This window comes from Micromonospora sp. NPDC005194, assembly GCF_040608335.1.
In the GTDB taxonomy this organism is placed as follows: domain Bacteria; phylum Actinomycetota; class Actinomycetes; order Mycobacteriales; family Micromonosporaceae; genus Micromonospora.
In genome coordinates, this window is sequence record NZ_JBEXIA010000039.1 from 1 (window position 1) to 56219 (window position 56219).

The 56219-nt window shown below is 72.9% G+C and carries 50 protein-coding genes, 2 pseudogenes and 1 riboswitch (1 of these 53 running past the window's edge); of the genes and pseudogenes, 25 read left to right on the plus strand and 27 right to left on the minus strand.

The window, feature by feature from the left end; translation table 11 throughout:
• Positions 1-200 precede the first annotated feature (200 nt).
• The 3 genes from ABZU53_RS26315 (at position 201) to ABZU53_RS26325 (ending at position 3059) form a co-directional block, all read left to right on the plus strand.
• The gene (locus ABZU53_RS26315; RefSeq protein WP_355068115.1) at positions 201-1250 is read left to right on the plus strand and encodes a nitronate monooxygenase; all 1050 of its coding nucleotides are present in this window, start codon (positions 201-203) and stop codon (positions 1248-1250) included.
• 67 nt (positions 1251-1317) lie between these two features.
• Entirely contained in the window at positions 1318-2412 is a 1095-nt protein-coding gene (locus ABZU53_RS26320) for an SRPBCC domain-containing protein (protein ID WP_355068116.1), read from the plus strand.
• 14 nt (positions 2413-2426) lie between these two features.
• Positions 2427-3059 carry a hypothetical protein gene (locus ABZU53_RS26325; protein ID WP_354855059.1) on the plus strand — a complete coding sequence of 211 codons (633 nt, stop codon included), beginning with the start codon at positions 2427-2429 and terminating at the stop codon, positions 3057-3059.
• A 40-nt stretch (positions 3060-3099) separates the two neighbouring features.
• Here the strand turns inward: ABZU53_RS26325 and ABZU53_RS26330 are convergent, their stop codons facing one another.
• The gene (locus ABZU53_RS26330) at positions 3100-5136 is read right to left on the minus strand and encodes a glycosyl hydrolase family 28-related protein (protein WP_355068118.1); all 2037 of its coding nucleotides are present in this window, start codon (positions 5134-5136) and stop codon (positions 3100-3102) included.
• Positions 5137-5357: 221 nt separating this feature from the next.
• Here ABZU53_RS26330 and ABZU53_RS26335 point away from each other — a divergent pair, with 221 nt between their 5' ends.
• The 3 genes from ABZU53_RS26335 (at position 5358) to ABZU53_RS26345 (ending at position 7659) form a co-directional block, all read left to right on the plus strand.
• Positions 5358-6461 carry an NYN domain-containing protein gene (locus tag ABZU53_RS26335; protein ID WP_354855061.1) on the plus strand — a complete coding sequence of 368 codons (1104 nt, stop codon included), beginning with the start codon at positions 5358-5360 and terminating at the stop codon, positions 6459-6461.
• A 347-nt stretch (positions 6462-6808) separates the two neighbouring features.
• Positions 6809-7030, plus strand: coding sequence for a hypothetical protein (locus ABZU53_RS26340; RefSeq protein WP_030335934.1), 222 nt, complete (start codon positions 6809-6811; stop codon positions 7028-7030).
• 470 nt (positions 7031-7500) lie between these two features.
• Positions 7501-7659: a hypothetical protein gene (locus tag ABZU53_RS26345; RefSeq protein WP_354855062.1), complete on the plus strand. Its 159-nt coding sequence runs from the start codon at positions 7501-7503 to the stop codon at positions 7657-7659.
• Positions 7660-7707: 48 nt separating this feature from the next.
• Here the strand turns inward: ABZU53_RS26345 and ABZU53_RS26350 are convergent, their stop codons facing one another.
• From ABZU53_RS26350 to ABZU53_RS26365, 4 genes are all read right to left on the minus strand, one after another.
• Positions 7708-8256 carry a DUF1062 domain-containing protein gene (locus tag ABZU53_RS26350; protein WP_355068120.1) on the minus strand — a complete coding sequence of 183 codons (549 nt, stop codon included), beginning with the start codon at positions 8254-8256 and terminating at the stop codon, positions 7708-7710.
• A gap of 200 nt (positions 8257-8456) precedes the next feature.
• Positions 8457-9518 carry a Gfo/Idh/MocA family oxidoreductase gene (locus ABZU53_RS26355; RefSeq protein ID WP_355068121.1) on the minus strand — a complete coding sequence of 354 codons (1062 nt, stop codon included), beginning with the start codon at positions 9516-9518 and terminating at the stop codon, positions 8457-8459.
• 100 nt (positions 9519-9618) lie between these two features.
• Complete coding sequence (locus tag ABZU53_RS26360; RefSeq protein WP_354855065.1) at positions 9619-10284, minus strand: response regulator transcription factor; 666 nt, start codon at positions 10282-10284, stop codon at positions 9619-9621.
• Complete coding sequence (locus ABZU53_RS26365; RefSeq protein ID WP_355068123.1) at positions 10272-11564, minus strand: sensor domain-containing protein; 1293 nt, start codon at positions 11562-11564, stop codon at positions 10272-10274. The genes ABZU53_RS26360 and ABZU53_RS26365 overlap by 13 nt, the downstream gene beginning before the upstream one ends.
• Before the next feature lie 163 nt (positions 11565-11727).
• Here ABZU53_RS26365 and ABZU53_RS26370 point away from each other — a divergent pair, with 163 nt between their 5' ends.
• From ABZU53_RS26370 to ABZU53_RS26380, 3 genes are all read left to right on the plus strand, one after another.
• Positions 11728-12423: an SDR family oxidoreductase gene (locus ABZU53_RS26370; RefSeq protein ID WP_354855067.1), complete on the plus strand. Its 696-nt coding sequence runs from the start codon at positions 11728-11730 to the stop codon at positions 12421-12423.
• A complete protein-coding gene (locus ABZU53_RS26375) occupies positions 12417-14051 on the plus strand; it encodes an MFS transporter (protein ID WP_354855068.1) in 1635 nt (544 codons plus the stop codon). The genes ABZU53_RS26370 and ABZU53_RS26375 overlap by 7 nt, the downstream gene beginning before the upstream one ends.
• A 209-nt stretch (positions 14052-14260) precedes the next feature.
• A complete protein-coding gene (locus ABZU53_RS26380) occupies positions 14261-15028 on the plus strand; it encodes a TetR/AcrR family transcriptional regulator (protein WP_355068125.1) in 768 nt (255 codons plus the stop codon).
• A 15-nt stretch (positions 15029-15043) separates the two neighbouring features.
• Here ABZU53_RS26380 and ABZU53_RS26385 read toward each other — a convergent pair whose 3' ends face one another.
• The gene (locus tag ABZU53_RS26385) at positions 15044-15562 is read right to left on the minus strand and encodes a hypothetical protein (protein ID WP_355068127.1); all 519 of its coding nucleotides are present in this window, start codon (positions 15560-15562) and stop codon (positions 15044-15046) included.
• A 164-nt stretch (positions 15563-15726) separates the two neighbouring features.
• Between ABZU53_RS26385 and ABZU53_RS26390 the strand changes: the two genes are divergently transcribed.
• On the plus strand, positions 15727-16611 hold the full coding sequence (locus tag ABZU53_RS26390) for an SDR family NAD(P)-dependent oxidoreductase (protein WP_355068129.1): 885 nt from the start codon (positions 15727-15729) through the stop codon (positions 16609-16611).
• A 177-nt stretch (positions 16612-16788) separates the two neighbouring features.
• Here ABZU53_RS26390 and ABZU53_RS26395 read toward each other — a convergent pair whose 3' ends face one another.
• The 3 genes from ABZU53_RS26395 to ABZU53_RS26405 form a co-directional block, all read right to left on the minus strand.
• On the minus strand, positions 16789-17184 hold the full coding sequence (locus ABZU53_RS26395) for a hypothetical protein (RefSeq protein WP_355068131.1): 396 nt from the start codon (positions 17182-17184) through the stop codon (positions 16789-16791).
• Positions 17181-17621, minus strand: a complete 441-nt coding sequence (locus tag ABZU53_RS26400; protein WP_355068133.1) for a hypothetical protein — start codon at positions 17619-17621, stop codon at positions 17181-17183. Before ABZU53_RS26400 ends, ABZU53_RS26395 begins: the two co-directional genes overlap by 4 nt.
• A 344-nt stretch (positions 17622-17965) precedes the next feature.
• A complete protein-coding gene (locus ABZU53_RS26405) occupies positions 17966-18844 on the minus strand; it encodes an alpha/beta hydrolase (RefSeq protein ID WP_355068135.1) in 879 nt (292 codons plus the stop codon).
• A gap of 137 nt (positions 18845-18981) precedes the next feature.
• Between ABZU53_RS26405 and ABZU53_RS26410 the strand changes: the two genes are divergently transcribed.
• The 3 genes from ABZU53_RS26410 (at position 18982) to ABZU53_RS26420 (ending at position 25569) form a co-directional block, all read left to right on the plus strand.
• A complete protein-coding gene (locus tag ABZU53_RS26410; protein ID WP_355068136.1) occupies positions 18982-22425 on the plus strand; it encodes a BTAD domain-containing putative transcriptional regulator in 3444 nt (1147 codons plus the stop codon).
• A gap of 131 nt (positions 22426-22556) precedes the next feature.
• Entirely contained in the window at positions 22557-24128 is a 1572-nt protein-coding gene (locus ABZU53_RS26415) for a Na+/H+ antiporter (protein ID WP_355068138.1), read from the plus strand.
• 145 nt (positions 24129-24273) lie between these two features.
• On the plus strand, positions 24274-25569 hold the full coding sequence (locus tag ABZU53_RS26420) for a hypothetical protein (RefSeq protein ID WP_355068140.1): 1296 nt from the start codon (positions 24274-24276) through the stop codon (positions 25567-25569).
• 9 nt (positions 25570-25578) lie between these two features.
• Here the strand turns inward: ABZU53_RS26420 and ABZU53_RS26425 are convergent, their stop codons facing one another.
• From ABZU53_RS26425 to ABZU53_RS26440, 4 genes are all read right to left on the minus strand, one after another.
• The gene (locus ABZU53_RS26425) at positions 25579-26325 is read right to left on the minus strand and encodes an amino acid ABC transporter ATP-binding protein (RefSeq protein ID WP_354855078.1); all 747 of its coding nucleotides are present in this window, start codon (positions 26323-26325) and stop codon (positions 25579-25581) included.
• Positions 26322-27101, minus strand: coding sequence for an amino acid ABC transporter permease (locus ABZU53_RS26430; RefSeq protein ID WP_354855079.1), 780 nt, complete (start codon positions 27099-27101; stop codon positions 26322-26324). Before ABZU53_RS26430 ends, ABZU53_RS26425 begins: the two co-directional genes overlap by 4 nt.
• A gap of 39 nt (positions 27102-27140) precedes the next feature.
• A complete protein-coding gene (locus ABZU53_RS26435; RefSeq protein WP_355068141.1) occupies positions 27141-27953 on the minus strand; it encodes an ABC transporter substrate-binding protein in 813 nt (270 codons plus the stop codon).
• 348 nt (positions 27954-28301) lie between these two features.
• Positions 28302-28413: riboswitch (SAM riboswitch) on the minus strand.
• An 83-nt stretch (positions 28414-28496) separates the two neighbouring features.
• Positions 28497-30437 (minus strand): amino acid transporter, encoded by a 1941-nt coding sequence (locus ABZU53_RS26440; protein WP_355068143.1) that lies wholly within the window; start codon positions 30435-30437, stop codon positions 28497-28499.
• A 229-nt stretch (positions 30438-30666) separates the two neighbouring features.
• Here ABZU53_RS26440 and corA point away from each other — a divergent pair, with 229 nt between their 5' ends.
• Positions 30667-31791, plus strand: a complete 1125-nt coding sequence (corA, locus tag ABZU53_RS26445) for a magnesium/cobalt transporter CorA (RefSeq protein ID WP_355068145.1) — start codon at positions 30667-30669, stop codon at positions 31789-31791.
• 16 nt (positions 31792-31807) lie between these two features.
• Here the strand turns inward: corA and ABZU53_RS26450 are convergent, their stop codons facing one another.
• The gene (locus ABZU53_RS26450; protein WP_007457747.1) at positions 31808-31993 is read right to left on the minus strand and encodes a hypothetical protein; all 186 of its coding nucleotides are present in this window, start codon (positions 31991-31993) and stop codon (positions 31808-31810) included.
• A gap of 384 nt (positions 31994-32377) precedes the next feature.
• Between ABZU53_RS26450 and ABZU53_RS26455 the strand changes: the two genes are divergently transcribed.
• Positions 32378-32587: a hypothetical protein gene (locus tag ABZU53_RS26455; RefSeq protein WP_355068146.1), complete on the plus strand. Its 210-nt coding sequence runs from the start codon at positions 32378-32380 to the stop codon at positions 32585-32587.
• Here ABZU53_RS26455 and ABZU53_RS26460 read toward each other — a convergent pair.
• Positions 32584-33099 carry a 2'-5' RNA ligase family protein gene (locus ABZU53_RS26460; RefSeq protein WP_355068148.1) on the minus strand — a complete coding sequence of 172 codons (516 nt, stop codon included), beginning with the start codon at positions 33097-33099 and terminating at the stop codon, positions 32584-32586. The genes ABZU53_RS26455 and ABZU53_RS26460 overlap by 4 nt on opposite strands.
• A gap of 79 nt (positions 33100-33178) precedes the next feature.
• Here ABZU53_RS26460 and ABZU53_RS26465 point away from each other — a divergent pair, with 79 nt between their 5' ends.
• From ABZU53_RS26465 to ABZU53_RS26475, 3 genes are all read left to right on the plus strand, one after another.
• On the plus strand, positions 33179-33688 hold the full coding sequence (locus ABZU53_RS26465) for a DUF664 domain-containing protein (protein ID WP_354855085.1): 510 nt from the start codon (positions 33179-33181) through the stop codon (positions 33686-33688).
• A gap of 84 nt (positions 33689-33772) precedes the next feature.
• Complete coding sequence (locus ABZU53_RS26470) at positions 33773-34162, plus strand: SCP2 sterol-binding domain-containing protein (protein WP_354855086.1); 390 nt, start codon at positions 33773-33775, stop codon at positions 34160-34162.
• Positions 34159-36240: a glycogen debranching N-terminal domain-containing protein gene (locus ABZU53_RS26475; protein ID WP_354855087.1), complete on the plus strand. Its 2082-nt coding sequence runs from the start codon at positions 34159-34161 to the stop codon at positions 36238-36240. Before ABZU53_RS26470 ends, ABZU53_RS26475 begins: the two co-directional genes overlap by 4 nt.
• A 1-nt stretch (position 36241) precedes the next feature.
• On the opposite strand, the gene ABZU53_RS26480 is transcribed toward ABZU53_RS26475, so the two are convergent.
• Both ABZU53_RS26480 and ABZU53_RS26485 read right to left on the minus strand, forming a co-directional pair.
• Positions 36242-36508, minus strand: coding sequence for a hypothetical protein (locus tag ABZU53_RS26480; protein ID WP_354855088.1), 267 nt, complete (start codon positions 36506-36508; stop codon positions 36242-36244).
• Positions 36509-36612: 104 nt separating this feature from the next.
• Complete coding sequence (locus ABZU53_RS26485; protein WP_355068150.1) at positions 36613-37116, minus strand: DinB family protein; 504 nt, start codon at positions 37114-37116, stop codon at positions 36613-36615.
• A gap of 132 nt (positions 37117-37248) precedes the next feature.
• Between ABZU53_RS26485 and ABZU53_RS26490 the strand changes: the two genes are divergently transcribed.
• Complete coding sequence (locus tag ABZU53_RS26490; protein ID WP_355068151.1) at positions 37249-38205, plus strand: DUF72 domain-containing protein; 957 nt, start codon at positions 37249-37251, stop codon at positions 38203-38205.
• Positions 38206-38261: 56 nt separating this feature from the next.
• On the opposite strand, the gene ABZU53_RS26495 is transcribed toward ABZU53_RS26490, so the two are convergent.
• A complete protein-coding gene (locus ABZU53_RS26495) occupies positions 38262-38636 on the minus strand; it encodes a hypothetical protein (RefSeq protein WP_354855091.1) in 375 nt (124 codons plus the stop codon).
• 156 nt (positions 38637-38792) lie between these two features.
• Positions 38793-39434, minus strand: coding sequence for a hypothetical protein (locus ABZU53_RS26500; protein WP_355068153.1), 642 nt, complete (start codon positions 39432-39434; stop codon positions 38793-38795).
• A gap of 195 nt (positions 39435-39629) precedes the next feature.
• Between ABZU53_RS26500 and ABZU53_RS26505 the strand changes: the two genes are divergently transcribed.
• Positions 39630-39800: a hypothetical protein gene (locus ABZU53_RS26505; protein ID WP_354855093.1), complete on the plus strand. Its 171-nt coding sequence runs from the start codon at positions 39630-39632 to the stop codon at positions 39798-39800.
• 33 nt (positions 39801-39833) lie between these two features.
• Here ABZU53_RS26505 and ABZU53_RS26510 read toward each other — a convergent pair whose 3' ends face one another.
• From ABZU53_RS26510 to ABZU53_RS26520, 3 genes are all read right to left on the minus strand, one after another.
• The gene (locus tag ABZU53_RS26510) at positions 39834-40697 is read right to left on the minus strand and encodes an alpha/beta fold hydrolase (RefSeq protein ID WP_355068155.1); all 864 of its coding nucleotides are present in this window, start codon (positions 40695-40697) and stop codon (positions 39834-39836) included.
• A gap of 101 nt (positions 40698-40798) precedes the next feature.
• Entirely contained in the window at positions 40799-42055 is a 1257-nt protein-coding gene (locus ABZU53_RS26515) for a hypothetical protein (RefSeq protein WP_354855095.1), read from the minus strand.
• A gap of 149 nt (positions 42056-42204) precedes the next feature.
• Positions 42205-42885: a hypothetical protein gene (locus ABZU53_RS26520; RefSeq protein ID WP_355068157.1), complete on the minus strand. Its 681-nt coding sequence runs from the start codon at positions 42883-42885 to the stop codon at positions 42205-42207.
• A gap of 215 nt (positions 42886-43100) precedes the next feature.
• On the opposite strand from ABZU53_RS26520, the gene ABZU53_RS26525 reads away from it, so the two are divergent.
• The 5 genes and pseudogenes from ABZU53_RS26525 to ABZU53_RS26545 all read left to right on the plus strand — a co-directional run bounded on the left by ABZU53_RS26525 (position 43101) and on the right by ABZU53_RS26545 (position 51375).
• Entirely contained in the window at positions 43101-45200 is a 2100-nt protein-coding gene (locus ABZU53_RS26525; protein ID WP_355068158.1) for a hypothetical protein, read from the plus strand.
• Between the two features lie 216 nt (positions 45201-45416).
• Positions 45417-47474 (plus strand): DNA topoisomerase IV subunit B, encoded by a 2058-nt coding sequence (locus ABZU53_RS26530; RefSeq protein WP_354855098.1) that lies wholly within the window; start codon positions 45417-45419, stop codon positions 47472-47474.
• 112 nt (positions 47475-47586) lie between these two features.
• A pseudogene (locus tag ABZU53_RS26535) lies at positions 47587-47841 on the plus strand (DNA gyrase subunit A); the annotation flags it as partial.
• Positions 47815-48648 (plus strand): annotated as a pseudogene (locus tag ABZU53_RS26540) (LAGLIDADG family homing endonuclease); the annotation flags it as partial. The pseudogenes ABZU53_RS26535 and ABZU53_RS26540, both read left to right, overlap by 27 nt.
• A 144-nt stretch (positions 48649-48792) precedes the next feature.
• Positions 48793-51375, plus strand: a complete 2583-nt coding sequence (locus ABZU53_RS26545) for a DNA topoisomerase (ATP-hydrolyzing) (RefSeq protein ID WP_354855120.1) — start codon at positions 48793-48795, stop codon at positions 51373-51375.
• Positions 51376-51474: 99 nt separating this feature from the next.
• Here the strand turns inward: ABZU53_RS26545 and ABZU53_RS26550 are convergent, their stop codons facing one another.
• The 5 genes from ABZU53_RS26550 to ABZU53_RS26570 all read right to left on the minus strand — a co-directional run.
• A complete protein-coding gene (locus tag ABZU53_RS26550) occupies positions 51475-52110 on the minus strand; it encodes an alpha-ketoglutarate-dependent dioxygenase AlkB (RefSeq protein ID WP_354855099.1) in 636 nt (211 codons plus the stop codon).
• A gap of 34 nt (positions 52111-52144) precedes the next feature.
• On the minus strand, positions 52145-52804 hold the full coding sequence (locus ABZU53_RS26555) for an HAD family hydrolase (RefSeq protein WP_355068160.1): 660 nt from the start codon (positions 52802-52804) through the stop codon (positions 52145-52147).
• 53 nt (positions 52805-52857) lie between these two features.
• Entirely contained in the window at positions 52858-53916 is a 1059-nt protein-coding gene (locus tag ABZU53_RS26560; RefSeq protein ID WP_355068166.1) for a spore coat protein, read from the minus strand.
• Positions 53913-54635 carry a glycosyltransferase family protein gene (locus tag ABZU53_RS26565; RefSeq protein WP_355068168.1) on the minus strand — a complete coding sequence of 241 codons (723 nt, stop codon included), beginning with the start codon at positions 54633-54635 and terminating at the stop codon, positions 53913-53915. The genes ABZU53_RS26560 and ABZU53_RS26565 overlap by 4 nt, the downstream gene beginning before the upstream one ends.
• Before the next feature lie 77 nt (positions 54636-54712).
• Positions 54713-56219: the 3' portion of a class I SAM-dependent methyltransferase gene (locus ABZU53_RS26570; RefSeq protein ID WP_355068161.1), read on the minus strand. 323 nt of this gene lie beyond the right edge of the window; the window shows 1507 of its 1830 coding nt (coding positions 324-1830); the start codon falls outside the window, past its right edge; it ends in the stop codon at positions 54713-54715.

Sequence of the window (56219 nt, forward strand, 5' to 3'; positions counted from 1 at the left end):
CGGCATCGGGGGCGGTCGGACCTGGCCGCTGGCCGCCGGCGCCGGGACGCTACTGGCACTCGTCGCCGCGGCCGGGGTGCTGTGGCGGCGGCACACCGACCGACGCTGACCGACGACGGCGGGCCGGGCGCGCGGCACGGTGTGCGGGCGGGCACCGCGTCGCGAGCCGGGGGACCGGCGCGCTGCGGCAGGATGGGTGGATGTCCGTGCTGTCCGAGCTGCGCCACCCGATCGTCGCCGCGCCGATGGCCGGCGGCCCGTCCACCCCGGCCCTCGTGTCGGCCGTCTCCGCCGTCGGCGGGCTGGGCTTCCTGGCCGCCGGCATGATCGACACCGCGCGGCTGGTCGCCGACATCGCCGAGGTGCGCGCGCGTACCGACCGGCCGTTCGGGGTCAACGTCTTCCTGCCCGGCGACGACACGGTCGACGAGGCCGCCATCCGGGCGTACGCGCAGCGGCTCGCCCCGCACGCCGACCGCCTCGGAGTGCGGTTGGGTGAGCCGGTGGGCGGCGACGACGCGTACCCGGAGAAGCTGGCCGCGCTTCTCGCGGACCCGGTCCCGGTGGTGTCCTTCGCGTTCGGGCTGCCCGACCGCGCCGTGGTGGCCGCCCTGCGGGAGCGCGGCACCGAGGTGTGGGCCACCGTCACCCGCCCGGCCGCCGCCACGGCCACCGCCGAGCTGGGCGTGGACGCCGTCGTGGTGCAGGGCACCGAGGCCGGTGGGCACCGGGGCGGGATCCCGGACGACGACGACTACGCGCTGTTGCCGCTGCTCCGGCTGGCCGCCGCCGAATGCGACCGGCCGTTGGTGGCCGCCGGTGGCATCGCCGACGGCCCCGCCCTGGCGGCGGCGCTGGCCGCCGGGGCGCAGGCCGCCCAGCTCGGCACCATGTTCCTGCGCTGCCCGGAGGCGGGCAGCTCACCCCTGCACCGCGCAGCGGTGGCCAGCGCCGCGCCGACGGCGTTGACCCGGGCCTACACCGGCAAGCGGGCCCGCGGCGTGGTCAACGACTTCCTGCGTACGCACGACGCGGTCGCGCCGGCCGGCTACCCGCAGGTGCTGCACCTGACCCGTCCGCTGCTCGCCGCCGCCCGGCGCGACGGCGACGCCTCGGTGGTGAATCTGTGGGCCGGGCAGGCGCACCCCCTCGCCCGGGACGTACCGGCGGCCGAACTGGTCGTCGAGGTCAGCGCCGCCGCCCGGGCCGCGCTGACGGCGGCGGCACAGCGGGCGACCCGCTGGGGCTGACCAGGCGACCTGTCGTCGGTCCGGGCGGGCGGAACGGCCCGGACGCCCAACCCGTTAGAGTCTCGCCGTGATCGAGATCGGCGCGCACGTCGACCTGTCCCACTCACCCGACCGGGTCTGGCTCGCACTGACCGATCGGGAGCTGTTGGGCCGCTGGTTCGCCGAGGCGGACATGGTGGAGGGGGTGCCGGACCGGCTGGTGCTGCACACGGCCGGCCTGCCCGGCTTCGACGCCGACGTCGAGGTCGAGGTGACCGAGCGGCGGGTGCCGGAGCTGCTGGTGTTGCGCTGCGACGAGGCAGGTCGGCTCACCGAGCTGACCTGCGCCGTCACCGCCACCAAGCAGGGCAGCCGGTTGACCGTGCGGGAGGTCCCGACGCACGGCTCCTGGTCGGAGGAGCACCACGAGCCACGCGAACAGCAGCTCCGGCAGGCGTTGACCGTGCGCCTGCCGGCCATCCTCGACTGGCTCGCGTTCCAGCAGGTCGATCTGCGGCGTGGCGTGGCGGGGATGACGACCGAGCTGCCGGTGATCGGCGCGTCCGGCCCCGCGCCGGCCCGGGGTCGGCGCCGTGCGGCGGTCGCCGGGCTGACCGGGGTCGTGCTGGTGGCGGGGCTGGTGGCGTGGCTGACGCTGCCGGGCGAGCCGGAGCATTCCGCCGCGCCGACGCCGACCGCGACGTCGACGACGACGCCGCCGAGCATGGCGGCGGCGGCGCCGACCGCGCAGCCGAAGGCGACACCGTCGGCGCGAGCGTCGCGCAGCGTCACGCCGACCACCGCCCGTCCGAGCCGCACCCCGTCGGCGACACCGTCGCGTACGCCGACGGCGGCGGTGCCGCCACCCCCACCGCCGCTGGTGGCGCGCTACGACACCGACTCGAGCCGGCTGTTCGGCTACACGGGGGAGGTGGTGGTCGACAACCCGGGCCCCGCGCCCGCGGAGCAGTGGGTCGTGGTGGTGACCCTCGCCGACGGCAGCAGCGTCGACGACGTCGAGGGAGCGGACTGGCGTCAGGACGGGCAGGCCATCACCTTCAGCGGCTTGGCCGTGCCCGCCGGCGGGTCGCGGACGATCCGGTTCGACGTCCGCGACAGTCGGCCTAAGGCAAGGGAGCCGGAGGGCTGCACAGTGGGCGGCAACCCGTGCGCGGGGCTCTGACTAGGCTCCTCGGCATGGCACTGCTGCACCGGGCGACGCTGCGCCCCACCAAGCTCGAACTGCTGACGACCTGGCTGCCCGGCCGACCCTGGTGGCAGGGACCGGCCGGCGTCGACGTGGTGAGTCGGGGGGCGTACCGCTTCGACGACCCGGCCGGCGAGGTCGGCATCGAGACCATGCTGGTCGCCGCCGCCGACGGGCCGGTCCACCAGGTCCCGCTCACCTACCGCGCCGCGCCCCTCGACGACGCCGACGAGTGGCTGGTCGGCACGACCGACCACTCGGCGCTCGGCCGCCGGTGGGTGTACGACGGCTGCGCCGACCCGGTCTACGCGGCGGCGCTGACCCACGCCATCCTGGCCGGCGCCGGTCAGGCGGAGCAGTACTTCGAGGTCGACGGCCGGCGCGAGGTGCGACCGCCGACGATGGCGATCGACGTCAGCGGCGACGGCGGGGCCGTGCCGGCGATCGGCGCCGTCCGGCAGGTCGTCGACGAGGACGACACGGTCATCGTCACCGACGCGGTGGAGCTGGTCGTGGTCCGCCGGCCGGCCGCCGGGGCGGTCGGGGCCCGGGGCGCCACCCTGAGCGGCGCCTGGGACGGGCAGCCGACGACGGTGCCGCTGGCGTACGCCCGGAGGCGGTGACGGCGGTGGGCGGCCCGATCGGTCGGGCCGCCCACCGCGTTCACCACTGGGCCGGAGGCGGTGGCGGTGCCACCGGCGGTCGGTCGTCGCAGGTGATGGTGTTGGGCAGCAGCCACGGGGCGAGCCAGCCGCCGTCGTTGCCGCCCAGGTCGGTCAGGGTGAACTCTGAGCCGGCCGGGGTGAAGTGGAACGACCCGCAGTTGTTCACGCCGACCGCTCCCACGTTGCGGGCGTCCACGTTGGCGAACGATCCCGATCCGGCCGAGCGGGCGCTGAGCACCGAGGTGCCGGTGCCGTCGACCCGGATGTCGCGGAAGCGCACGTTCGTGATCGAGTAGAGGTCCTTCACCGGCCAGTCGCTGACCAGCATGATCGCGTTGTAGGTGCTGTCCAGGTACGCGTCGCCGGTCACCTCGACGTTCGCGTCGATGCTGCGGTCCAGCGCGAACATCCAGATGGCGCCGAGCCCGATGTTCCAGTTCAGCTCGTACGTGCCGGCGCGGGCGGTGGTGTTGGCGGTGAACCGCAGGTACCCGGCGAACGGCTCCGCGCCGAAGCGGGCGCCGGCGTGCAGCCCGCTGCCCTCGCGGACCGGGTCGGCGACGAGGTTGTTGGAGACGGTGGTGTCGGTGCCGCCGTAGATGGCGATGCCGTTGGCGAGCGTCGGTGACTGCACGGTGTTGTGGTCGAACGTGTTGCGGGCGTTGGCCATCTTCTCCGACCACATCGCCAGGCCGTCGTCACCCGTGTTGCGGACGAAGGTGTGCGCGACGAGGGAGTCGGTCACGCCGGTGTGGAAGTTGAGCGCGTCGGCGATCTGGTCGACGACGATGGTGTTGGTGACGCGGACGTTGCGCATCGGGCCGTCGAACCACAGGCCCGCCTTCGTGTGCCGCAGGTGCAGCCCGTCGACTGTGGAGTCGCTCATCGCGCCACCGATGGCGTTGACCTGGTCGGTGTCGATGCGCTCGCGTACGTCGCCCTCGATGGCGAAGCCGGACAGGTGGACGTTGCGGCTGCCACCGTCGGCGGCGTCGCGACCGTAGAAGCCGACGCCGGTGTGCACCGAGCCGTCCGGCGCGGGCGTCGACAGCGCGACCTCGCGCCCCTTGAAGACCGTGTACCAGTTGCCGGCGCCCTCGATGGTCACGTCGTCGACGATGATGTGCCGGTTGACCTGGTACGTCCCCGGCGGAACGTAGACCTTCAGGTGGGTGCGCCGGGCGAAGGCGATGGCCTTGTCCAGAGCGTCGGCCGAGTCCCGGCGGCCGGTGGGGTCGGCGCCGAACGCCAGCACGTTCGCGGCGAGCAGCCGTACGCGCGGCGGTGCGACCAGTTCGGAGTCGAGCAGGTCGATGACCGTCCACGCGGCGGCGCTGCCGGCCGGCGCGGTGAGCCGGACCGTGTCACCGGCCCGGTAGGTGCGCCCGAGCAGCAGCCGCTGCTCGTCGTAGAAGTGGGTGGGCCGAAACGGCGTGCTGATGCTCGGGTACGGCGTGGTGGCCGACGGCACGCACTGGCACTCGGTGATCCACCAGTCCGGGTGCAGCAGCCCGGCCTGCGGGTCGTTGGTGAACGGGTACTGGTTGTAGAGCCACGAGTACTGCGAGGTCAGCGTCATGGTGCGGACGTGCTTGCCGTTGACGGCCACCCGCAGCGGCGCGGTGATCCCGCCGCCGGAGGGCGCGTCCGGGATGCTGTACCGCACGGTGATCCCGTTGGTCGTGCTGGGCAGGACGAACTCGACGTACTCGCCGGGGGTGAGCCGGACGGCCCGGCGGCCGGACGCCTCGGCGGGCAGCGTGTAGGCGGACCGGTCGGGGCCGATGACCTCGCCGTTGGTCCGGGCGTTCTCGGCCTCCTGTTCGACGAAGTCGACGTCGGCGCCGCGCCCGGCGACCAGCGTCGGATCGAGCGCCGCCCGGGTGACCACCGGCTGTGCGCCGGGTGAACCGGGTGGGCCGGCGGCGGCCACGGTGGGCCCGGCGACCAGCACGGCGAGGCCGGTCGCGAGCGCGACGGCGGTGGCGACCGGGCGGCCCGGGCGTCCCCGTGCCGGCAGGATGCTGCGAAACATCGGTGACCCTCCTGGTGGGGTGGTGGTGGAGGTCCGCCCGGCGTTCCCCCGGACGCCCGACATTGATCGTCATGATGCAGCACCGAACATCGCACTGCAAGACGACAATCGAAGATTGAAAAGAGGCGACTATTAGGCCGCAAGAAATGGACGGTCGGTGAGTTGAGGTGTCGCGCGTCGCGTGCGCCCCCGGCCACCCCGCCGGGCGTAGGCTGAGGCGCGTGGATCAAGAAGACCGGATCGCCCTTTTCCTCGACTACGAGAACCTGGCGTTGGGGGCCCGCGACCACCGTGGCGGCGCGGACTTCGACTTCCGGCCGATCGCCGACGCGCTGGCCGAGCGAGGGCGGGTCGTGGTGCGCCGGGCGTACGCCGACTGGTCGTACTTCGACGAGGACCGCCGCATGCTCACCCGAAGCCACGTCGAGCTCATCGAGATCCCGCAGCGCATGGGCGCGTCCCGCAAGAACGCCGCCGACATCAAGATGGCCGTCGACGCGATCGAGCTGGCGTTCGAACGCGACTACATCTCCACCTTCGTCATCTGCAGCGGCGACAGCGACTTCACCCCCCTGGTTCACAAGCTCCGCGAGCTGAACAAGCGGGTCATCGGTGTCGGGGTCGAGGGGTCCACGTCGGCGCTGCTGCCCCCGGCATGCGACGAGTTCCTCTACTACGACCGGCTGGAGGGTGTGGACATCCCGCCCACCCGCAGCCGGCGCGGTCGCCCGGCCCGGCAGCCCGGCCCCGACCAGCGCCCGCCCGAGCCGGAGCAGCAGCGCGAGCAGGAACACGAGCAGGAGGCCGAGGGTCGGCCGGTGGGTGAGGAGCCCGGCCGGGACGTGGACGCCCTCGCCGTGCAGGTGGCCCAGACGGTGGCCGGGTTGCAGGGCAGCGCGAGCGGCGAGGTGACCGCCTCCCGGCTCAAGCGCACCCTGCTGCGCAAGGACCCGACGTTCAGCGAGTCCGACTACGGCTTCCGCACCTTCGGTGAGCTGCTGCGCCACCTCGCCGAGCACAACGTGATCGACCTGGGCGAGGGGCCCGCGAAGGGCGACCCCGAGGTCTCCCTGCCCGAGCACGGCGACCGGGAGGTCGCCTTCGGCCTGCTCCGGGGTGTGGTGGGCGACCTCGGCAGCGCCGGCAACCCGGTGGCGCTCTCCGGCCTGAAGAACCAACTGCGCCGGGCCCGCCCCGACTTCAGCGAGAAGAAGCTCGGCTACCGCAGCTTCCTGCAGTTCTGCAAGGCCGCCGCCACCAGCGGCGCCGTCGACCTACGGTGGAGCCCGGAGGCGGACGACTACCTGCTCACCGCTCAGGGGTGAGCGACCGCCTCCGGTAGGCCCTGCCGGCCGCCCCGTCATGACTCGGAGTCCCATTCGACCCGGCCGTGCGGGTGGCGTTCCCGCCACCGTTCACTCCGGGTGACATCCAGATCACCGCAGCGGGTGGATTTCCCCTCTGGGCAGGACACGTTGGCCAACACCCTGGCCGGCGTGTTCAGCGGTATGTGACGCCGGCCTGATTGATCGCTCAGGACGGGGAGAAATCGCCGATGCGGTCCCTCCCCGTCGCCCGCACAGGTGGAACTGTGTCTGAGTTGCGGCTATTACGGCGGTATATGCTCACCTGCGCCGTACCCCCAGCACGAAAATTGCTATACGGTCGGCGAATGAAGGTGGAGGAACACTGGTGGAACGGTGACACGACCCCGCGCGGGCGCCGGGACGTGTATATCCGTACTGACGGGCAAGGTTGGGAGGTCCGCGCCCAGATCGGTGGGGCGTCGGGTCGTGAGCGGGTGCAGCAGTGCCCCAGCCGGGCCTCGGCGGCCATCCTCGCCGACGCCTGGCGCGGCACTCACCCATCCTGGCGCGAGCTGAAGCAGCGCTGATCCGGCACCGGGCCGGGCCGGCAACGCTCCTGGGCTCCCGCCCGGTGCGCTCCCCGGCCCGCCCGGTGCTCGACTCACCCCCGACCGTCAGCGCGTTCCCCGGCAGCTGTCGACGATGTGGTTCGGCTCGTGGGTCACTGCTTCTGGAACATGACCGAGGCGACGTCTGCCACGAATGCCGAGGCCCAATCGAGCTGGGGGCAGTTGTCGCGGCCCCTGCACTCCAGGCACCCACCTGCTCGCGCCGCGCGTCATCCGGAGTCCTCGATCACCTGCTGGTGAGCAGTTCGGGGAGGCTTTCCTGGAACTGGTGAGCATCACGTGATCAAGGCGCCACCGCGCAGCGGAACCTCGGATACCGCACCATCGCCGAACTGGAGTGCCCGGTGGCCGGGTCCGGCGGGTGCTTTCCGTGTTCCCCGGGGCAGGCCGGGTACACGGGGGCGGTCCGCGTCCGATGGAGGTCGCCCATGTCGCAGGGTCCCGATGAGGAGAACCCCAGGCTCGACGAGGAGGTCCGGGAGGCCGAGCGCCGGCTCGCCGACCTCGTCGACTCGACGGAGGACGCGCTGACCGACGACGACGCCCGCGTGCCGGACGACGCCCTCTCTGAGCAGGAGCCGGAGTAGGGCCTGTCCGGCAGACAAAACCGGACAGGCCCGTGGTCCGGGACGGGCTCAGCGCTTGAATGTGAAGGTGAAGTCGCCGGAGAGCTTGCCGCTCAGGCGAACCGTCGAAACGATCTTCCCCTCCTCGCTCAGCCTGTCGACCTCGGCCCGGGAAAGACCGAAGCCCTCGGCGATCAGTCGCGCGGGCCGGACCGGGATGCGCGCCGCGAAGCGGACCGAGACGTCGACCATCTCGCGGTCCAGGTGCGCCGATCCGTTGGTGTCGAGACGCCAGGCGCCGTCCCAGTCCAGGACGAATCGATTGCGGCCCTGCACGGCCGGATCCTGAAGCAGTTCGGCGATCAGGCGACGGTCGTTGTCGTGCAGCCGGTCGAGCAGCTCAGGTCGGATGGTGCGGACTGTCGTCCGCTCCAGGACCGTGAGCTTCACCGTGTCCCCGCACCCGGTGCAGAGCGCGAGGAGCCAGATGTCGATCAGCTTCTGGTTGGCGTTGACGCGGAATTTGCCGCTCGGCCGGAGGTGCGCGGACGCGCACGCGTGGCAACGGCGGCGAACGATGGGCAGGCAGGTGGGCACGACGGCCCATTGAGAGAGCACAGAAGTACACCGTTTCCAGTGAGAAGTCCGCAGCAAGAAGGAGCGCGGCGCACAGGCGCGACGCGCGAATCAGCGCTCGGGAGGTCTCACAGGGTGTACAACGGCACGTCCTCGCCTCGACGACAGGTTGAGGCAGGACGCTAGCGGCGCAAGCGCCGCCACTCCACTGGTTTTCGCGTACCTCTGAGGGCTCGGCCGTCTCAGGCGGCCGGGACCGGCAGCACCACGCCCTCAGCCGCCGATCGGTGCGCCAGCTCGATCAGCTCGACCGTGGCGACCGAGTCGCGCGGGTCCACCGGCATCGGCGTGCCGTCGCGCAACGCCGCCGCCACCTGGGCGTAGAAGCTCTGGTACGCCCCGGGCACGGTCGGCGTCGGGCGCAGGTCACCGTCGACGCCGAGCAGGCCGTACCGCTCCGGCGGGACCTCGCCCCAGCCGGGCTGGTCCGGTCGGCCGCCGTCGTGCAGCGCGGCTTCCTGCACGTCCAGCCCGTAGGTGGTGTAGCCGGCCCGGTCGCCCAGCACCCGCAGCCGCGGCCCGAGCTGAGCGGTGATCGCCCCCATCCACAGGTGCGAGTGCACGCCGTTGGCGTGGGTCAGCGCCACGAACGCGTCGTCGTCGACCTCGGCGCCCGCGCGGCGGCGGTCGACCTCGGCGTAGACCCGCTCGACCGTGCCGAAGAGCTGCACGGCCTGGTCGATGAGGTGCGCGCCCAGGTCGAACAGCGCGCCACCGGCCTCCTCCGGGCCGGCGAGCTCCCGCCAGCCCGGCTTGATCGCCGGACGGAACCGCTCGAACCGGGACTCGAAGCGCAGCACCCGCCCCAGCTCGCCCCGCTCCACGAGCCCGCGGACGGTCAGGAAGTCGCCGTCCCAGCGGCGGTTCTGGAACACCGTCAGCGGCACTCGGAGACGGTCGGCCTCCTCGACCAGCGCCCGGGCGTCGGCGGCGGTGGGGGCCAGGGGCTTGTCGACGACGACCGGCAGGCCGGCCGCGAGGGCCGCCCGCGCCATCGGCACGTGCTGCCGGTTCGGCGTCGCGACCACGACCAGGTCCAGAGCTTCCGGCGTACGCCACAGCTCGTCGGCGTCGTCGACCAGGCGGGCGTCCGGGAAGTGCTGGTGCGCCTGCTCGCGCCGTTGCGGATCGCGCGTCACGATGGCGTCCAGCCGCAGCCCGGGTGTCGCGGCGATCAGCGGTGCGTGGAACACCCGGCCCGCCAACCCGTATCCCAGCAGACCGACCCGCAGCGCCTCCGCCATGCCGTACTCCCATCTCCTGGCCCGCGCCCTGGACCGGCGGCGGTGCCGGTGCTCGAATCTACGCCGCGCCCGGTCGGGCCCGATCGGGGCCCGGCGCTGGTCAGCCCACCGGGTCGGCGCGCAGATAGGTGAGCACGGCGAGCACCCGGCGGTTGGTGTCGTCGCTGGGTGGCAGGTCCAGCTTCAGCAGGATGTTGCCGACGTGCTTGCCGACGGCGGCCTCGGTGACGTGCAGCCGGGCGGCGATCGAGGCGTTGGAGCGCCCCTCGGCGAGCAGCGCCAGCACCTCCCGTTCCCGGGCGGACAGCGCGGCGAGCGGGTCGCGGGGGCGGTGCAGCAGCTGCCGGACCACGTCCGGGTCGATGGCCGTGCCGCCGCCGGCGACCCGGCGCAGCGTGTCGACGAACTCGGTGACCTCGGCGACCCGGTCCTTGAGCAGGTAGCCCACCCGTTGGCCGTCGCCGCTGTCCAGCAGCGCCGCCGCGTACCCGGTCTGCACGTACTGGCTGAGCACCACGACCGGGAGGTGGGGTCGCTCGCCGCGCAGCGCGACGGCCGCGCGCAGCCCGTCGTCGCGGCGGCCCGGCGGCATCCGGATGTCGGTCAACACCAGGTCCGGTTGGTGTTCACGGACCGCCGTCAGCAGCTCGGGCGCGGAGCCGACAGCCGCGCAGACCGCGAAGTCGAAGCGGGTCAGCAGCGCGACCAGGCCCTCGCGCAGCAGCACCTCGTCCTCGGCGAGCACCACCCGGGTCACCGACGACATGGCAGCTCCACCCGGACCACTGTAGGGCCGCCGGACGGGCTGGACAGCAGCAGCCGGCCGCCCACGGCGGCCACCCGGTCGGCGAGCCCGGTCAGGCCGGTGCCCCGGGCCGGGTCGGCGCCGCCGTGGCCGTCGTCGGTCACCTCGACGACGAGGTCCGCGCCGGCCCGGGTGAGGCGTACGTCGGCGCGGGTCGCGCGGGCGTGCCGGGCCACGTTGCCCAGCGCCTCGGAGACCACGAAGTAGGCGGTGGTCTCCACGATCTCCGGCAGCTCACCGGGCAGGTCGGCGTGCACGGTGACCGGGATGGTGGCGGCATCGGCCAGCTCGCGTACCGCGCCGGCCAGGCCGAGGTCGGTGAGGCTCTGCGGGCGGATGCCGTGCACCAACTGCCGCAGCATCACCATCAGACCTCGGGCCTGGTCGTGCGCCACGGCGAGAGGCCGGGCGGCGGGGGATTCCTCGGGTACGTCCAGCCGGGCCAGCCCCAGCTGAAGGCTGAGGCTGGTCAGCCGGGGCTGCGCGCCGTCGTGCAGGTCCCGCTCGATCCGGCGCCGTTCCGCCTCGTACGCGCCGACCAGCCGGGTGCGGGAGCGGGTGACCTCGCGCAGCGCCGCCGCGTCCACCGGGTGGGCCAGCAGCCAGCGGGCCACCGCCGCCTGAACGGCGGCGAGCAGACCGACGGCGTAGCAGAGCACCGGGATCAGCAGCACCCCCACGATCGCGTACGGGACGGCCTCGCCGGTGCTGTCGATCGGCTGCCAGATCACCACCGGCTGGTTGGCGTCGCCGGCCAGCCAGGGGCTGGAGATCATCCCGAGGTCGAGCAGCACCAGCACCAGGAACACCCAGTACGCGACCGGCACGAACCCGCCCAGCCAGAACAGGTATGCCACCTCCCGCCAGGTCGCGGGGCTGCGGTAGCGGGCGGCCAGGCCCGGCCACGGCGACGAGGGCAGCGGACGGTTGTCGACGAGCCGGACCCGCCACCGCTCGACGGCGGCGACCGCGAAGCTCAGGATCGGGGCCAACGCCACCAGGATGACGCTGCCGGAAATCAGGAACAGCATCAGCGCGATGCTCGGCGGTCGGCCCTGCCGCCGGAGCGCGTTGACGGCGGGCAGCATGGGTCCGCCGATGACGAGCAGGCCGACGCCGAGCACCCCGGCGATCGGCACGGTGGTCACCAGGTAGGCCAGCGCGCGCCAGGGCCAGGCGGAGAGCAGCCAGCGGCGCTGGCGCAGCGCCCCGGCCAGGTGCGAAGGGTGTTCCGGAGTCATGCAGCAGACGCTAATCGGGAGCGACCGGGTGCCCCAGCCGTCCAGATCCACTCTTCGGGTATGCCCAGCACTACCGCCGTAGCGGGTGTGCGGGGTCCGGAAACGGGAAGAACGCGCCATCACGCGATCCGTGTGACCTGTGGCGGCGGCGGCTGGAGAGACATTGGGTGCCAGAACCTTCGTGGTGGTCGGCGGTACCAGCGGGCTGGGCCTCGCGGTGGCCCGGCTGCTGGTCGACGAGCACCGCGTCGTGGTGTTCGGCAACGTACCGGCCGAGGTAGCCGCGACAACCGACGAGCTGGGGTGCGACGGCGCGGTCTGCGACGTCTCCTCCTACGAGCAGGTCCGGGACGCGTTCGCCGAGGTGGTGGGGCGCTACGGCACCGTCGACGGGGTCGCGGCCTGCGCGTCGATGTGGGCGGGCGGCGACCTCGGTGACCTGCCCGTGGAGCACATCCGGCGGGCCGTGGAGATCAACGTCCTGGGTACGACGTACCTGCTGCGGGAGGCGCTGGAGCATCTGCACCGGCAGGGCTACGGGAACGTGGTGTACATCGGCGCGATGGCGCTGGCGGCGCCCCGGCCCGGCATCCCGGTCTACCGGGCGACCAAGAGCTACGGCAGCAGCCTCGTCGAGTCACTGGCCCAGGCCCAACACAGCAACCGAATCAAGGTGATGGAGCTGGATCCCGGGCCGATGCCGACCCGCTTGCAGGAACGCGTCGGCGCGGAGTTCCTCGACGAGGTGTACGCCCTGCCCGAGCAGGTCGCCGCCGAGGTCGTCCGGCTGTTGCTGCTGCAACCCGACGACCTCTACGTCTCCGGCGAGCGCGTGCTGCGCGCGGACGGGCGGTGGTGACGGCGGCAGCCGGACCGGGGGACCGTCCGGCCTCCGCGTGGGCGCCCCTGCGCGGCGCCGTCTACCGCAATCTCTGGCTGGCCCTGCTCGCCGCCAACATCGGCACCTGGATGCAGACCGTCGGCGCGCAGTGGCTGCTGATCCACCACTCCAACGCCTCCACGCTTGTCGCGCTGGTGCAGACCGCCAGCCTGCTGCCGGTGCTGCTGCTGGCGCTGCCCGCCGGGGTGCTGGCCGACAGCTTCGACCGTCGGCGCCTGCTGATCGCCGTCCAGCTGTTCCTGGTGGCGGTGGCGGTGGCGTTGACCCTGCTCACCCTGACCGACCGGATGCCGCCGGCCCTGCTGCTCACCCTCACCTTCGCGTTCGGGGTCGGGCAGGCGCTCACCCTGCCGGCCTGGGCGGCGGTGATTCCGGAGCTGGTGCCGCAGGAGCAACTGCGGTCGGCGTCCGCGCTCGGCTCGATAAGCGTGAACGTGGCGCGGGCGGTCGGGCCCGCGGTGGCCGGCGTGCTGATCGCCCGGGCCGGCGTCGCCCCGGTCTTCGGGCTCAACGCGGTGGCGTTCGCCATCTTCGCGGCCGCGCTGTGGCGCTGGCGGCCGGGAAGCGCCCGCGCCGTCGAGGTGCCCGAGCGGTTCACCGCCGCGCTACGGGCGGGCAGCCGCTACGTACGCCACTCGCCGATCGTGCGCCGGCTGCTGCGCCGCGCGTTGGTCTTCGTGATCCCGGCCAGCGCGCTGTGGGCGCTGCTGCCGCTGGTGGCGGCCCGGCGGCTCGGGCTGGGCTCCGGCGGGTACGGGCTGCTGCTGGCCGCCCTCGGGGTGGGCGCCATCGCGGGCGGGGTGCTGCTGGCCGTGATCCGCGCCCGGCTGTCGGCCAACCAGCTCCTGCTGATCGCCGGCGCGCTGTTCACCATCGCGCTGGCGGTCCTCGGCACCGTACGGGTGGTGCCGCTGGTGCTCCTCGCCCTGTTGCCGGCCGGGATGGCCTGGGTGACGGTGCTGGCCAACGTCAACGCCGAGATACAGCTCTTTTTGCCGAGCTGGGTACGGGCCCGGGGGCTGGCCGTCTACCAGGTGTGTTTCGCCGGCGGGCAGGCCGTCGGCGCCCTCGTGTGGGGTCTGGTGGCCGACGTGGGCGGGCTGGTCCTCGCCTACCTCGCGGCGGCGGCGTTGATGTTCGTCGGGACCGTGACGAGCCGGATCTGGCCGCTTCCGGACCTGCGCTCGGTGAACCGCGAACCGTCGGCCTACTGGCCGCAACTGCACCTCGCGCACGAGCCGGACCCGGGCGTGGGACCGGTGCTGGTGACGGTGCAGTACACCGTTCGGCCGGAGCGGACGGGACCGTTCCTCGCGGCCATGGACGTGGTGCGCGGCGCCCGGCAGCGCACCGGCGCGATGCGCTGGGGGCTGTTCCGGCCGGCCGAGACGACGGACCGGTTCATCGAGGTGTACCTGGTGCCGTCCTGGGGCGAGCACCTGCGCCAGCACGGTGGCCGGTTGACGGGTGAGGACCGCGAGGCCGAGGCGCGGGCCCGGGAGCTGACCGACGGCGAGCCGGAGGTGCGCCACCTCGTGCCGGCCGCCGCCGGGCCGGCGCTGACCGACGACCGCGAAGGACTCTGATCTCCGTACGCCCCATCTCGTGGGCGAATTCTGCCCGCGTCATGGGCAGGACGTGACGCCGCTGCTGCGCCACATCGAGAACGGCGAGCTGGATCCCACCCGGGTGAAGCCGTGACGGGTCGGTGCCGGCGCGGTGGCAGAACGGCCTCGCCGGCACCGCCTCGCGGTCGACGTACGTCGTACGACCGCGTTGTTAGGATGGCCGCACCATGGCGAGTGAGCGCAAGGCGACCGCGGATCCGGCCCGCAGCCTGGCCATTCTCTGGCGCACCCGGGAACCGACCAGCCGCAGCGCCGGGCCGGGCCTCAGCGTCGACCGGATCGTCCGGGCCGCGATCGACATCGCCGACGCCGAGGGCCTGGACGCGTTGACCATGCGCCGGGTCGGTGAGGCGTTGGGTGTCGGCACCATGTCCGTCTACACCTACGTGCCGGGCAAGGCCGAACTCGTCGACGTCATGATCGACACCGCGTACGGCGAGATGCCGCGTTCCGCCGTCGAGGGCGACTGGCGGGCCCGGTTGGAGCGGATCGCCCACGACAACCTGGCGCTCTACCAGCGCCACCCGTGGATGCTGCGGGCCGAGACGACCCGTCCGGTGCTCGGCCCGCACCTGGTGGCCAAGTACGACCACGAACTCGGCGCGGTCGCCGACATCGGGCTCACCGACGTCGAGATGGACGCGGTGCTCACCCTCGTCCTCGGGCACGTGAAGAGTTCCGCGCGCGCCGCGTCCGAGGTGGTCGACCTGGAGCGGGAGACCGGCATGACCGACGGCCAGTGGTGGCAGTCGCACGCGCCCTGGCTGGAGACGTTCCTGACGGCCGACAGCTACCCCACCGCGTCCCGGGTCGGCACCGCGGCCGGCCAGCAGCACGGCGGGGCGTACGGCCCGGAGTACGCCTTCGAGTTCGGCCTGCAACGCGTCCTCGACGGCATCTCCGTGGTGGTCGCCGAGCGGGCGGCCAACCGGTAGCCCCGACTTCTGGTGCTATCCGTGCGCCTCCGGCGCTGAGACGGCGGCCCCGAGCCGAGCGAGGGAGCGGGCGGACGGGCTGCCCGGCTCGGCGTGGTAGACGACCAGCGACTGTGTGGTGCCGCTGATCGTGAACTTCTCGTAGCGCAGCTCCAACTCGCCGACCTGCGGATGGTGAAACACCCGGCGCCCGCCCCCGGCGCGGACGGTGACGTCGTGCCGCGCCCACAACCGCCGGAACAGCTCGCTGCCGGTCGTCAACTCCGCAACCAGCTCGGTGAGCCGTGGATCGTCCACCTCGACCCCCACCTGCGCGCGCAGGCCGGCCACCGCGCTGGCGGCGACCGCCTCCGGCGCCGGATAGAGCGCCGGCACGCTCGGGCCCAGGAAGACCGCACGCAGCAGGTTCACCCCGACCCGGTAGATCGGTGCCAGCGCGGTCGCCATCGGGTTGGCGAAGAGCACGTCCAGGTGCCGGCCGTGCACGAAGGCGGGCGTCCCCGCCCACGAACCCACCAACTGTCGGATGCCCACCGACACCCGCTCCGGGCGCCGTGCCGGGCGGCCAGGAAAACCGGTAACCCGGATATCGCCCGCCGGCCGAGTGACAGTGGGTCACGTAAGCGTGATCGAGAGATGGGACAGAGATGACCGAGTGAATCACGACGCCATTCGGTTTCGCCTCGACCGCCGACGAGGTGCTCGCCGGAGTCGACCTGACCGGTAAGCGGGCCGTCATCACCGGCGGCGCCGCCGGGATCGGCGTCGAGACCGCCCGCTCGCTGGCCGCCGCCGGCGCCGAGGTGGTGCTCGCGGTGCGTCGGGTCGGTGCGGGCGAGCAGGCCGCGGCCGACATCGCGACCAGCATCGGCGCGGACCGGGTCACGGCCCGCGAGCTGGACGTGGCCAACCAGGATTCGGTACGCCGATTCGTCGCCGGCTGGGACGAGCCACTGCACATCCTGGTCAACAACGCGGGGATCATGGCGCTGCCGGAGCTGGAGCGCACCGCCGAGGGCTGGGAGATGCAGTTCGCCACCAACTTCATGGGGCACTACGCGCTGACCGTCGGCCTGCACGACGCCCTCGCCACGGCCGGTGGCGCCCGGGTCGTGTCGGTGAGCTCCAGCGGCAACCTCTTCTCCCCGGTGGTCTTCGACGACCTGCACTTCGCGTTCCGGCCGTACGACCCCCTGCTGGCGTACGGGCAGTCCAAGAGCGCCGAGGCCCTGCTCGCCGTCGAGGCCGACCGCCGCTGGTCCGGCGAGAACATCCACGCCAACGCGTTGAACCCCGGCGCCATCGCGACCGGGCTGCAGAAGCACACCGGCGGGCTGCGTACCCCGAAGGAGCGGCAGAAGACCCCGCAGCAGGGCGCCGCCACCTCGGTGCTGCTCGCCGCGTCCCCGCTGCTCGACGGCGTGGGTGGCCGCTACTTCGAGGACTGCGCCGAGGCCCCGGTCCGGACCGAGCGGCCCGCCGACTACAGCGGCGTGGCGGCGTACGCGGTCGACGCGGGCAACGCCGAGCGGCTCTGGGAGGTGGCGGCGGACCTCGTCGCCGCCGGTGGCGCCGCCCGCTGACCTCGACGGCCCGGCCCCGGCGGAACCCACCCGGCCGGCCGTCACCGGGGGGAGCGCCGGCCGCCACCGGTGCGCGGACACCACCCGGGCGAGTCCGACCCCGAGTTCCGGGCGGCGGTACGCGACCTCATCGCCCGGCTGCGCTCACCGGACGGCGGATGAGCCGGCGGTGGCCGGTCACTGGTCCTCGGGCAGCTGCTCGGACTCCGCGACCACCGCGCGGATCTTGCGTAGGGTGGCGTCCGGGGCGTGCACCGCGGCACGCCACCGGTCGAGCGTGCGGGTTAGCACCCGGACGTGAAACTGCAACTGGTTGACCTGCTCGCGCAGCAGCCCCAGCTCCGATCGCGCGCTCACCGCCTGGCCCTCCAACTCGGTGATCCGTAGCTGCAGCGGCTGCACGAGCGTCAGGGCGGCCTCCGTCAGCGTGTCGGCGGCGTCGGCCTTGAACTTGCCCCGCTGCGACACGACCGTGGCGATGGCGGCCAGACCTGTCGTCCCGCCGAGGATGCCGAGCAGGCTGAGCAGCACCTGAACCCAGTGCGGCGCTTCGGGTGTCGGTGCCGAGATCACGTGACACCTCCCACGACGCGTCGGTGAGTCGCGCACTGGTGGCCGTAGGCCAGACAGCGGAGGTCGACGGCGATCAGGGCGGCCCGCCAGAAGGCGCCCAGTGGCACGGCGCTGATCAACGACGCCGCGACGAGGCCCTGCGAACCGGTCACCGCCACCGCGTACATGCCGATGATGGTGCCGAGCACCAGCACGGACGCGAGCTCGATGCCGAGGCTGGTGGAGAGCCGACCAGGCCACAGGATGCCGAGCAGACCGCCCACGCCGACCACGATCAGCGCGACCTCCCAGCCGAGCTGGACGGGTTCCGGCATGGACAGCTGGACCGACGGTGCTTGAACGTCGAGCACGAGCAGGAGGAACCCACAGATGGGCGTCGTCACCAGGGCGGCGACCTCGAACGGCTGGCTCTTGGCCCGGGAGCGGGGATGTCCCACGGTGACTCCTTGGTCGAGACCGGAACCGTTGGCCCGCCACCGGCCGCTGTCGTGTCAGGTCGCACGCGCGATCCGGTTCGCGGGTGGCGATGCTTGTGGACGGTCGATGGTCGAGGCGGTCAGCGACTCGCCGTCGTTGGCTGCCGGTAACTGTCTGTGTAGCATCGGTGACCGGCTCTCGTCCACCTGGTGTAAGGTAGCCCGTTCGCAGGTCAGAGCTGGTTTGCGGGGCGTGTGCGCGGCCTACGCGCGAGGGATCGCCGGCACGGCGGCACCCCTCGCGATCAGTGACGAATAGTGTCGGATATCTTACTTTCAGCGGGTGTCTTCGTCCGACCCGCGTATCAGCGCAGGAGCAGGTCCCGCAGCGCCCGGACCACCACGGTCGGCGCCTCCTCCGCCATGAAGTGGCCGCAGGTGACCGTCTGGTGCTCCAGGTCCGGGGCCCAGGCCCGCCACACCCCCGCCGCGTCGTAGCCGAGCGCCGCGCCCCAGTCCTGCGCAAGCACGGTCACCGGCATCCGCAGCAGGTTGCCGGCCGCCCGGTCGGCCGCGTCGTGGACGACGTCGATGCCGGCCGACGCCCGGTAGTCGGCGACGATCGAGGTGACCGCGTTGCGGGACGCCCGCAGGTACGTGGCACGTACCTCGGCCGGCAGCGCGTCCGGGTCGCGGGTCCAGACGTCGAGGAAATGGTTGAAGAACGCGTCCGGGCTGGCGCTGATCAGTTCCTCGGGCAGGCCCGGCGGCTGCGCCATGAGGTACAGGTGGAAGGCGACCGCGGCGCTGGCGCCGTGCAGCACGTCCCACATGTCCAGGGTGGGCAGCACGTCGAGCAGGGCGAGCCGGCTGATCGCCGCCGGGTGGTCGAGGCCGGCGCGGAACGCGACCAGGGCACCCCGGTCGTGCCCGGCCAGGGCGAAGCGCGCATGGCCGAGCGCGCCGGCCAGCGCCACGACGTCGGCGGCCATGGTCCGCTTGGCGTACGCCGTGCCGTCGCTGTCCAGGGGCTTGTCGCTGTCGCCGTAGCCACGCAGGTCGGGGCAGATGACCGTGTGGTCGGCGGCCAGGTCGGCCGCCACGTGCCGCCACATGAGGTGGGTCTGCGGGAAACCGTGCAACAGCACGACCGGTGGTCCGGAGCCACCCACGGCGGCGGTGAGCGTCACGCCGTCGGCGACGGTGACGCGCTGGTAGTCGAATCCGTTGATCCTCGGCTGCACGGAAAACCTTCCTGGGAAGCGGGGTCGGCGGGCGGGGCGCCCGTCGCCGTCGTACGTCATCGAGGCTGCCCGGTGGTGATCAGCAGACGGTCAGCGCCGGATCAGTGCGGGCCGGCACGGCCGCCTAGATTGGTGCCATGACCAGGCAACCGACGCCGCCGGTGGGGGTGACGTTCGGCGTACTCGGGCCGGTGACCGCCACCGCCGCGGGCGGCCCGGTCCCGCTGCGGGGACACCGGCAGCGCCTGGTGCTGGCCCGGTTGCTGATCGCCCACGGCCGGGTGGTGCCGGTGGAACGCCTCGTCGACGACCTGTGGGAGGTCCCGCCGGACGGCGCGGTGGGTGCGATCCGCACCTTCGTCGCCGACCTGCGCCGGGCGTTGGAGCCCGACCGGCCGCCCCGGCAGCCACCCCGCCTCCTGGTCACCGAACCCCCGGGGTACGCGCTGCGGGCCGCCCCGGGCACGGTGGACGCCGACCGCTTCGAGGCGGCCGTCGGCGAGGCGGGACGGCTGCTGGGCGGGGAACTGCCCGCGCCGGCCCTGACCGCGCTGGACGCGGCGCTCGGGCTGTGGCGGGGTCCCGCGTACGCGGACTGCGCGGGCGCCCTCTGGGCCGTCGCGGAGATCAACCGGTTGAACGAGCTGCGGATGCTCGCCGTCGAGCGGCGCGCCGAGGCGCTGCTCGCGCTGGGTCGTCCGGACGAGGCCGCCGCCGACCTGCCAGCCCACCTCGCCAGCCATCCGCTGCGGGAGGACGCCTGGCGGTTGCTCGCGCTGGCCCGGTACCGCGCCGGCCGGCAGGGTGAGGCGCTGGCCGCGCTGCGCGAGGCCCGCGACGTCCTGGTGGCTGAGCTGGGTCTGGACCCGGGGCCCGAGCTGCGCCGGCTGGAGGGCGACATCCTGGCCCAGGCGCCGCACCTGACCCAGGCCCCCGCCGTGGCCGTGGCAGACCGTGCCGGACCCGTTCGGGACGGTGGGTCCGCAGCGGCGCCGCAGCGACCGTTCGTCGGGCGGGACGTGGAGCTGGAGCGGCTGCGGCACGCGGGCCAGGTCGCCGCCCGGTCCGGCCGGCCCACGCTCGCCCTGCTCAGTGGGGAGCCGGGCGCCGGCAAGACGGCCCTGGCCGAGGCGCTGACCCGGCAGCTCGCCGCCGAGAACTGGACCACGGCCTGGGGCCGCAGTCCCGAGTACGAGGGCGCCCCGGCCGCCTGGCCGTGGACCCAGATCACCGACACGCTCACCGAGCCGTCCGGGTCGGGCGGGCCGGCGGGACCGGGCGAGCCGGCGGGACCGGGCGAGCTGTCCGGGTCGGGCGAGCCGCTGGACGGCGGTGGGACGGCCGGGACCGGTGGCGCGGGTGACCCCGCCGTGGCCCGGTTCCGTCGGCACCGCGCGGTGGCGTCGTTGGTCTCCGCCGTCGCCGACCGGGGGCCCCTCCTGCTGGTCCTGGACGACCTGCACCGCACCGACGGCGACACCCTGGATCTGCTCACCGCCCTGCTCACCGGGCCGCAGCCGGCCACCGGGCCGGTGCTGGTCCTGGGCACCTACCGGGCCACCGAGATCAGCCCGGAGCTGACCGCCGCCCTGGCCCGCGCCGCCGGGCTCGAACCGGTGCGCGTATACCTCGGCGGCCTGTCTCCCGAGGCGATCGGCGAGCTGGCCCGCGCCCTCGTCGGAGGGGACCTGGACCCGCCCACCGTCGGGCTGATCCATCACCGCAGCGGCGGCAACCCGTTCTTCGTCCGGGAGCTGGCCCAGTTGTACGCCGGTGCGGGCGGCGCGGCGCTGGCGGCGGTGCCGCCCGGGGTGCGTGATGTCATCCGGCACCGCCTCGCCCAGTTGCCCGCACCGACCCGTACCGTGCTGCGGCAGGCGGCGATGCTCGGCCGGGACGTCGACCCCGCGGTGCTCGGCGCGCTGACCGGCGACCCGGCGGCGCTGCTGGACGCCGTGGACCGCGCGTTGCAGGCCGGGTTCCTGACCGAGCGGGAGCCCGACGGGCGACTGCGGTTCACCCACATCCTGGTCCGCGACACGCTCTACGCGGACCTGTCCGCGGCGCGTCGCGCGGCCTGGCACGCCGCCGTCGCCGAGGCGTTGCGGCGGCGCCAGCCCGTCGACCCCGCCACGCTCGCCCACCACCTGCTGCGTGCCGGCGGCCCGGCAGCCGCCCACCAGGCCGCGGGCTACGCCCGTACCGCCGCCGAACAGGCCGAACGCGCCGGCAACCCGCACGAGGCGGCCCGGCTGTGGGCGCAGGTCATCGACGCGTACGACCGGGCCGGGGGGACCGAGCGGCGCGAGCGGTTGAGCGCGGTGCTGGGTCTGGGGCGTGCTCTGGCGGTGACGGGCCGGTTGGCCGATGCGCGCGGGTACCGCGCCGAGGCGATCGCCGATGCCGAGGCGGTCGGTGACCCCCGGCTGACGGCGGAGGTGCTGGCCGGTTTCGACGTGCCCGCCATCTGGACCCGCAACGACGACGATCTGCTCTCCGAGCGGATCGTGCGCGCCGCCGAGAACGCCCTGACCGGCCTCGGCCCGACCGGCTCGGCGCAGCGCAGCCGGCTGCTGAGCACGCTCGCGCTGGAGCTGCGCGGCACCACAGGTGACCGTGGCCGCCGGGCCGCCGCCGAGGCCGAGCGGATCGCCCGGACCGTCGCCGACCCCGGGTTGCTGGCCTTCGCGCTGAATGCGCGTTTCATGCACGCCTTCCACCGCGTCGGGCTGGCCGCCGAGCGGGCCCGGATCGGCGCGGAGCTGATCGACCTGGCCACTGCGCGCAAATTGGTGACCTTCGAGGTGCTGGGTCACCTCATCCTGGTCCAGTCGGGCTGCGCGCGAGCCGACCGGGCCGGCGCGGACGAGCACGCCCGTGCCGCCGACCGCCTCGCCCAGCGGTACGAGTTGCCGCTGGTCGGGGTCTTCACCGGCTGGTACGCCGCGCTGCGCCGGGCGTTGGGCGGCGACCGGGAGGCGGCGGCGACCGCGTACCGGGCGGCCGCCGAACGGCTCCCCGGCGACGCCATGCCGGGTCTGGCCCACGGACTGCTGCCCCTCGCCCTGCTCGGCCTGCGCCTGGCCGAGGCCGTCAGCGCCGACCCGCTGGCGCGCGCGCCGACAGGTGCGCGCCGAACGGGCTACGACCAGCCGGTGTCCGGGTCAGCCGGCCAGCGGCCGATCCCCGGGCCGGACGACGAGGACTGGGCGGGCCTGGACTGGGGGCCGCACGAGCCGTGGGTCCGCCCGCTGCTGGTCGCGGCCGAGGGGGACCTCGGCGCCGCCCGAGCGGCCCTGCGGGTCCTCCCGGACGGGCCGCACGACCTGCTGCGGGAGGTGCGGCTGTGCCTCACCGCGCGGGCCGCCGTCGGCGACCGGCCCACCATGGAGCGCGTCGCCGCCGCGCTCCGGCCGGCCGCCGGCGAACTGGCCGCCGGCAGCGGGGTGCTCACCGTCGGCCCGGTGGCCGGGCACCTCGCCGACCTGGCCACCGCCCTGGGCCGCGACGAGGAAGCCGCCGTGCACCGTCGTACCGCCCGCCTGCTCACCGCGCGCGTCCGCACCGCCGATCCGGCCTGACCCGGCCGGGGGCGCGTCCCCCGCGCTCGGACGCCCGGCGACTTGCCCGTTCCTGTGGAACCGGCAACCGGGGTGCGATCAGATGGAACAACCCGGCGTTCGTCGTCGGCCGGGGATCGAGGGGGTACGCCGTGCAGGTGCTCGTCCTGATCGTGGTGGTGGGCGTCACCGTCCTGGTCGGCACCACCCTCGGCGGCCGGTACCGGGTGGCGCCGCCGGTGCTGCTCATCGGGTTCGGGGTGCTGCTCGGGCTGGTGCCGCCGCTGTCCGAGGTGACCCTGGAGCCGGACCTGGTGCTGCTGATCTTCCTGCCCGCGATCCTCTACCGGGAGAGCCTCACCATCAGCCTGCGCGAGATCCGGGCCAACCTGCCGGTGATCGGGCTGCTCGCCGTGGTGCTCGTGGTGCTCACCATGGTCACGGTGTCCCTGACCGCGCAGGCGTTCGGCGTGCACCCGGCAGCCGCCTGGGTGCTCGGCGCGGTCCTCGCGCCGACCGACGCCGCCGCGGTCACCGGCCTGGCCAAGCGCCTGCCCCGGAAGCTGCTCACCACCCTGCACGCGGAGAGTCTGATCAACGACGGCACCGCCCTGGTGATCTTCGGGGTGACCGTGGGTCTGCTCACCCAGAGCGAGAAGCCGGGGGTGCTGGGCATCGGCGAGGAGTTCGTCGGGGCGGGCGTCGGCGGGGTGGTCGCCGGTCTGCTGGTGGGCGCCGCCGTGGTGCTGATCCGCAAGCGGCTCGACGACCCGCTGCGCGAGGGGGCGCTGAGCGTGCTGACACCGTTCGGCGCGTTCCTGCTCGCCGACTCGGTGCACGCCAGCGGTGTGCTGGCCGTCGTGGTCGCCGGCCTGGTGCTGGCGTACGCCGGTCCGCGGGTGATCCGCGCCCGGTCCCGGGTGCTGGCGTACGCGTTCTGGGACCTGTCCACGTTCCTCATCAACGGCGGGCTGTTCGTGCTGCTCGGCACGCAGATCCCCCGGGCGGTGAAGGACATCTCCAGCACCTCGCCGGGCCGGGCCCTGGCGATCGTGCTGGTGGTCACCCCGGTCGTCGTCGCCACCCGGCTGCTGTTCCTCTACCTGACGGCGGAGTCGGCGAAGCTGCGCCGCCGGATGCTGGACGAGGACCAGTCGGCGTCCAACTGGCGGGTGGGGATCGTGGCCGGCTGGTCCGGTTTCCGGGGCGCAGTGTCGCTCGCCGCCGCGCTGGCCGTCCCGACGATGACGGCCGCCGGTACACCGGTGGTCGAACGCGACCTGATCATCTTCGTCACCGCGCTGGTCATCGTCGTGATCATGCTCGTGCAGGGCACCACCCTGCCGCTGGTGGTGCGCTGGGCGGGGCTGACCGGCGACCCCGAACGCGTCGACGAGGCCCGGCAGGCCCGCCTGCGCGCCACCCAGGCCGGCCTGGACGCGCTGCCGCAGGTCGCCGCCGAGGTCGGCGTCGAGGGGGAGGCGGTACGTCGGCTACAGGCCGAGTACCAGCGGCACCTGGCGGACGTCAACGACAGCGGTGGGCGTACCGCCGAGGAACGCCGGCTGGACCGCCGACTGCGCCTCGGCGTCCTGGCCCACAAGCGGCGGGAGCTGACCCGGCTGCGCGACAACCGGGAGATCGACGACCTGGTGCTCCAGGAGCTTCAGGCCGCCCTGGACAACGAGGAGATCCGGCTGCTGGGGCGGGGACCCAACGAGTGAACACCCGCCGGTGCGGCCCGGTCCGGGCCTGACGGATTGGTGACACCGCCCGCCACGCGTGCGGGACATTCGGCCACGTCGTCGGCGGGTACGGTAAGAACCGGTTCGGCGTCCGTCGATGTGTTCGGTCCGCGAGGGGGTGCCCATGACCACCGGAGGGAGCGAGGCCGACCTGCGGGCGGTCACCGAGCGGGAGTTCCTCGACGAGCTGGTGGCGGTCACCCGCGAACGCGTCGCCACCGAGTTCCTCTACCTGATGGCGCAGGACGACGCCGTCATCGGCGTCCAGTGGGAGCAGCCCGGCGTGGACCACCTCCGCCGCTACCGGGTGCGTGACGCCTGCCCGCACTGCGTCGTCCTCGCGGGGGTGTTGGCGCTGGCGCCGATGCTGCCGCTGGACGTGCTGCGCGCCGGGCGCACCCGAGGGCAGTACGAGACGGTGCTGCGCACCGGCCGGCTGCCCCACCTGGCGTTCGCCCGTCCGGCCGGTCCGCCCGGCGCGAGCTGGCTGGGGGACTGCCACGCGGTCGACGGTGACCCGCACTCCGCCGCCGACTGCCCGAGGCACGCCGTGGCCTCGCCCACCGGCGACCCGCTGGAGCTGCGCCTCGGGTCGCTGCCCCGGGCCGTCCGGGAGCTGTACCCGCACGACGGCGCCGCGACCGCCGACCTGGCGCAGCGGTTGCGGATCGCCCAGGACTGGCGGACCGACGCGCAGGCGGTGGCGAGCGGCATCCGCGAGGCGGCGGCGACCTGGGCGTTCCTGCGCACCTCCTGCGTGCTGGGCGTGCCGGTGCCCGGCGTCAACGGTCTCGTGCTCACCCTGCCACCGGGCCCGGCCCCGGACGACCGGCCCCTGTCCGAGCTGCACGCCGCGACGGTGCGCGCCGTGCCCACCGGTGGCCCGCTGCCCTACCAGGAGCGGGCCTGCCTGCTGCCGGAGCCGGCGTCGGGTACGCACCGCATGCCGACGTACGCCGGCGCAATGGACCTGACCGCCGCGGCGCCGGTGCGTACGCTGCGGCTGCCGTCGCCCCGCCGGCCGCTGAGCACCACCGGCCGGGGCGTGCTGCTGCTCTACGAGGCCCGGCACGCCATGGGCCGGCACGTCGCGAGCGCGCCGGTGCGCGACGCCGCGTACTGGGATTCCGAAGCGGCGTTGAACGTCTTCGAGTTCACTCTGCTGGAGCGGGTCGCCGGGCGGCACTACCAGGAGGCGGTGGCCGCCTACCTGCAGGCGCTGCGCCGGGAGGGCGACCTGCTCACCCGCCCGCACAAGGTGCTCGACCGGCCCCGGCGCAAGGCGCTCTCGCTGGCGTTCGGCGGGCTGGACGACGAGGAGCTGCACCTGTGGGCGTCGGTCGCGTACCGCAACGCCATCCTGGAGCTGCTCGGCGACCTGAAGGCGTTTGCGGTGCACCTGCGCCTCCAGGCCGGCTGAGCGGTCGTCTCAGAGCACCTGGGCGAGGAAGCGGCGGAGCCGGGGATGCTCGGCGCCCTCGAAGATCCTCTCCGGCGGGCCGGCCTCCAGCACCACACCCCGGTCCATGAAGGCGACGGTGTCGGCGACGTGCCGGGCGAAGCCCATCTCGTGGGTGACCACCACCATCGTCATTCCGGCGGCGGACAGGTCGGCCATCACCCCGAGCACCCCCTTGACCAGTTCCGGGTCGAGCGCCGAGGTGGCCTCGTCGAAGAGCATCACCTCGGGCCGCAGCGCCAGCGCCCGGGCGATCGCCACCCGCTGCTGCTGACCACCGGAGAGCTGCGCCGGCCGGGCATCGGCCTTGCCGGCGAGCCCCACCAGCTCCAACTGGGCGCGGGCGACGGCCACCGCCTCGTCCTCGCCGAGCTTGCGCAGCCGGCGCAGCGCCAGGGTGACGTTGCGCAGCACGCTCATGTGCGGGAAGAGGTTGAACTGCTGGAAGACCATGCCCACCCGCTGGCGCAGCGCGTCCGGATCGTCGCGCAGGACGCTGCGCCCGTCCAGCAGCACGTCGCCGCGGTCGGGCTCGATGAGCCGGTTGAGGGTACGCAGCAGAGTGGACTTGCCCGACCCGGACGGCCCGATCACGCAGGCGGTCCCACCGCGCTGCACGGTCAGGTCGACGCCGCGCAGCACGCGGTTCGGCCCGAAGGCCAGGTGGACGTCGCGCGCCTGGAGGCTGACCGAGGTGGTGGTCGCGGTGGTGGTCATCGCCGGTCTCCTTCCGGGGCCCCGGTCAGCGCCGGGTCGTCCTCGTCCTCGTCGTCGGCGGGTGCGGTGGCCGGCCGGCCGTGGCGCAACCGCCGGTCGATCGCGTTCACGACGTGCGTCAGCGGGACGGTCAACGCCAGGTAGAAGAGTCCGGCGAGCAGCAACGCGGACTCGTTGCCGGTGGTGGCCGCATAGTCCTGCCCGATGCGGAACAGCTCCCGCTGGCTGGCCACCAGGCCGAGGAAGTAGACCAGGCTGGAGTCCTTGATCAGCGCGATGAGCTGGTTGACCCAGGCGGGCAGCACCCGCCGGATGCCCTGCGGGATGATCACCAGCCGCATCGCGTCGGCCCAGGAGAAGCCGAGTGCCCGCGCGCCCTCCAACTGGGCCGCCTCCACCGACTGGATGCCGGAGCGGAAGATCTCCCCGATGTACGCCGCCGCGATCAACGACAGCGCGAGGATGCCCAGCGGGTACGGGTCCGGTCCCCAGACCTGCATGCCGAGCGGTGCCAGCCCGACGCCGATCAGCAGGATCGTCGCCGCGGCCGGCAGCCCTCGGAAGACGTCGGTGTAGACGCGCGCCGGCCAGCGCAGCCACCGGCTGCGGGAGATGCCGGCCACGGCCAGCAGCAGGCCGAACACCGTGCCGAGCAGGGCGGCGGAGACCGCCAGGATCAGCGTGTTGGGCAGCCCGACGGTCAGCATCTCGGGCAGCGCCTCGCGCATCGCGTCGGCGTCGAAGAAGGTCTCCCACAGGGTGCTCAACGGATCCATCGGTCGCCTCTCCTACCGCCCCGCTCGCTCGTCACCGGTTCAGGACGCGGCCGACGCCGACGCCGACGGCGCCGCCACGGTGCCGCTGCCCGGGGTGAAGTCCGCCGGGATCGGGCGGCCCGGGTAGTACTGGGCCTGCAACCGGCTCCAGGTGCCGTCGGCGATCACCTCGTCGAGGCCCTTGTTCAGCGCCTCGCGCAGCTTGTCGCTGCCCTTGGCCACGGCGTACGCGGTCGGCGCCGGGCTGAGCTGCTTGGCCGCCACGGTGATCTTGCCGTTGCTGTCGGCGGCCGACTTCTCGCCGATCTCCGCCGGGGCGATCCACGCGTCGGCGGTGCCCGCCTTGAGCTGGTTGAGCGCGCCGTTGTAGTCCGGCACCCGCACCGGGTCGAGCTGCTTGCCGGTGGCGTAGTCGTCCTGGACGGTGCCCTGCACCACCACGACCCGCTTGCCGGCGAGCTGGTCGAACCCGGTGATCGGCGAGCCGGCCGGCACGTCCAGCCCGAAGTAGCCGAAGTCGTAGCCGTTGCCGAAGTCGACTGTCTTCTTCCGCGCCTCGGTGATCGTGATCGAGGAGCTGCCGACGTCGAACTTGTGGTTGTTGACCTGGGAGAGCAGCGCGGAGAAGTCGGTGCCGACGAACTCGACCTTCAGGCCGAGCTTGCCGGCGACCGCGGTCAGCAGGTCGTTGTCGAAGCCGGTGAACTTACCGTCCTTGAGGTACACGTTCGGTGGGGCGTCGGTCAGCGTGCCGGCACGCAGCACGCCGGCCTGCGCCAGGCCGTACGGGTTGCCAGCGGTGTCGTTCGAGGCGTCGTCGGTGCCGCAGGCGGTCAGCGCGCCGGCAACCACAAGGGCCGCCCCAACGGCAACGGCACGGCTCAAGCCAGAAGAAAATCGCACGGGTGTCTCCAAAAGGGTGTGTCGACCCGGTCGATCATGAAGTTGTTGCCCCGACACGCCGGTCGGGCGGGCAACAACATCATGATCGACGCGAGGGGTGGGGTGGGCGTGGTGCGCCCGGGGGAGGGAGGGGAGGGGAGGGGTTAGCGCGTGGGGCGGTGGTTACACGCCGCGCTGCACATTCGCATCAGGTCCACGTGGCGACGCCGGGTCAGGGGCGGCGTGAGCCGACCGGCCGGTGGCGTGGGGCTGAGAATGCGCATACGGTCTCCCGGGTCTGTTGCTGACCTGGGTGCCAGGCCACGCTTGCGCCGGCGTCCTGCCGGTGCCTGGTCTTCACCCGGGGCACCCCACCGCGGAGGAGGGTTGCCGGCCAGCGAGCCGGGGCTTCGCGCTGGCACTCATGACCTGCGCCGAGGCTAGCAGCTCCCACCTGTGGATCGTCCAGCCGTTATGACCACGCTCACCGCCGGCGCCGGTTCGACCGGCAGGTCAACCGGCGTGCACGTGCGGCCGGCGGCGCGGGTCGGGCTCTTGGCGACGCAGGATCTCCCGGGTGACCGAGGCGATGGCGCCCTGCCCGAACGCCAGGTAGCGCAGGAGGTTGCGACCCGGGCCACCCTCGCTCCATTCGAAGTAGATGTGTGGGCGTCGCCTGCTCCGGTCGCGGATCTCCAACAGCAGGGCGGCGAGCGCGGTGGGCACCGAGGAGCCGGTCAGGCTGAGCACCTGGTAGCTGTCGTGCGCCACGCTGCCGCGCACCGGCAGCTCGGTCTCGAAGTCCGACGGGTCGGTGACGTGGACCTCGACGAAGATGACGTCGCTGTCGTCGGGGAAGTCGTTGTCCGCCATGGTCTGCGCCAGCTTGGCGCGGTATTCGGCCGGGTCGCGGCGGTCCGGCTCGTGCGCGATGAGGCGGATCCGACGGGTGGCACGCTCGTCGATCATCCGGGCGGCGGTCGGATCCAGCTCGACGTGGTCGACTCGCACCTCGTAGGCCCGTACGAGCCGGGACAGCACCGACACCAGGATCATCCCGCCGATGAAACAGGCGGCGATCTTGACGCCGTCGGGGCGTTCCACGACGTTCGCCAGGGTGGTGTAGACGAAGATCAGCGCGATGGCCCCGAAGGCGTACATCCGCCCCCGCTGCCGCCGTCGTCGCGCCGCGAGGGTCACGGCCGTCGCCGCCGAGGTGATCAACACCAGGACCCCGGTGGCGTACGCGCCGCCCTGCGCGTCCACGCTGGCGGAGAAGATCACCGTGATCAGGAATGCCACCGAGGTGAAGACCAGCACCAGCGGCCGGACCGCCCGCGCCCAGGTAGGGGCCATGCCGTAGCGCGGCAGATACCGGGGTACGAGATTGAGCAGCCCGGCCATCGCCGACGCGCCCGCGAACCACAGGATCCCGATCGTGGACAGGTCGTAGACGGTGCCGAAAACGCCGCCGAGGTGCTGGTGCGCCAGGTAGGCCAGGGCCCGGCCGTTCGCCGGCCCGCCCGGTTTGAACGCCTCCGGCGGGATCAGCACGGTGGTGGTCACACTGCTGGTGATCAGGAAGACGCTCATCGTCGCGGCGGCGGTGGTGAGCAGCCGCCGCGCCCCCCGGATCCGGCCCAGCGGCCGGTCCTCCGAGTCCTCGCGATCCCCCCGGATGTGCGGCATCACGGCCACCCCGGTCTCGAAACCGGACAGGCCCAACGCCAGCTTCGGGAACACCAGCAGGGACAGCCCGACCACCAGCAGGGGATCGCCGTGCCCGGTGCTCAGCGCGGTGGTCCAGTCCCCGACCGCGCTCGGGTGGGTCACCACCCGCCACAGCGCGTCGGCGATCACCACCGCGTTCAGCGCCAGGTAGACCGCGACCAGGACGACGGCGATCCCGATGGCCTCGCCGAATCCCTTGAGGAACACCGCGCCCAGCAATGCCACCAGCAGCAGCGTGATGGCCACCTCGTGTCCCTTGAGCCCGCTCGGCCAGAACGGGTTCTCGTCGAGGTGGGCGGTCGCGTCCGCCGCCGAGAGGGTGATGGTGATGATGAAGTCGGTGGCCGCGAAACCGAGCAGCACCAGCACCAACAGCTTGCCCGGCCAGTAGCTCAGCAGGCGTACGAGCATCGCGATCGAGCCCTCACCGTGCGGGCTCTCCACCGCCACCCGCCGGTACACCGGCAGCGCGCCCAGCAGCGTCACCAGCACCAGCACCAGCGTCGCCACCGGCGACAGCGCCCCGGCCGCGAGCGCCGCGATGCCCGGCTGGTAGCCCAGCGTCGAGAAGTAGTCGACACCGGTCAGGCACATCACCTTCCACCACGGGTGGTGCCGATCCTCAGGCGGGCGGCCGCCCGGGCCGGAATGCCGCGCGGCCCGCTCCGTACCGCCGTCGAGCAGCCAACCGCGCAGCCGCCCGGCGCGCCTGTTGCCCTGCACCGGCGCTTCCCCCGTCCTCCGCCCATGGTCACCGCGAGTATCCGCCCGGCCACACGCGCCCGTCCCCAGGTACGCCGAACCCGCCCGTACCGGGTGGGGACGGCCGGCGAGTCGGAGGGTTTCGGGCCGGGGGCAGGGGGGATGCAGCGCCTCCGGCGCGCCTCGCACCGAATCGTCCGGTCGGGCCGGGAGGCCGCCGGATCGGATGCCACCGGGGAAGGAGCGGGTCATGGTCGGCGGCCGTCGCTTCCGCCCGGGTGGTGGCTTCGGCCGTCAGCTCGACGAGCACGAGACCCGCGTCGGCGTGCCGCCGCCGGAGCCGCCCCCGCCCGCCGGTGGCATGGTGGACAGTGCCGTCTACATCCGGGGACACCGGATCGCGTCGCCGGCCGGCCTCGCCGAGACGTACTCCTGCCTACAGGAGCAGGACGACGCGATGGCCTGGATCGGGTTGTACCGGCCCGACATCGACCAGATCTCCTCGCTGGCGCGCGAGTTCCGCCTGCACGACCTGGCGGTGGAGGACGCGATCAACGCCCACCAGCGACCCAAGCTGGAGCGGTACGGGCACACGCTGTTCGTGGTGTTGCGTGCCGCCCGCTACGACGACCTGCGGGAGGAGGTCGAGTTCTCCGAACTGCACCTGTTCATCGGGCCCGGTTTCGTGGTGACGGTCCGCCACGGGGAGGTCCCCGACCTGGCGGCGGTCCGGCGCCGGATGGAGGCCGACGCGCCGATGCTCGCCCAGGGGCCCGAGGCGGTCCTGTACGCGATCCTCGACCAGGTCGTCGACGGGTACGCGCCGGTGGTCGCCGGGTTGGAGAACGACATCGACGAGATCGAGACCCAGGTCTTCGGGGGTGACCCGAACGCCAGCCGGCGCATCTACGGGCTCAGCCGGGAGGTCATCGAGTTCCAGCGGGCCGCCCGGCCGCTGCTCACCATGCTCGACGCGTTGGCCACCGGCGCCGGCAGCTACGGCACGGACGAGGAGCTGCGCCGCTACCTGCGTGACGTGACCGACCACCTCACCCAGGTTGTCGAGCGGGTGGACGGGTTCCGGCACCTGCTGCAGAACATCCTCACCGTCAACGCCACACTCGTCTCGCAGCAGCAGAACGAGGAGATGCGCAGCCTGACCGCGGCCAGCTACGCGCAGAACGAGGAGTTGAAGAAGGTCTCCTCGTGGGCCGCGATCCTGTTCGCCCCCACGCTCATCGGCACCGTGTACGGCATGAACTTCGTCCACATGCCGGAGCTGAACTGGCGCTTCGGCTACCTGTTCGCGCTGCTGCTGATGCTGCTGGTCTGCGGAACCCTCTATCTGGTCTTCAAGCGGCGCGGCTGGCTCTAGCAGCGGGGCGCGAGGCTCACTCGATGCCGCGCAGGATGTGCCGCTCGTCCTCGCTGTCGTCGTCACCGGCGCCGATGCGACCGAGCAGCACGGCGGCGGCCCAGATGGTCAGGGGCGTGGCCGCCCCGGTCATCCCGCCACCGGTCCGGTCGTGGCTGGTCTGGCTCCGCTCCGTGCGCGGTGGCCTGCGCTGAGCCTGCATGGGCCCTGCCTCTCCTCGTCGAAGCCGCCGCGGGCGGCCCGCTCGCGCGGGTCACCACCGGTACGGCATCCACGTCGAACCATCCCACGCCCGGCCGCATCCGCACCCCCTGTTTTCGGTTTCCCGACTGTCGCCCGCCAAACCGGACATCTCGCCTCGATGGTGCACCGACCGGCCGAATGGGTAGCGAGGTACAGGTGAGCGGATCTCTCGACACCGCCGTCCGGGTCGCCACCGGACGTGAAGCCCTGCCTCGCTACCTCGTCGCGGCGACGCTCGCCCGCGGCGCGGACGCCGGCGCGACCGTGGGAGTGGTGTTGCTGGCCACCGTGTCGCAGGTCGGGGCGACCCGGCCGGCGCTGCTCGGCGTACGCGCCGGACGCCATGCGGACGCAGGTGTTCGTGTCGACGGCGGCCCTGAAGGTGGCCGCCGGCTCGCTCGGGACCGGGCTGGCCGGTGCGCTCGCCCCGCTGGGTCCGCGCCTGCTGCTGGTGGCCGGGGCATCCATCGCGCTCGCCGCAGCCGTGGCGGCGACGGTGTCCGCGCGGCGGCGCGTCGACCGCCAGGACGGCTGGGACCTTGACAAACCCTAGGCCAGCGGATGGGTGATGCCGCGGGCGTGGTCGGTGAGGGCCGCGCCGACCACGGTCGCCGCCAGCGGCAGCACCTCCAGGCAGCGGCGCACCGCGGCGGCCATCAGCGTGTTCGGCACCCGCATGGACAGCGTGCAGTGCGGCACCCAGCGCCCCGGCTGGTAGTGCTCGACCAGGGTGATCCCGGCGGCGGCGAGCCGGCCGTGCACCAACCGGTGGTGCGCGAGCAACTCCGGGGTGGGCGCCGGGCCGAGCCAGAGCACCCGTCCGACGAACTGCCCCGTGTACTGGAAGTCCAGTCGTAGTGGGGCCGCCACGACCGTTCCGCGCAGCGCCTCGGCGACCTGTTCGGGGTCGAAGCGGGGCGCGACCGCGAGCGACACGTGCGGGCGGTGGCGCTGCTCCAGCAGCGAGCGCATGCTCTGCACGCCCTCGGCCTCCAACGCGTCCCACAACACCCGGATCCGCCGGGTGGCGTCCGGGTCCAGATACAGCTCCAGCGCCGCGACCACGTGATCACCGTAGCGGCCGAGGTCTGGCTGTCGGTGTCGGGCGGTACCGTGATCGGAAACCGACCAGGAGGCGTGCCCCGTGGACGTGAGTGACCTGCTGACCGAGACGTACGACCGGCTGCCCGACCTCGTCCGCGCGGCGGTCGACGGCCTCACCCCGGAGCAGCTGCGTCGGGCGCCCGGCGAGGGCGCCAACCCGGTCGGGTGGCTGGTCTGGCACCTCACCCGCGTCCAGGACCACCACGTCGCCGACCTGCTCGACGCCGAGCAGATCTGGGTCAACGGGGACTGGGCGGGGCGGTTCGGGCTCACCGCTGACCCGCACAACACCGGCTACGGCCACACGCCCGCGCAGGTGGCGGAGGTGCGCCCGGAGAGCGCGCAGGCGCTGATCGACTACTACGAGGCGGTTTCGGCGCGTACCGGATCGTTCCTGGCGGGGCTGCGCCCGGCGGACCTGGACCGCGTGGTGGACGAGTCGTGGGACCCGCCGGTCACTCTCGGCGTGCGGCTGGTCAGCATCGCCGACGACGACCTGCAACACGCCGGGCAGGCCGCCTACGTCCGCGGCCTCGTCGAGGCCGTCTGACCCGCGTCCCCCGGTTCACCCGGTTCGGGTGACTCCCGCTCACCCCGCGCCGGGTGATTCTGCGGGGATGCGGGAGGTGACCTGATGGGTACGACGGCGGCGCGGTTCCTGCAGGACCTGGACGCCGGCCGGCGCCCCGACCTGTCCGAGACCACCGCCGGGACGCTGCGGCTGGACATGCGCGGCGACGGCTGTACCGATCACTGGTACCTGACCGTCGCTGACCAGCACGTCCAGGTGACCCGGTCGGCCGACGACGCCGACCTGCTGGTGCGCGCCGATCGGGCGGTCTTCGACGAGTTGGCCAGCGGTCAGCTGCACCTCGCCGAGGCGTTGCTGCGCAACGAGCTGACCGTGCGGGGCGACATGGCACTGCTGTTGCTGCTGCGGCGGATCTTCCCCGGCCCGGCCGACGCCCGGCATCCCCGTGCGCTGGGCCGGGCGGCCCTCGCGAGACAGGAGGGGTCGCGATGAGGCAGGAGCAGGTGCACGTGATCGCCGGCAACGTGTTCGCGATCAGCGACGCCCAGGGCGACATGGAGGTCGACCCGCAGGCGCCGGTCGGGCTCTTCTCGTTCGACACCCGCTTCCTGTCCCGGTGGGTGCTCAGCGTCGACGGGGAACGCCTCAACGCGCTCTCCCGCGACGACATGACGTACTTCGAGACCCGGTTCGTCCTGGTGCCCGGTGCGGCGAGCCACTACGTGGACGCCGACGTGTCGATCATCCGGCACCGCTCGGTGCACGACTGCTTCCACGAGCAGATCACCGTGCTCAACCATTCGCCGAAGCCCGCCGACTTCACCGTGCGGATGGAGGTGGGCGCTGACTTCACCGACATCGCCGAGATCGCCGACGTCGCACGGCCCCGACCGCGGGCCGTCCACGTCGCGGTCGACGCCCACCGTGCGGCACTCGTGCTGCGCTACGAGCGGGAGCGGTTCGGCCGCGTCACCACGGTGCACAGCACCGCCCCCGCCGAGGTCGACGAGGAGGGGCTCACGTTCCGGATCAGCGTTCCGCCCGAGGGGAAGTGGGAGACCACCCTGCACGTCAGCATGACGATGCGGGGCGAGGGTGACCGGGACATGCGCGCCGATCTGGAGTCGCACCAGCAGGTCCTGCGGCGGGGAATGGGTGACGACCTGACCGCGTGGTTGGCCCGGGCCCCGCAGTTGGTGGCCGAACGGGCGGGCCTGGAGGAGACGTACCAGGGCGCTCTGGCCGCCCTGGCGGCGCTGCGGTACCAGCCGCTGGCGTACACCGACCGGGTGCCGGTCGGCGGCCTGCCGTGGGCGATGGGAATGTGCGGGCGGGACAGCATCATCACCTGCCTGCAGAGCCTGGCGTTCACCCCCGAACTGGCCCGCGCGACGCTGCGGATGCTGGCGCTGCTGCAGGGTGGCCAACTCGACGACGAGCACGACGAGGAGCCGGGCAAGATCCTGGTCCAGTTGCGCTACGGCGAGTTGGCCGCGTTCGGGGAGCGGCCCAACGCGTTGTACTACGGCGCGGCCGACACCACCCCGCTGTTCGTGGTCCTGCTCGACGAGTACGAGCGCTGGTCCGGCGACGCGGAGCTGGTCCGCGAGCTGCGCCACCCGGCCCGGCGGGCGCTGGACTGGATCGACGAGTACGGCGACATGACCGGCGACGGTTACGTGCGCTACCAGCGCCGCAACGAGCGGCACGGCGCGGTAAACCAGTCCTGGAAGGACTCCCGGGACGCGATCGTCGACGCGCACGGGCGGTTGCCCGCGTTTCCCCGCGCCACCTGCGAGTTGCAGGGCTACGCGTACGACGCGAAGCGGCGCGGCGCCCGGCTGGCCCGCGAGTTCTGGGGCGAGCCCGAGTACGCCGACCGGCTCGATCGGGAGGCGACGGCGCTCAAGGAGCGGTTCAACCGGGACTTCTGGTTGCCGCACCGGGAGTACTACGCGTTGGCGCTGGACCCGTACGGCGAGCAGGTCGACGCCCTGACGTCCAACATCGGGCACCTGCTGTGGAGCGGGATCGTCGCGGACGATCGCGCCGAGGCGGTCGCCGAGCACCTGCTCGGGCCGCGGCTGTTCAGCGGCTGGGGGGTGCGGACGTTCGCCACCGGCCAGCGCCCGTACAACCCGGTGGGCTCGCACCTCGGGGCGGTGTGGCCGTCGGACAACGCCCTGATCGCCGCCGGTCTGCGGCACTACCGTTTCGACACGCACGCGGCCCGGATCGCGGCCGGCATCTTCGACATGGCGCAGACGCTCGGCGGAGCGGTGCCGGAGCTGATCGCCGGCTACGAGCGGAGCCTGACCAAGTATCCGGTCCAGTTGCCCTCGGCCGGTCGTCCCCAGTCGTGGTCCTCGGGCGCGCTGCTGATGTTGCTGGGCACCCTGTTGGGCCTGCGGCCCACCGGCGAGAACCTGCTGGTGAATCCCGCCCTGCCCAGCGGCTTCGGCGGTATCGAGCTGCTCGACATCCCCGGCCGTTGGGGGCACACCGACGCGTACGCCGGTGATCGCTCCACCCAGGCGGAGGCCCGCCCGCGGACCCGGCGGCGACCGTGACTCAGCGGCCGTCGCTCCGGGCTGTCGCACCGCCGGCGTCCTGATCGAGGGACGGGGACACGTGGGCCGGGGGAGGCCGCCGGCGGTGCGCCTGGGCGCGACGGAAATCCTGCACGGCGAGGCTCAGGCCGGCCAGCTCGTCGGGGCGCGGCGCGGCACGCACCGCCGTCAGGAGCAGCACGACCGGACGCGTGTCGGTCGACGGATCGACGGGGAAACCGCCGAGCAGCCGCTCGGCGGTTTCCTGGTTCATCCGGTCCGCGTTCATCTCGTGTCCCTCAGCGCCCACCCCGCGGGCGATGTCACATCGGCGCCCGGAGCGGGAACCGGTGGTGACAGCACGAGGCGAAGCGCCCGAGGGCGGGCCGGGGCTCAGCCCATGGTCTTCGACCCGTCGATCGCCTCACGCAGGATGTCGGCGTGCCCCGCGTGCTGCGACGTCTCGGCGATGAGGTGCAGCAGCACCCGGCGGACCGTCCAGCTCGCACCCGGCTCGAACCAGGGCGCCTGCGGCAGCGGGTGGGCCGCGTCCAGATCGAGGGTGGCGATCAGCTCGTCGGTGTGGGCGGCCACCGCCTGGAACCGCTCGACCAGCCCGGCCAGGGTCTCGCCCGGCGCCATCCGGAACTGACCGACCCAGTCGATCTCCTCGCGCTGCATGGCCTCCGCGCCACCCACGGCGAACAGCATCCACCGCTCCTCGGTGCCGGCGACGTGCTTGATGAGCCCGCCCGGGCAGAGCTCGCTCACGGTGCTGCGGGCGGCGGCCTGCTCGTCGGTCAGCCCGTCGACGGTCTGCAGGAGGAAGCCCCGGTGCCGGCGCAGCGTCTGCAGCAGGTCGGCCCGTTCCCCGGTGAGCTGCGCGGTGCTGGTCATGGTGTTGCCCTTCGGTCGAGGTCCGTCGGGCGCCAGCCTAGGACCGGGCACCGACACTTCGGGGTCGGACACGACGGGAGCGCCGGCCGCCAGCGGTTGCCGATCGGGGCGCGGGACTGTCCACTGAATGACATGGGTGTGATCAAGGTGGGCACGTCGTCCTGGGCGGACCAGACGTTGCTGCGCTCCGGCTGGTATCCGCGCTCGGCCAACACGCCGGCCGGCCGGCTGGCCTACTACGCGGGACGGTTCCCGCTGGTCGAAGTGGACACGTCCTACTACGCCGTTCCGGTGCCGGAGACGACACAGGGCTGGGTCGACGCGACACCCGACGACTTCACCTTCAACGTCAAGGCGTTCAGCCTCTTCACCGGGCATCCCACGCCGGTCGCCGTGCTGCCCCGGGATCTGCGGCCGGCCGGCGGCCCGAGCCGGGTCCGCCGTCGCGATCTGCCCGAGCAGGCGTACGACGAGCTGTGGGCCCGCTTCCAGGCGGCGCTGGACCCGATCGCGGCCGCCGGCAAGCTCGGCGCGGTGCTGTTGCAGTTCACGCCCTGGTTGGCGCACGGCGCCGCCGCCGAGCGTCGCATCGTGGAGCTGGCGCAGCGGTGCCGGCCGTGGCGGGTGGCGGTGGAGCTGCGGCACGCCTCCTGGTTCGACGGCGCCGGCGCGGCGGCGACCCTGGACCTGCTGCGCGCGCACGACCTGTCCCTGGTCTGCGTCGACATGCCACAGGGGCACCCGTCGTCGGTGCCGCCGATCCTGACGCGGACGGCGCAGCCCGCGATCGTCCGCTTCCACGGCCACAGCGACGCGTGGGGCGACGGCGACAAGCAGGACAAGTTCCGCTACGCGTACGACGAGTCGGAGCTGCGGGACTGGGCCGCGCGGCTGGCGGAGCTGGCCGGAGACGTCGACGACCTGCATGTGCTGTTCAACAACTGCTGCGCCGGGCAGGCCCAGCGCGACGCCACCCGGCTGGCGCAGCTGCTCGCCGAGACCATGCTCGCCGATCCGCGGGTGCCGCCCGGGCCGCGTGGACCGGCCGACGGTCAGACCGTCGCGGCGCGGGCCGCGTCGAGCGGCTGACGGACCGCTGCCCGCGTGCACCCCGTTTCGAGCGGGCACGCGGGCAGCGCCGTTGATCAGGAGCGTCGACCCCGGGTGCGCAGCGCGTCCTGGGACCGCTCGTTGACGTCCGCGTCGTCGGGGAAGCTCCGACCGCTGGGCGCCGGATCCGGTGGCGCTCCCGGCCCGGCCGTCGTCGTACGGGTGGGTTCGACCGAACCGAAGCCGTGCCGTCCGGCCGGACCGCTCCGGCCGGCCGGGGCGCCCGCGCGCCGCTCACCGCGCCGTCCCTCGGGCACCGCTGTCTCCTCGCTGCCCTCGTCCATCGGCGAGTCGTCGTCCGCGCCCCAGGGCGCGTCGGCGTCGAAACCGTCGTCGGCGCGCCACGGTTTGACCGCCTCCGGGACCGGCCGGTCACCGCCGCCTCTGCTGCGTCTCTCGTCTGCCGCCATGGCCACCTCGCTCGTCGGTCCGCCGCTGCCGGCGGACGGATTGCCCGTCCCCGGGCCGGTCCTGCCCGCTCGGCACGCCATAGCGCGTGGCGGGCGCGTGGGGTCGGCCGGCGCCCCGCCGTCGACGGTCCGGTGGGAAGCCGGCCGGCCCGACGCTCAGCGTCCGGCCATGGCCATCTGCCGCTTTCCCATGCCCATGCCCATCTTGCCCATGCCCATCTTGGCCATGCCCATCGGCGCGCTGCGCATTCCGCTGGTGCGGCTGAGGATCCCGCGCAGCACCTGACCTGGCTTCTGCTGCTCACTCATGTACGCCGTGACCACGACCAGTGATCCCGTCAGCGCCGGAATCGCCCACTGGAGCAGCTTCATCTGCCGCTGCGAGGAGGCGACGCTGGCCGGCGTCTGGTGGCTGGGTTCCGTGGCGCCGTTCACCGGCGGGCCGCCCGCCTTCTCCAACCGCATGCCGACCAACCGGCTGTAGCCGGTGACCGCGAGCGCGCCGATCGTCAACGCCGTCTTGATGGCGCTGGCCCGGCCGACCCCGCGCTGGGCCACCACCCGTGGGCTCTCCGTGACCAGTTCGCCGACCGCACCGGCCAGGTGCGCGCCGATCGCGGCCGCGTTGACCGGAGTCCACTTCGACCAACCGGCCGAGGCGACCGGAAGTCGCTGGGTCGAGTCGTTGATTTTCGCCGCTGCGCCGTTGACGCCGAAGGCACCCATGAGGGAGCCGCCGAACCAGGCCGCCAGACCCAGATCGTGCATCGAGCGCAGTGCGGTGTGTCGTTCGGACATGTGATCCCCTTCCGCCGTGTCGGGCGAAGCGGCTTACCCGCCGCCCGGGCGGCTAACCCCGTCGCCCGCCGGTCGATCCCCGTCGCGCTGACACGACGGGGACGTACGGGCGTCGCGGTCGGAGATCGCCGCCGGGAGGAGTCGTCCGCGCGGTGGCGGGTAGATCCGTCCGACGCCGACGGAGAGGGGAACGCGATGTCGCAGCCGGATGAGGTCCGCGAGAAGACCCCCAAGACCGACGCGGTGCTCATGCACCCGAACAACGATCCGCACCGGAACACCGCGGAGGTCGCGCCGCGCAAGGACCACGCGCAGATCCAGGTGGAACGCGACGACGAGCTGGTGCCGCTGGACCCGGAGGAGTGAGCGGGGCGGGCCGCCCCGAGCAGCCGGTACGGCTCAGCGGGGCGGCAGGTCCGCGGCGAAACGGGCGATCCGCCCGGCCAGCGGCGCGCCGGCGCGGACCCAGGTGAAGTGGTCCAGCGGCGCCCCGGCGTCCGCCACCGTGTACCGCTCGCGGGTCACCGGTGCCGCGGTGAGCTTCGCGCAGAGGTGGTCCATGGTCTCGTGCGGGGTGTACTGGTCGTCGTCCACGCTGATCGCCAGCACCGGTGTGCGCACCGCGCGTACCGCCGCTTCGGTGTCCGTGCCGTCGAGCCGGGGAAAACGGCCGGTCCGCGCGGTGTGTGCCCAGTCGCGGATCACGCCGCGCGCCTGCCGGCCGCCGAAGCCCCAGCCCGGCCAGACGCCGAGCAGCGCCGCGGTGGCGGCGATGCCCTGGGTGTACGGCAGCACGCCGAGCCCTCGGCGACCCGGATAGGTGCGCCAGTACGGGACGCCCACCGCGATCAGCGCCAGAGCGTCCACCGCGTCGCCGCCGTGGCGGGCGAGGTGCAGCAGGGCGGCCTGCCCGCCGAGGGAGTGACCGAGCAGCACCCGGGTACGCCCGTCCAGCCGCGGCTTGAGCGCCGCCAGGACAGAGCCGACGTCGCTGGCCAGCTCGGCGTAGCCGTGCCGGTCGGCGCGGCTCGGGGCGGGCGTGCTCGCTCCGGTCCCCCGCAGATCCGCGACGACCACGGCCAGGCCGGCGGAGCGCAGCGCGGCGGCGAACGGCCGGTAGTAGCGGGCGCGGACCCCCATCGCGGGCCAGATCACCACCACGGGCGCGCCGGGCGGGCCGGCCGGCTCGGGATAGACCTGCATGCCGAGCCGAGCGCCGTCGACGTCGACGAACTCCTGCGCGTACTCCGGATCCCCGTTCACCGGCCCAGCCTACGGCCCGACGTTACCGGCGGGTAGCCGAGGCGGTCCGGACGCGGCGGAGGCCCCGCCGGGTGGCGGGGCCTCCGGTGGCGCGCGACCAGTCAGGAGACGGAGATCGTCCCGTCACCGGCGCGGACACACGACACCGCGCGGGCGGCGGTCACGGCCGCGCCGGCGAGGCACCGGCCGAGCACCTGGTGCCCGGTGGCGTTCGGGTGCCACGACTCCTGGCAGGTCTGGAAGTAGCTGACGCACGTGTTGGCGATCCGCTGAATGGCGATCTTGTCCTTGCCGGCGAGGCTGGTCACGAAGGTGCCGGTCGCGCCGTCCTGCAGCCGGATGGGCGTGGCCAGCGCGCCGGTCGGGCTGGACGTCGACTCGCACAGCCGCGCGCCGTCGAAGGCCCGCTGCACGTTGAGGTAGACCAGGTCGTCGGCGGGGAACTCGGCGGCCAGGGTGTCCCGAGTGGACTTCACGATGCCACCCAGGCCCTGCGAGAAGCGGTGCCCGGGGGCGAGGCTGGCCCGGTGGATCGGGCAACCGGCGGCGTACCGCTCCGCGCCGAGGTCACGGAACTTGTCCCGGGTGTCGTCCCGGCCGTCCTCCTCGTAGTACACCGGGTTCAGGTCCAGCGGCAGCGGGTTGGTGTAGTCCTGGAACACCACCCGGTGCTGGCCGTCCGCGTCCACCTGGTCGAGGGTGGTCAGGATCTGGCGTACGGCGGCGGTGGTCTCCGCGGTCGCGGCGCTGAGCTGTGCGGCGGTGGCCAGGTCGGCGTCGCTGCACGGCTTCTGCTCCACCGGCCCGTTCAGGTACGCCCAGAACTCCCACCAGCCCGTCCAGGCGTCGGCGATGAACCGGTTGGCGCACGTCTCCGCGACGCTGCCGAAGGTGAACGAGCTGTTGTTGGAACCCAGGCCGATCAGCACGAGGTCGATGTCCTGCGTCTGCGCGACGGCGCGCAGCTGGTCGAGCTGGGCGGCCACGGTTCGGCCGTTGGCCCGCGCGCCGGAGGCGGTGGCGATGTCGTGCGGCTGGCCGCCCGAGCAGGCCAGGTTGAACCGGTTCTGGATACCCGGCAGGTTCGCCTGGTTGAGCGAGGCGTTCGCCGACCGGTGGCAGAAGTACGCGTTGTTGTTCGGCGCCGTCCAGCCGGGGAAGCCCTGGGCGACCCCGTTGGCGTCGACCACCGGGGTGTACGCCCCGGCGCCCTCGCCGCTGATGAAGCTGTCGCCGAGCGCCACGGCGGCGGTGGGCAGCGCGGCGGTCGCGGGGGCGGGCAGCGCGACGGCGGTCGACAGCGCTGCCGTGACGATCGTGAGTGCCGCGGCGAGCGCGGTACGGCGGAACCTGGGCATGGGGCTCCCATCCAGCGAAAGATGAAAGATTCTCTGAGAGCGCGATCAGATCACCCCTGTGCGACGGGCGTCAATGGCCCGTAACGGAACCGTTCGATGAAAGACACACACGCCTGGTGCGCGCGGCCGTCGGTTGGTCGGTCGGGCTGCTAGCGGCGGCGCAGCGCGGCGGCGCCGACCGCGTTCAGACCCACACCCCAGATCAGCAGTACGCACAGCCACTGCACCCACCGCAGCACGCTCATCTCGCCGGAGAGCAGGTTGCGCACGCTGCCGAACGGGGTGAGCCACGGCTGCGCCGGGCGCAGGGCTTCCACGGCCCCCAGCAGCGCGAACAGGGCCAGCGGCAGGACGATCGTGGCGAGGAACGCGACCACCGGCGACCGCAGCAGCAGGCCCAGCCCGGTGCCCACGAAGCCGGCGACGATCTGCACCAGCACGCTGCCCACCGCGACAGTTCCGGCGAGCCGCCAGGGCTCGTCCGCCACGTCGGCGGGAGTGAGGGCCAGCGTCGCGGCGCAGATCAGCACTCCCACGACGCCGATCACCGTGGCCGGCAGCACCACCGCGAGCACCGTCGGGACGACGTGGACGGTGCCGGACGCCCGACGCAGGTCGCGCACGAGCAGGATGCCGAAGAGTGGCGTGAGGACCGACATCACGCTCTGCACCGTGCCCGAGAGAGCGGCGAACGTCCGGTCGGTGGGCGCTGCGGCAGCGACCAGCGCCACGGCGCAGAACAGCCCCACCACCAGGGTGCCCACGAGCAACCACCGCCGGGCCCGCGTGCCGAGGGACCGTCGCAGGGCGTCGCGTGTCGGCTCGTCCACCACGATCACCTTCCGACGGCTGGTCGGGTAGGTGAGCCTACCGTCGACGGTATCCGTGCGTGGTCCCGTGATCACCGCTGTGCCGTATACGGCACCTCGCTCCATTTGTGCTCACCGGATGTGACAGACGTGGACAGTGGCCGATATCGCTCTCTAGAGTTCCCCCGTCTGGCTGTCTTACATCCACGGGGGTTGCGGTGGCCACTGGCCGCTCCATGCATGCTGTCCACATCCAGAGACCGTCCACTCATCACCGACCATCCACGCACCGCCTGCTCGCCGCCGGGATCGCGGCGTCCATCGGCGTCACTCTGCTCGCCGCGCCTGCCTCGGCCGCGTCGGCGACGGTGACGGAGGGCACCGCCCCGCGCGGCACGGCCGGCCGGGAGGCCGTCCAGGCAACCACCACGGCCACGCGTACCGGCCAGCGGGTGGAGGTCGTCTCCGCTCGCACCGAGCTGACCCAGGTCTTCGCCAAGCCGGGCGGAGGCTTCGTGGCCGAGACCGCCGCCGTTCCGCAGCGGATCCGTCAGGGCGACGGATCCTGGTCCGACGTCGACCTGTCGCTGCGGCGCGACGCCACCGGCTTGCGGCCGGCGGTCTCCCCGGCCAATGTGCTGTTCTCGGCCGGTGGGCGCGGTCCCGCGGCCACGTTGACCACCGGGAAGAGCACGATGACGTTGGGCTGGCCGGGCGGGCTGCCCGCGCCGACCGTGTCCGCGGACGCGGCCACCTACCCCGAGGTGCTGCCCGGTGTGGACCTGGTGCTGACGGCCACCCACACCGGCTTCACCCACGTTCTCGTGGTGAAGACCCCGCAGGCCGCGACGAACCCGGCGCTGCGGGAAATCCGCTTCGACCTCGGCGGTGACGCGCGGGTCCGGCGGGAGGCCGACGGCTCGCTGCGGGCGCTCGCCGGTGGTGCCGAGGTGGCACGGGCCGCGACGGCGGAGATGTGGGACTCGACCGGCTCCGTCGGCGCGCCTCGTGCGGCGGCGGCCTCCTCGCCGTCCGGTCCCGGCGTCGCCGCCCGTACCGCCCCCGTGTCGACCGCCGTCGACGAGGCCGGTGACCTCGTGCTGCGCCCGTCGGCAGGCCTGCTCGACCCGGCGAAGGCGACCTTCCCGGTCTACATCGACCCGGCCTGGTCCGCCAGCCCTTCCCGCTGGGCGTACGCCACCAGCAACAACTCCACCAACAGCGACACCACGGCCGCCCGGGTCGGTAAGGACGCCGACTCCGGAGTCACCTACCGCTCCTACTTCGAGTTCCCGATCAGCGCCCTCAGCGGCAAGATCATCAGGTCGGCGTACGTGCAGGTGGTGGCGACCCACACCTGGTCCTGCTTCGACACCCCGACCTACCTCTACCAGTCCGGCGCGATCACGAGCACCCCCCGCACCGCCTGGGCGCCCGCGCTGACCACGCTGCGCGCCTCCGCGAGCTCACACGTCCGCGCAACGGGCTGCATCGACTCGCCGCAGCCGCCGATGAACGTGCGCTTCGCCGGCAGCGTCGCCGCCGGCCTCAGCAGCGCGGCGGCCGCTCACCAGACCTCGATCACCTACGGCCTCTGCGCGTGCAGCGACTCGTCCGGGACCGGCGAGAGCACGGTGGACCGGTGGAAGAAGTTCGATCCGAGCACGGCACGCCTGGTGGTCGACTACGACACCGCGCCCAGCCAGCCCACCGCACTCCAGGCCGGCGGTGCGGCCTGCGTCACGGGCGGCCGCGTCACCCTGGGCACCGCGCCGACCCTCTCCGCCGTCTTCCCCGACGCGGATGCCGGCCAGGTCCTCCAGACGGCGTACGAGCTGTTGGAGATCCCCGCCTCGGGCACCTACGACAGCACCACGCCGCGGATGACCGCGCCGACGGGCTCGACCGTCACGGCCGGCGCCCGGTCCACCACGGCTGCGGTGACCGGCACGGCCAATGGAAAGTCGTACGCCTTCCGGACGCGCAGCGATGACGGCTACCTGCTCAGCCCGTGGTCGGCGTGGTGCGAGTTCTCCATCGACAACCAGCCGCCCACGGTGAGCGTCGACGCGGTCACCAGTCCCGCCCCGCCCGGCCAGCTCTACACCTACAAGCTGCGCTCGCCGGACCTGGACGTGGTCAGCTTCCGCTACGGCTGGAGCAGCCCGCCCACCGAGGAGGCGGAGGCGGGCACCAGCCTCGGCTGGACCGGCAAGACCGTCTCGGTGACCCTGGCCACGCCGGCCTACGGCACCAACACGCTGTACGTCGCCGCGGTGGACAGCGTCGGGAACGTCGGCTACGGCTCGCTTGTTATCCAGGTGCCGACGCCGTAGGGCGGCCGACCACCAACCGGTCACGGCGCGGCTGAGGCGTCGAAACCGGACAACACCACACCGCGTCGAGGCCCGCATCCGCAACGAGGATGCGGGCCTCGACTGCGGGGTGCCGTCGTCGTGTCGCATCTGCCGGTTAGGCTCGCTGCGGCGCGCGCCGGCCGACCGACAGTTCGGACGCGGCACCACACCGCCGAGACCGGGGAGTACGACCAGTTGACCGCAGAGCCTGACACCCTGTACGGGGCCGATGACCTCACCCACCTTGAGGGGCTGGACGCCGTCCGCAAGCGGCCCGGCATGTACATCGGTTCCACCGACAGCCGTGGCGTGGGTCACCTCGTCAACGAGATCCTCGACAACTCCACCGACGAGGGTGTCGCCGGTCACGCCACCACCGTCGAGGTGATCCTGCACGCCGACGGCTCGGTGCAGGTCGACGACGACGGCCGCGGCATCCCCACCGACGTGCACGCCAAGTCCGGCATCTCCGGCGTCGAGCTGGTGCTGACCCGGCTGCACGCGGGCGGCAAGTTCGGCGGCTCCGGCTACAAGACCTCCGGCGGCCTGCACGGCGTCGGCGCCTCGGCGGTCAACGCGCTGTCCCGCCGCTTCGACGTGACCGTCCGCCGAGCCGGCAAGGTCCACGCGATGTCGTTCCGGCACGGCGTTCCGGGGATCTTCGACGGCGACGGGCCGGACGCGCCCTTCACCGCCGGCCCCGGCCTGCAGGTGGTCGGCGCGATGAAGCGCGGCCAGCGCACCGGCACCTCGATCCGCTGGTGGCACGACGCCCGCTACTTCGAGACCGGCGCGGCGCTCGACGTCGACGCCGTGCGGATGAAGCTGCGTAACACCGCGTTCCTGGTCCCCGGCGTGACGTACCTGCTGCGCGACCTGACCGGCGAGGCCCCCGCCGAGGAGCGGTTCCACTACCCCAACGGGCTCAGCGACATGGTCGAGTTCCTCGCACCGGCCGGCGACCGGCCGGTCTCCGGCATGCTCCTGGTCAACGGCGAGGGGACGTACCGGGAGAACGCCGCCGACGCCAACGGCGTCATGCAGTCCAACGTGCAGCGTCGCGCCGAGGTCGAGGTGGCGTTCCGGTGGGGCACCGGCTACGAGCGCACCGTCGAATGCTTCACCAACACCATTCGCAACGCCCACGGCGGCACCCACCGCAAGGGCTTCGAGCGGGCCCTCGTCCGCACCCTCGCCGACGCCGTCCGCAACACCCGCGGCCTGCTCAAGGCCAAGGAGGAGCCGCCCACCCTGGACGACGTCCTGGAGGGGATGACCGCCGTGGTGCACGTGCGGATCCCCGAGCCGCAGTTCACCTCGCAGACCAAGGACGAGCTGTCCACGACCGGCATCACCAAGGTCATCCAGACCCTGGTCGACGCGCACGTCAAGGCCTGGCTGGAGGACCGGCGCACCAAGGCCGAGGCGCGCGTCGTCCTGCAGAAGATCGTCGACGCGGCGCGGGTGCGGCTCACCCAGAAGCAGCAGAAGGACGCCGCCCGGCGCAAGACCGCCCTGGAGGGCGCGTCCATGCCGCCGAAGCTGGTCGACTGCCGTGCCACCGGGATCGACCGCAGCGAGCTGTTCATCGTGGAAGGCGACAGCGCCCTCGGCACGAGCCGCATGGCCCGCTCCTCGGAGTACCAGGCGCTGCTGCCGATCCGGGGCAAGATCCTCAACGTGCAGAAGGCCAACCTCCAGCAGGTTCTGGACAATGCCGAGTGCGCCGCCATCGTCCAGGTGCTCGGGGCCGGCTCGGGGCGGACGTTCGACCTCGCCGCGCTGCGCTACGGCCGGGTGCTGATCATGGCCGACGCCGACGTGGACGGCGCGCACATCCGTACGCTGCTGATCACCCTCTTCGCCCGGTACATGCGGCCGTTGATCGAGGCCGGTCGGCTCTACGCCGCCATGCCGCCCCTGCACAAGATCACCACCAAGGGGCGCAACCCGCAGACCGTCTACACCTACACCCAGGCCGAGATGGAGGCGACGGTTCGCAAGCTGGAGAAGGCCGGCAAGCAGATCGTCACGCCCATCCCACGCTTCAAGGGCCTCGGTGAGATGGACGCCGACGAGCTGTGGGACACCACGATGAACCCCGCCACCCGCGCTGTCCGCCGGATCACCCTGGACGACGTGGACGCCGCCGAGCGCATCCTCGAACTGCTGATGGGGGAGAAGGTCGAGCCGCGCCGCAACTGGCTCATCGACTCGGCCGACCGCGTCGACCGCGATGCGATCGACGCATGAGCGAGCGGCAGCGAGCGAATATTCGGAACAGTGCGACGGTGCCTCAGGGCGTCGCGCAGCGAAGCGGAGCGACGGCATGAGCGCCGCTGCCGTCCGAGGGGAAAGCTGAGTCATGGCACGCCGTAAGGAAAACAAGGTCGACCTCTCCTCGTTCGACCAGGCCGGCGCGCGGGTCTTCGACAACCCGCTGGTCACCGAGGTCTCCGACTCCTACCTGGAGTACGCGTTCTCGGTCATCCACTCCCGCGCCCTGCCCGACGCGCGCGACGGCCTCAAGCCCGTGCACCGGCGCATCCTCTGGTCGATGTACGAGCAGGGCTACCGCCCCGACCGAGGGCATGTGAAGTCCGCACGCATCGTCGGCGACTGCTTCGTCGCCGGCACACTGGTCTCCACGCCCGATGGCCTGCGGCCAATCGAGGAGATCGAGGTCGGAGACCTCGTGCTGGACGGCGAGGGCGAGTCGGTCCCGGTTACCACCGTCTTTCGTAATCCGAATTCTGACCTCGTTCGCGTCACCTGGAGCAATGGGCACACGATGCTCGTCACCCCGGGCCAACGTTTCCGGGTGGTCGCGGATGACCTCTCCGTGCAGTGGGTCGAGGCTCGGGACCTTGCGGGACGCCTTGCGCTGGCCTATGGGAGCCGCCGTACTGAGGTGTCGCCGCATCCTGGCGACGTCTACGACTACGTGCGCGGGCTGCTGGTAGCCGAGGGTTTCCCGGTCGACCGGAACCGCACAGCGGACGGCCGGGTCCGCATCCACATGTGTGACATCGAGCCGCTTGATGTCGCTCATGGCTGGGCTATCGCCAGTGGATTGAACGTCTCCCGCGGAAAGCGTGAGGCTGCCAACCCCCGTCATCGCGACCAGCACATTTTGACTTTCAGCCGTAACCAAGGGCTGTTGGAGGTTACTGAGCCGCTCAGCCGTGACAAGCACGTGCCGCGCGACATCCTGGGCAACCGATCGGCGTGGGCGCCGTTCCTCGCTGGCTTCTTCGATGGCGACGGCTACGTCCGCAAGCGGTTCCGAGAGATGGTTTTCGTCAGCACCAGCAAGCTACTGGTGCGGCAGATATACGCCATGCTCGCCGACCTAGGTCTACACGGGCACTACTGGACCAGCGGTCGTCATTCTGATGGACACCCGCTTCACGGGCTCTCCGTATCCGGACGTGACGCCGCTGATCTCGCCCGGATGTTCCTGCCGTGGGTGCGAATCGGCTACAAGCACGATGGCCTGCAACGGGTTGCGAACATCGACTATCGGTATAGCGGCAAACAAGGCAATGACCGGTTGCCGTACGGCCCGGTGATGGCGGAGCTCACCGCAGCGCATCAGGGTGGCGGATGGTTTCGGGATCAGGCCGGACAGGCGTTTCGTGCCTCGCTCTCGGCAAGCGGCGGCCCGAAGGTGCGGTATGGCAAGGACCGCAACGGCAATCCGCTCGCCGAGCGGTCGTTCCAGTTGGAGCGGGCGGCCCGGGACGGCTGGGTCCAGAAACTCCACCGGCTCGGCTCGCCGCTCGCCGCTCGGCTGGATGCGCTGGTCGGTAGTGCTTTTCTGCGGGTCACCTCGGTCGAGGTGGTGCCGCCCGACGTCACGTATGACATCCAGGTGGGCAGTGACGAACACGCCTTCGTTGCTGAGGGCTACGTGGTGCACAACTGCATGGGTAAGTACCACCCCCACGGTGACACGGCGATCTACGACGCGATGGTCCGCCTCGCGCAGGACTTCTCGCTCAACGTGCCGCTCATCGACGGCCACGGCAACTTTGGATCCCAAGACGACGGTCCGGCTGCCTCAAGATATACAGAAGCGCGGATGTCCCGCGAGGCGATGCTGCTCGTCGGGGAGCTGGGCGAGGACACCGTCGACGTCGAGCCCAACTACGACGGGTCGCTGACGCAGCCCACCGTGCTGCCGGCCGCCTTCCCCAATCTGCTGGTCAACGGCGCGTCCGGGATCGCGGTCGGGATGGCCACCAACATGATCCCGCACAACCTCGCCGAGGTCGTCTCGGCGGCCCGCTGGCTGATCAACCACCCGGACGCCACCCTGGACAAACTCATGGAGTTCGTTCCCGGCCCCGACCTGCCCACCGGAGGCGTGCTGCTCGGCCTGGACGAGGTGCGCCGCGCGTACGAGACGGGGCGCGGCGTGGTGCGGATGCGCGGCAAGGTGGAGATCGGCCCGATCGAGGGCAGCCGGGGCCGCCAGGCGATCACCGTCGTCGAGTTGCCCTACGGTGTCGGCGCGGAGAAGGTCATCGCGGCGATCACCAACGAGGTCACCAAGACCAAGCGGCTGACCGGCATCGCGGACGTCAAGGACCTCACCGACCGGGAGAGCGGCACCCGGTTGGTCGTCGAGTGCAAGGTGGGGGTCAACCCGCAGGCGCTGCTCGCCGACCTCTACCGGTTGACCCCGCTGGAGCAGTCCTTCGGTGTCAACAACCTGGTGCTGGTCGACGGCCAGCCCCGTACCCTCGGGTTGAAGGCGCTGCTGGAGGTCTTCCTGGCCCACCGGTACGACGTGGTCACCCGGCGCAGCTCGTACCGCCGCCGTAAGCGCGAGGAGCGGCTGCACCTGGTCGACGGCCTGCTGATCGCTCTGCTGGACATCGACCGGGTGGTCCGGTTGATCCGCGGCAGCGACGACGCGCAGGCTGCCAAGGACGGGCTGATGAGTCAGTTCGGCCTCTCCGACATCCAGGCGACCTACATCCTGGACACTCCGCTGCGCCGCCTGACCAAGTACGACCGGATCGAGCTGGAGGCGGAGCAGGAGCGGCTGCGCGCCGAGATCACCGAGCTGTCCACGATCCTGGACGACGAGCGGGTGCTCAAGAAGCTGGTCTCCGACGAGCTGGCGGCCGTGGTCAAGCAGTTCGGCACCGAACGGCGGACGACGCTTGTCGACGGCGACCTCAAGGAGGTGCTCGCGGCGTCCGCGCCGGCCGGCCCGCTGGAGGTCGCCGACGACCCGTGCCAGGTCATCCTCTCCGCGACCGGGCTGGTCGCCCGGACCGCGGCCGAGTCGGAGGAGAGCGCCGAGGGGCGCCGGCGCAACGGCCGGGTCAAGCACGACACGGTACGCGCGATCGTGCACTCCACCGCCCGTGGTCGGGTGCTGCTGGTCACCAGCGCGGGTCGCGCCTTCAAGATCGACGTACTGCCGCTGCCGGTGCTGCCCGAGCAGGCCGGCACGGTGTCGCTGCGCGGCGGCATGTCCGCCGCCGAGCTGGTGCCGCTGGAGGCGGGGGAGACCGTGGTCGGTCTGGCGCCGCTCGGCGGTGCGGCGGACACCTCACCGGGGCTGGCGCTGGGCACCCGGCAGGGCGTGGTGAAGGTGTGCGCACCGGAGTGGCCGGTGCGGTCCGACGAGTTCGACGTGATCGGCCTGCGCGACGGTGACGAGGTGGTCGGGGCGACCTGGCTGACCGACGGCGCCGAGACGCTCACCTTCGTCACCTCGGAGGCGTCGTTGCTGCGTTTCGCCGCCGGGCTGGTGCGCCCGCAGGGCCTCAAGGGCGGCGGGATGGCCGGCATCAACCTGCCGGCCGGGGCCCGGGTGGTGTTCTTCGGCGCGGTACGCACCGACGACGCGGGGCACGGCGAGCCGATGGTCGTCACGTCCACCGGGGCGACGGTCAAGGTGACGCCGTTCAAGGCGTACCCCGCGAAGGGCCGGGCGACCGGCGGCGTCCGCGCGCACCGCTTCCTCAAGGACGAGACCGACGTGGCCGTCGCCTGGGTGGGGCCGCGCCCGGTCGGCGCGACCGGCACCGGCGAACCGGTGGAGCTGCCGGCAGCCGACCCCCGCCGCGACGGCAGCGGCTTCGCCGTGATGCTGGGCCCAACGGTGGTAGGCCACCTCATCGAACGCGACTAACCCCACCCCCCAACTCGTTGATCATGAAGTTATTGCCGCGACACGCCGATGGCGGTGGCAATAACTTCATGATCAACCCGGGGGTGGGGTGGGGTGGGGTTAGGCGACGTTGAACGGGCGGAACTGGACGCTCACCCTCGGGCCTACCGGGCGGGTGGTCTTGGGGATGGCGTGTTCCCAGGTGCGCTGGCAGGAGCCGCCCATCACGATCAGGTCGCCGTGGCCCACCGGGAACCGCAGGCTGTCGCCACCGCCGCGCGGGCGCAGCAGCAGCGGCCGAGGTGACCCGAACGAGACGATCGCGACGACGGTGTCGCTGTGCGCAGAGCGGCCGATGGTGTCGCCGTGCCAGGCGACGCTGTCCCGGCCGGAGCGGTAGAGACACATGCCGGCGGTGACGAACGGCTCGCCCAGCTCGGGCGTGTAGTGCCGGGTCAGCGCCGTCCGCGCCGAGGTGAGCACGGGGTGCGGCAGTTGCCGGTCGACGCCGTACCAGCAGAGCAGGCGGGGCACGTCGACCTCGCTGTCGTACATGGTGCGTCGCTCCGCGCGCCACGGCACCTCGGCGAGCAGGGTGTCGAGGACCGCGTCGGAGCCGCGCACCCAGCCGGGGAGGTGATCGACCCAGGCGCCCCGGCTGAGCTGGTGCCGCCGGAGCTGGCCGGGCAGGGGCCCCAGGGTCGGCTCCGTGTCGGTCAGGTCGAGCATCGACGGCTGGTAGGCGGCCTGCGTCATGCAGCCACCCTAGCAGCACTTTCGTACACCCGTGCTAGGCCGCTGCTGCCGCGTTGTGCTTGGCCACCAGGTCCGGAAGGTCGTCCAGCGCGTCGATGCGGAACAGGCACTGCTCGGCCACGGCCGGCATGTCGAGGATGTGCCCCCACGGGCCGCGCCGGATCAGGCACGTCTTCATGCCGGCCTCGACGGCCGGGCGTACGTCGTTGTCGGGCCGGTCGCCGACGTACAGGATCGACGACGCGTCGCCACCGCCCGCCCGGACGACCCGGTCGAAGAAGGCCGGTAACGGTTTCGCCACGCCCCAACCGGTCGAGGTGCCGATCATGTCCACGGGAAGGTCGAGGGCGTGCAGGAGCGCCTCGGCGTGGGCGGGTTGGTTGCCGGCCAGGCCGACGAACAGGCCCTGCTCCTTGAGCGCGGTCAGGCAGCCGCGCGCGTCGGGGTAGAGATCCTCCTCGCCGAACCACTCGGGTTCGCCGGCGGCGGCGCGACGTTCCAGCTCGGCGGTGAGGTCGAAGTCGGGCCGGAAGGCCCGGAACGTCTCCTGGTAGTCCTGGCCACGGGCGATCACGGCACCGAGGACCGCCGAGAGCGTGTGCCGTGGAACGCCGAACCAGTCCGCCCAGCCCGCGAACTCGCGGGACTCGTCGAGAATCGTCCCGCCGACGTCGAAGAAGACCGCTCTGATCACGTGCGTCCCCCGTTCGCCTGGTCGACGGATCATAAGTGGGAGAATGTGCGTCGTCAGTCCGCGACGGCGGCCGGGCGTACAGCGTCGAACACCGCGTCCACGACCCGCGCCCGGCCCCGGCCGTCCACAGTGGACCAGGCCCGCGCGGCCAGCGCCGCGCGGCGCTGCGGCGAGCTGAGCAGCCCGTTGAGGGTCCGCGCCGCCGTCGCCCGGGCGGCCCGCCCGGGCACTCCGGCGCCGGTCAGCTCCGGCAGTTCGCCGAGGCCGGCGGCCAGACCGTGCTGGACCACCCGGGTGTACGACTCGCGTTGGTTGTCGACCACGCAGACCAGCGCGGCGGGCGCGCCGAGGCAGCACAGTTCCCAGGTGGAGGTGCCAGCGGCGCTGACCACCAGGTCCGCTCCGGTGATCAGGGCCGGCAGCGAGCCGGTGGGCGGAACGGGACGGACGATCTGCCCCCGCCCGGGGGTGATCGTCTCCAGTTCGGCCTCGATCTCGGGTCGGCCGACGACGACCGTGAGGTCCATCGGGTGTCCGGTGGCCAGCAGCACCCGGGTCAGCACCGGGGCCGCGCCGACCGCGTCGGTGCCGCCGAAGAAGGCCAGCACCCGGGGCCTGCTGACCGCCGTGGCGGGCCGGGGCGTCGCCGGACGGGCGGTCACGACCGAGTCGCGCAGCAGGGCGTACCCGCTGCCGGCGAGCAACCGCCCGGGCAGCGCCGGAAGCTGGGCCCCGAAGTTCTGGTCGAGGTAGAGATCGGCGTCCTGGCCCCGGCTGTCCCCGTCGATGACGGCGAGGGTGAACACGCCGGCCGCGCGCAGGGCACCCGCGCCGGCCGGGTCCAACTCGTAGGAGTCGACGACCATCACGTCGAGGTCGTGTCGTCGGGCCGCCTCGACCAGCTCGGCCGGCGACTCGGGGCCGGGGTGCAGTCCGATGCCCCGCGCGGCCAGTTCGGCGGTGGCCCAGCCGAGCCGTTCCACAGTGCCGAACACCGCGACGTGGGCGCCTCGGGCCAGGAACTCCTCGGCGAGCGCCAGGCAGCGGACGAGGTGCCCGACTCCGCGCCGCGGCCCGGCGTCGCAGCGCAGTCCGACCCGTAGCGTGCTCAGGACTCCTCCAGCCGCTTCTGGCGTACGTCGGCGTTGAGCGCGCGCAGCAGCGGCTGCCCGTCGAGCCAGTCGGCGAGCTTGGCCAGCGGCACGCTGACGTCGCCGAAGTGGTCGGCGACGGCGCTCACCAGCGCCCAGTCCTGCTCGGTGTCGAGGGTCAGCCGCAGCGCCGAACGGTCCGGGGTGAGGGTCACCCCGAGCACCCGGAACACATCCGGATGGGTGTACGCGTACGAGGTGACGTGCACCCGGTGGTGACCGGTGGCGAGCCGGTCGAGGGTCCGCAGGGTCTCCGCGCGGATGATCTCGACGTCCAGCCCGCGGGGCAGGGTCCGGGCGATCGACGTGCTCGCGTAGTCCAGGCCGGGCACGGCCCGGTACACCGAGGCGACCAGCGTGATGATCTCCGGGTCGAGCAGGGGACAGTCGGCGGTGAACCGCATGACCGCGTCGCCGGGGTGTGCGGCGAGCGCGCCCACGAACCGGCCCAGCACGTCGTCGACCGGCCCGCGGTGACACGGCACGCCGAGCCGCCGGCACTCGTCGACCAGCGCGTCGTCGACGGTGTCCGTGCTGGTCGCGACCACCAGGTCGGCGAGGACGCCGCTGTCGCGGGCGGCGCGGACGACGCGGCCCAGCACGGACCGCCCGGCGAGCGGGCGGAGCACCTTGCCGGGTAGCCGCGAGGAGCCCATCCGGGCCTGCACGATCCCGACGATCCGGGGCCCGACGGCCGCTCCCGTGTCGGCCGTCGGGTCCGGTCGGCTCGCCGTCGCGGACGCGTTGTCGCCGCCGGTCACTGCTGCTCCTCCTGCCTCGGCGCGAGCGCCGCCCGCGCTCGCCGCTTGGCGGCACGCGCACCCCGCTTGGCCAGCCGGGCCGGGGTGATGGCGAGCCGGCCGACGCGGTAACTGATGGACCCGCTGAGCAGGCCGATCTTCGCCTCGGCCCGGCGCAGCGCCCGCTCCCGGGAGGTGAGCAGCTCGTCGGTCCATCGGGTCAGGGCGGCGAGCCGGCTGATCTCCTCGCGTTGCCGCAGCCACGCCTCCCGCAGCTGCTGGTAGCTGCGCGCGCCGACCGGCGGGTCGGTCGGCTCGACGGCCTGCAGCTCGGCGGCGAGGGTCGCGCGGCCGTTGGCGTCCAGGCCGTGCAGCGTGGCCGCGATCGCCGCCTCGGCCTGCACCGCCTCGGCCACGGTCGCCCGGTCCAGGTCGTGGCCGGCGAGCCCGCCGAGCACCACGGTCAGGCCCGCGACGTCGAGAGTGGACGACCACGGGTGGGCGTACCCGCCGGTGAGCAGGGCCGCCGCGAAGCGCCACAGGCCGCGGGCCAGCACCACGTCGCCGGGCAGCGTGTCGGTGGCCCGCCAGCTCGGGTCGAGCACCGCGTAGCGTTCCCCGCTGACCACCATGTTGTCGGTGCTGGCCAGCGCCGCCGCGCCGGCGAGTCGGCCGTCGGCGTCGGCCTGGCCGGCGAGCCAGCCCGCGTACCCGTGCAGCAGCGTGCGCAGCGTCGCCAGGTCGCGGCGCAGCGCGGCGTCGAGCAGCAGGGTGTGCAGCAGCCGCCCGGTCGGCACCGGCCCGGACAGTGCGGCCGGGTCCCGGTACGCGGCTTCGCGGCTGGCGAACGGCGCGGCCGGCGTGCTCGTGCCGGCGCCGGTGCCGGCGCTGTGGCCCCACCGCCAGCCCGACGGGCCGTCGAGCACCTCCAGCACACCGATCCCGGGCTGGCCGGACTGCCCGGTCTGCGCCAGCGCCACCGGCAGGTCCCCGTCGACGGTGGCGTCCGTGGGCCCACCCGGTCGACGGGCCAGCATCAGCCAGGCCGGCGCGAGATCGGCGGCACGCCCGGCGTGCAGGGCGTCCACCGCCAGCCGGGCCGGGTCCTGGAGCACGGTCGCGGTGCCGAAGGCCCCGGCGCAGGCACCGTGCAGCACCGCGTCGAACAGCCCGCAGCCCGCGCCCCGGTCGAGCTGGTCGGCGTCGAGCAGCGCCGTCGCGGTCGCGCCGTCGGGGTACGCGGCCCAGCAGGCAACCGAGCGCAGCCCGGCGCCGGTGAGCCGCTCGCGCAGTTGGTCCCGGTTGGCGGGGTGCGCCTGGTCCAGCACGCCACCGATCACCCAGGCGGAGTCGTCGCGGGCGGCGTACCAGGGGGTGGTGGCCACCAGCCGGTGCAGCCCGAGCGGGTTGTCCAGGCGCAGCAGCAGCGCGCCGCCGGGGCGTACCGCCGCGACCAGCCGTGCCAGCACACCGTCCCAGCCCAGCCGGGTGCCCTCCACCGACTCCACCGGGTCCAGTCCGGCG

What these genes read in the sequence shown, in the direction of transcription:
- ABZU53_RS26365 (WP_355068123.1), bottom strand. Translation starts at nt 11,564, where the DNA reads ATGACTCCGGAACACCCTTCGCACCTGGCCGGGGCGCTGCGCCAGCGC.
- ABZU53_RS26450 (WP_007457747.1), bottom strand. Translation starts at nt 31,993, where the DNA reads ATGCAGGCTCAGCGCAGGCCACCGCGCACGGAGCGGAGCCAGACCAGC.
- ABZU53_RS26525 (WP_355068158.1), top strand. Translation starts at nt 43,101, where the DNA reads ATGCATGCTGTCCACATCCAGAGACCGTCCACTCATCACCGACCATCC.
- ABZU53_RS26455 (WP_355068146.1), top strand. Translation starts at nt 32,378, where the DNA reads ATGCGGACGCAGGTGTTCGTGTCGACGGCGGCCCTGAAGGTGGCCGCC.
- ABZU53_RS26490 (WP_355068151.1), top strand. Translation starts at nt 37,249, where the DNA reads ATGGGTGTGATCAAGGTGGGCACGTCGTCCTGGGCGGACCAGACGTTG.
- ABZU53_RS26495 (WP_354855091.1), bottom strand. Translation starts at nt 38,636, where the DNA reads ATGGCGGCAGACGAGAGACGCAGCAGAGGCGGCGGTGACCGGCCGGTC.
- ABZU53_RS26345 (WP_354855062.1), top strand. Translation starts at nt 7,501, where the DNA reads ATGTCGCAGGGTCCCGATGAGGAGAACCCCAGGCTCGACGAGGAGGTC.
- ABZU53_RS26480 (WP_354855088.1), bottom strand. Translation starts at nt 36,508, where the DNA reads ATGAACGCGGACCGGATGAACCAGGAAACCGCCGAGCGGCTGCTCGGC.
- ABZU53_RS26485 (WP_355068150.1), bottom strand. Translation starts at nt 37,116, where the DNA reads ATGACCAGCACCGCGCAGCTCACCGGGGAACGGGCCGACCTGCTGCAG.
- ABZU53_RS26330 (WP_355068118.1), bottom strand. Translation starts at nt 5,136, where the DNA reads ATGTTTCGCAGCATCCTGCCGGCACGGGGACGCCCGGGCCGCCCGGTC.
- ABZU53_RS26430 (WP_354855079.1), bottom strand. Translation starts at nt 27,101, where the DNA reads ATGGATCCGTTGAGCACCCTGTGGGAGACCTTCTTCGACGCCGACGCG.
- ABZU53_RS26515 (WP_354855095.1), bottom strand. Translation starts at nt 42,055, where the DNA reads ATGCCCAGGTTCCGCCGTACCGCGCTCGCCGCGGCACTCACGATCGTC.
- ABZU53_RS26475 (WP_354855087.1), top strand. Translation starts at nt 34,159, where the DNA reads ATGAGGCAGGAGCAGGTGCACGTGATCGCCGGCAACGTGTTCGCGATC.
- ABZU53_RS26500 (WP_355068153.1), bottom strand. Translation starts at nt 39,434, where the DNA reads ATGTCCGAACGACACACCGCACTGCGCTCGATGCACGATCTGGGTCTG.
- ABZU53_RS26410 (WP_355068136.1), top strand. Translation starts at nt 18,982, where the DNA reads ATGACCAGGCAACCGACGCCGCCGGTGGGGGTGACGTTCGGCGTACTC.
- ABZU53_RS26380 (WP_355068125.1), top strand. Translation starts at nt 14,261, where the DNA reads ATGGCGAGTGAGCGCAAGGCGACCGCGGATCCGGCCCGCAGCCTGGCC.
- ABZU53_RS26545 (WP_354855120.1), top strand. Translation starts at nt 48,793, where the DNA reads ATGGCGGAGCTCACCGCAGCGCATCAGGGTGGCGGATGGTTTCGGGAT.
- ABZU53_RS26360 (WP_354855065.1), bottom strand. Translation starts at nt 10,284, where the DNA reads ATGTCGTCGGTGACCCGGGTGGTGCTCGCCGAGGACGAGGTGCTGCTG.
- ABZU53_RS26340 (WP_030335934.1), top strand. Translation starts at nt 6,809, where the DNA reads ATGAAGGTGGAGGAACACTGGTGGAACGGTGACACGACCCCGCGCGGG.
- ABZU53_RS26355 (WP_355068121.1), bottom strand. Translation starts at nt 9,518, where the DNA reads ATGGCGGAGGCGCTGCGGGTCGGTCTGCTGGGATACGGGTTGGCGGGC.
- ABZU53_RS26315 (WP_355068115.1), top strand. Translation starts at nt 201, where the DNA reads ATGTCCGTGCTGTCCGAGCTGCGCCACCCGATCGTCGCCGCGCCGATG.
- ABZU53_RS26325 (WP_354855059.1), top strand. Translation starts at nt 2,427, where the DNA reads ATGGCACTGCTGCACCGGGCGACGCTGCGCCCCACCAAGCTCGAACTG.
- ABZU53_RS26505 (WP_354855093.1), top strand. Translation starts at nt 39,630, where the DNA reads ATGTCGCAGCCGGATGAGGTCCGCGAGAAGACCCCCAAGACCGACGCG.
- ABZU53_RS26470 (WP_354855086.1), top strand. Translation starts at nt 33,773, where the DNA reads ATGGGTACGACGGCGGCGCGGTTCCTGCAGGACCTGGACGCCGGCCGG.
- corA (WP_355068145.1), top strand. Translation starts at nt 30,667, where the DNA reads ATGGTCGGCGGCCGTCGCTTCCGCCCGGGTGGTGGCTTCGGCCGTCAG.
- ABZU53_RS26420 (WP_355068140.1), top strand. Translation starts at nt 24,274, where the DNA reads ATGACCACCGGAGGGAGCGAGGCCGACCTGCGGGCGGTCACCGAGCGG.
- ABZU53_RS26550 (WP_354855099.1), bottom strand. Translation starts at nt 52,110, where the DNA reads ATGACGCAGGCCGCCTACCAGCCGTCGATGCTCGACCTGACCGACACG.
- ABZU53_RS26425 (WP_354855078.1), bottom strand. Translation starts at nt 26,325, where the DNA reads ATGACCACCACCGCGACCACCACCTCGGTCAGCCTCCAGGCGCGCGAC.